At 63.5% G+C, this 42,479-nt stretch carries 32 protein-coding genes and 1 pseudogene; 11 read left to right on the top strand and 22 right to left on the bottom strand.

All coding sequences use genetic code 11. From position 1 onward, the window contains the following. From SO156_RS38075 to SO156_RS38015, 13 genes and pseudogenes are all read right to left on the bottom strand, one after another. Positions 1–275 (bottom strand): annotated as a pseudogene (locus SO156_RS38075) (hypothetical protein); the annotation flags it as partial. A gap of 2 nt (positions 276–277) precedes the next feature. Continuing rightward, a complete protein-coding gene (locus SO156_RS38070) occupies positions 278–2,425 on the bottom strand; it encodes an ABC transporter permease (RefSeq protein ID WP_498538375.1) in 2,148 nt (715 codons plus the stop codon). 57 nt (positions 2,426–2,482) lie between these two features. Then, a complete protein-coding gene (locus SO156_RS38065) occupies positions 2,483–3,505 on the bottom strand; it encodes a sugar ABC transporter substrate-binding protein (RefSeq protein ID WP_498538374.1) in 1,023 nt (340 codons plus the stop codon). Positions 3,506–3,567: 62 nt separating this feature from the next. Then, a complete protein-coding gene (locus SO156_RS38060; protein ID WP_498538373.1) occupies positions 3,568–4,593 on the bottom strand; it encodes an ABC transporter permease in 1,026 nt (341 codons plus the stop codon). Between the two features lie 278 nt (positions 4,594–4,871). Continuing rightward, the gene (locus SO156_RS38055) at positions 4,872–5,321 is read right to left on the bottom strand and encodes a hypothetical protein (RefSeq protein ID WP_458148203.1); all 450 of its coding nucleotides are present in this window, start codon (positions 5,319–5,321) and stop codon (positions 4,872–4,874) included. A gap of 170 nt (positions 5,322–5,491) precedes the next feature. After that, positions 5,492–7,591, bottom strand: a complete 2,100-nt coding sequence (locus SO156_RS38050) for an adenylate/guanylate cyclase domain-containing protein (protein ID WP_498538372.1) — start codon at positions 7,589–7,591, stop codon at positions 5,492–5,494. Positions 7,592–7,606: 15 nt separating this feature from the next. After that, entirely contained in the window at positions 7,607–8,647 is a 1,041-nt protein-coding gene (locus SO156_RS38045; RefSeq protein ID WP_458148200.1) for a SphA family protein, read from the bottom strand. Positions 8,648–8,699: 52 nt separating this feature from the next. Then, positions 8,700–10,175: a DUF1254 domain-containing protein gene (locus tag SO156_RS38040; protein WP_498538371.1), complete on the bottom strand. Its 1,476-nt coding sequence runs from the start codon at positions 10,173–10,175 to the stop codon at positions 8,700–8,702. A gap of 56 nt (positions 10,176–10,231) precedes the next feature. Beyond that, on the bottom strand, positions 10,232–11,659 hold the full coding sequence (locus tag SO156_RS38035) for a DUF1254 domain-containing protein (RefSeq protein ID WP_498538370.1): 1,428 nt from the start codon (positions 11,657–11,659) through the stop codon (positions 10,232–10,234). Positions 11,660–11,668: 9 nt separating this feature from the next. Further along, positions 11,669–12,610 carry an HlyD family secretion protein gene (locus SO156_RS38030; RefSeq protein ID WP_458148197.1) on the bottom strand — a complete coding sequence of 314 codons (942 nt, stop codon included), beginning with the start codon at positions 12,608–12,610 and terminating at the stop codon, positions 11,669–11,671. Then, positions 12,607–12,852 (bottom strand): DUF3302 domain-containing protein, encoded by a 246-nt coding sequence (locus SO156_RS38025; protein WP_458148196.1) that lies wholly within the window; start codon positions 12,850–12,852, stop codon positions 12,607–12,609. The genes SO156_RS38030 and SO156_RS38025 overlap by 4 nt, the downstream gene beginning before the upstream one ends. An 8-nt stretch (positions 12,853–12,860) precedes the next feature. Then, positions 12,861–14,567, bottom strand: coding sequence for an arylsulfatase (locus tag SO156_RS38020; RefSeq protein WP_498538369.1), 1,707 nt, complete (start codon positions 14,565–14,567; stop codon positions 12,861–12,863). A gap of 3 nt (positions 14,568–14,570) precedes the next feature. Continuing rightward, positions 14,571–15,593, bottom strand: a complete 1,023-nt coding sequence (locus SO156_RS38015; protein ID WP_498538368.1) for a formylglycine-generating enzyme family protein — start codon at positions 15,591–15,593, stop codon at positions 14,571–14,573. A 480-nt stretch (positions 15,594–16,073) separates the two neighbouring features. Between SO156_RS38015 and SO156_RS38010 the strand changes: the two genes are divergently transcribed. The 3 genes from SO156_RS38010 (at position 16,074) to SO156_RS38000 (ending at position 20,056) form a co-directional block, all read left to right on the top strand. Next, positions 16,074–17,051: a helix-turn-helix domain-containing protein gene (locus tag SO156_RS38010; protein WP_498538367.1), complete on the top strand. Its 978-nt coding sequence runs from the start codon at positions 16,074–16,076 to the stop codon at positions 17,049–17,051. Between the two features lie 173 nt (positions 17,052–17,224). Then, the gene (locus tag SO156_RS38005; RefSeq protein ID WP_498538366.1) at positions 17,225–17,893 is read left to right on the top strand and encodes a hypothetical protein; all 669 of its coding nucleotides are present in this window, start codon (positions 17,225–17,227) and stop codon (positions 17,891–17,893) included. Between the two features lie 18 nt (positions 17,894–17,911). Next, positions 17,912–20,056: a CHASE2 domain-containing protein gene (locus SO156_RS38000; protein ID WP_498538365.1), complete on the top strand. Its 2,145-nt coding sequence runs from the start codon at positions 17,912–17,914 to the stop codon at positions 20,054–20,056. 88 nt (positions 20,057–20,144) lie between these two features. Here SO156_RS38000 and pobA read toward each other — a convergent pair whose 3' ends face one another. Then, on the bottom strand, positions 20,145–21,317 hold the full coding sequence (gene pobA / locus SO156_RS37995) for a 4-hydroxybenzoate 3-monooxygenase (protein ID WP_498538364.1): 1,173 nt from the start codon (positions 21,315–21,317) through the stop codon (positions 20,145–20,147). Positions 21,318–21,368: 51 nt separating this feature from the next. Here pobA and SO156_RS37990 point away from each other — a divergent pair, with 51 nt between their 5' ends. Continuing rightward, positions 21,369–22,271, top strand: a complete 903-nt coding sequence (locus SO156_RS37990; protein ID WP_458148189.1) for a helix-turn-helix domain-containing protein — start codon at positions 21,369–21,371, stop codon at positions 22,269–22,271. A gap of 807 nt (positions 22,272–23,078) precedes the next feature. Here the strand turns inward: SO156_RS37990 and SO156_RS37985 are convergent. The 3 genes from SO156_RS37985 to pcaH all read right to left on the bottom strand — a co-directional run bounded on the left by SO156_RS37985 (position 23,079) and on the right by pcaH (position 26,135). Next, positions 23,079–24,563, bottom strand: coding sequence for an ATP-binding protein (locus SO156_RS37985; protein WP_498538363.1), 1,485 nt, complete (start codon positions 24,561–24,563; stop codon positions 23,079–23,081). A 140-nt stretch (positions 24,564–24,703) separates the two neighbouring features. Continuing rightward, the gene (pcaG, locus tag SO156_RS37980; RefSeq protein ID WP_458148187.1) at positions 24,704–25,330 is read right to left on the bottom strand and encodes a protocatechuate 3,4-dioxygenase subunit alpha; all 627 of its coding nucleotides are present in this window, start codon (positions 25,328–25,330) and stop codon (positions 24,704–24,706) included. A 4-nt stretch (positions 25,331–25,334) separates the two neighbouring features. After that, positions 25,335–26,135 (bottom strand): protocatechuate 3,4-dioxygenase subunit beta, encoded by an 801-nt coding sequence (pcaH, locus tag SO156_RS37975; protein ID WP_458148186.1) that lies wholly within the window; start codon positions 26,133–26,135, stop codon positions 25,335–25,337. A gap of 92 nt (positions 26,136–26,227) precedes the next feature. Between pcaH and SO156_RS37970 the strand changes: the two genes are divergently transcribed. From SO156_RS37970 to SO156_RS37960, 3 genes are all read left to right on the top strand, one after another. Then, positions 26,228–27,157 carry a LysR family transcriptional regulator gene (locus tag SO156_RS37970; RefSeq protein WP_458148185.1) on the top strand — a complete coding sequence of 310 codons (930 nt, stop codon included), beginning with the start codon at positions 26,228–26,230 and terminating at the stop codon, positions 27,155–27,157. 68 nt (positions 27,158–27,225) lie between these two features. After that, complete coding sequence (pncB, locus tag SO156_RS37965; protein WP_458148184.1) at positions 27,226–28,530, top strand: nicotinate phosphoribosyltransferase; 1,305 nt, start codon at positions 27,226–27,228, stop codon at positions 28,528–28,530. Positions 28,531–28,562: 32 nt separating this feature from the next. After that, positions 28,563–30,722, top strand: a complete 2,160-nt coding sequence (locus tag SO156_RS37960; protein WP_498538362.1) for a putative bifunctional diguanylate cyclase/phosphodiesterase — start codon at positions 28,563–28,565, stop codon at positions 30,720–30,722. Between the two features lie 8 nt (positions 30,723–30,730). Here SO156_RS37960 and SO156_RS37955 read toward each other — a convergent pair whose 3' ends face one another. Further along, a complete protein-coding gene (locus SO156_RS37955) occupies positions 30,731–31,255 on the bottom strand; it encodes a TetR/AcrR family transcriptional regulator (RefSeq protein WP_458148183.1) in 525 nt (174 codons plus the stop codon). 93 nt (positions 31,256–31,348) lie between these two features. On the opposite strand from SO156_RS37955, the gene SO156_RS37950 reads away from it, so the two are divergent. After that, the gene (locus SO156_RS37950; protein ID WP_458148182.1) at positions 31,349–31,681 is read left to right on the top strand and encodes a hypothetical protein; all 333 of its coding nucleotides are present in this window, start codon (positions 31,349–31,351) and stop codon (positions 31,679–31,681) included. A gap of 186 nt (positions 31,682–31,867) precedes the next feature. Beyond that, positions 31,868–35,272, top strand: coding sequence for an acyl-[ACP]--phospholipid O-acyltransferase (locus SO156_RS37945; protein WP_498538361.1), 3,405 nt, complete (start codon positions 31,868–31,870; stop codon positions 35,270–35,272). Between the two features lie 151 nt (positions 35,273–35,423). On the opposite strand, the gene tcuB is transcribed toward SO156_RS37945, so the two are convergent. Then, a complete protein-coding gene (tcuB, locus tag SO156_RS37940) occupies positions 35,424–36,524 on the bottom strand; it encodes a tricarballylate utilization 4Fe-4S protein TcuB (protein WP_498538360.1) in 1,101 nt (366 codons plus the stop codon). Further along, a complete protein-coding gene (gene tcuA / locus SO156_RS37935; protein ID WP_498538359.1) occupies positions 36,511–37,902 on the bottom strand; it encodes an FAD-dependent tricarballylate dehydrogenase TcuA in 1,392 nt (463 codons plus the stop codon). Before tcuA ends, tcuB begins: the two co-directional genes overlap by 14 nt. Before the next feature lie 156 nt (positions 37,903–38,058). On the opposite strand from tcuA, the gene SO156_RS37930 reads away from it, so the two are divergent. Next, positions 38,059–38,739 (top strand): GntR family transcriptional regulator, encoded by a 681-nt coding sequence (locus SO156_RS37930; RefSeq protein WP_458148178.1) that lies wholly within the window; start codon positions 38,059–38,061, stop codon positions 38,737–38,739. Positions 38,740–38,859: 120 nt separating this feature from the next. Next, positions 38,860–39,096 (top strand): hypothetical protein, encoded by a 237-nt coding sequence (locus SO156_RS37925; RefSeq protein WP_498538358.1) that lies wholly within the window; start codon positions 38,860–38,862, stop codon positions 39,094–39,096. Positions 39,097–39,127: 31 nt separating this feature from the next. On the opposite strand, the gene ybaK is transcribed toward SO156_RS37925, so the two are convergent. Both ybaK and fdhF read right to left on the bottom strand, forming a co-directional pair. Further along, positions 39,128–39,601, bottom strand: a complete 474-nt coding sequence (ybaK, locus tag SO156_RS37920; RefSeq protein WP_458148176.1) for a Cys-tRNA(Pro) deacylase — start codon at positions 39,599–39,601, stop codon at positions 39,128–39,130. A gap of 226 nt (positions 39,602–39,827) precedes the next feature. Beyond that, positions 39,828–42,479: formate dehydrogenase subunit alpha (gene fdhF, locus SO156_RS37915; RefSeq protein WP_498538357.1), on the bottom strand; the 2,652-nt coding region annotated here is incomplete at its 5' end.

Below are 42,479 nucleotides of genomic sequence, written 5' to 3'. Positions count from 1 at the left end.
CCACCCGCCTCACCCTCGAACTCGGCAACCAGCGTCCGTGTCGACAGATCATCGCCCGAGAGCTTCAGAACCCGCTTCCCAGCAGACACGTAGATCGCGCCGTCCTCGGCCGCGACGACATCGTCGACGCCAGGCAACGGCTCGCCGATCACTGTGCAGCCATCGAGCCGGTCGTTCGGGCTGAGCGCGCCGTCGAGCGGCGGGATCGCGTTCCGGCCGCCATCGCGATCGATGACGCTGCGGATGTCGCGCAAGAGATGATCGAAAAGCCCCATTGCTAATTTGTCACCCTGCTCTTGCCGCCCCAATAGGCGTCATAGCCGGTCCAGCTCTCGTCGACACCGTCGAGCTTGATGCGGCCGATACGGTTGTTCTCGAGCCCGCCGAGATAGAGATAGCCCTTGTGCTCGCGCATCGAGGTAAGCGTCGAATGCGAGATGCCCGTCGGATCCCACCAGGACTCCAGCGCCTCACCCCGCTCGTTGAACTTCAGCACGCAGCCATGGTTCAGCGCCGGCCCCAGCCACTCGTCGGCAGGCACCTGCTTGACCATGCGCAGCCGGAAGCCTGGCTTGCGCACGGACAGATCGAAGGTCGGCGTTCGGATACCGACCAGCGCCAGCCAGTAGGTGCCGTCGGAGGCGCGATTGATATTGTCGGGGTTGCCGGGCAGTTCGTCGATCAGGACTTCGGTCTTTCCCTTCTTCGGTCCTTCGATCCAGTAGCGGAACACCTTGCAGAGCGAGGTGCTCGCGATCAGCACAGACTTGCCATCATGGGAGACGCAAACGCCATTCGGGAAATAGAAATGGTTGATGATCGTGCGCGTCGTCTTCGTCGAGGGATCGTAGCAGACCACGCGGCCGTTGGGCCGTGCTTCGAGGATGTCGAGCGTGCTGGTCGTCATCTCGTAGCGCGTCGTGCAGTCGCTGAAATAGATCTTGCCGTCCGGCGCGATGTCGAGGTCGTCGGCCATGCGCAGGCGGGAGTCGTCGTTGAGCTTGTACCAGGTGCGATTGGTCTCGTCGGTGACCTTGAACACGCGCTGGTCTGGCGCGATCCCGTAGACGCCCATACCTGCCACCGCGACGATGAGATTCTCGTCACGGTCGAACTGCATGCCGAGCGGCCGGCCGCCGATATGGGCGAATACCTCGCGCGTCTCGAAGTTCGGCCCCGAGAAGCGGATCACGTTGCCGTCGCGGGTCGAGCCGTAGACGCGGCCCTGACGGTCGACGATGACGTCCTCCGGACCCTCGACCTGGTCGAGCCCGATCGCCTGCGCGCGGATCAGCCGGTCGTTCTGGGCATAGGGCGAGGCCGTACCCGGCCGCACTGATGGCGCCGGCGCCAACGCCACGTAAGCGGGGTTCACGTAAATCTTCTGAATCGCCTTACCGCGGTTCTTCGACCATTTGACGTCGATGCCGACGGCGGCAAGCAGGATCATGCCCGTCACTGCCGAGGTGACATACCCGGGGATGCCCATCCGCACGAGGCCGTTGATGAGAAGGAAGATGATCAACGCCCCGATCATCGCCCGCCACACCGTGCCTTTTCCGCCGGCGAGCGAGATGCCGCCGAGCACGACCGCGGTCAGCGCCTGGAATTCCCAGCCAACGCCGGTCGTGGAATCCGTACTGGCCTGCCGTGCGGCATAAAAGATGCCGCTCGCCGCGCACAGCGTGCCCGACAGCACGTAGGTCAGGAACAGCATCAGCCGAACGCGGATGCCGGCGTGCCGCGCGGCCTTCCGGCTCGCGCCGATCGCCGTCAGATGCCAGCCGTAGCGCGAGCGCGACAGGAAGATGTGGCAAACGAGCAGCACGACGAATAGCGTCGCCGCATTGACGGGAATGCCGAGCACGCTGCCGCTGCCGATAAAATCCCAGGCATCGCTGTCAACGGAATTGGTTGCAAACACCTGGGCGTAGCCGGTGTTGAGAAGGTTGACCGAGGCGCGCAGGATGATCAGCGTCACCAGCGTGGTCAGGAACGGCCGGGTCTTCAGAAAGCCGATCAGGACGCCGTTGATGCTGCCGAGGACAGCGCCGGCCAGAAGGGTCGCCACCACGACGAGACCGACCGGCCACTCCATCACCAGAAGGAAGAACAGTGCAGCGAAATTGCACAGAGCGAAGATCGCGCCGACCGACAGATCGATACCGCCGCTGATCAGGCAAAATCCCATTGCGAGCGCCACGAAGCCAAACTCGGCGAACAGCCGGAGCAGCGACAACGTGTTCTGCACCGAGGCGTAGTCCGGAATCGTGAGCGCGAAATAGAGCCACAAGCCAATCATCACCGTGAACGGCACGACCGGCTCGAACCATTGCTTCAGCAAAAGCTCGGACAGCAGCAGGCGGGGCGAAAACCGCCGCGCCGACATTGTAAGGGACTCGGCAAAGGCTTCGATCGTCGACATGATCATGGCACTCCCAAGCAGCCGGCGTGCGACGGTGCACGCCGGCCAACGTTCAGATCAGCTCTTCTTGGGAAGTGCGAAGCAGTTGGCGCCTGAAGCATTGGTCTTATCGAGCCAGATCGGGCGCGTGTAGTATTCGAGGTTTCGCGTGCCGGCCTTGTCGCCGGACATCAGCAACGTCTCGGCAGCGAACATGAGGTCGTGGCCCTGCTCTGTCGCCTTGTAGCTCAGGAATTTGTAGAAATTCCCGGAGTTGACCTGATCACAGTCGAGCGAGGAGCCTTCGCCTGATGCGAACACCTTGACGTCGTCGATCTTGCCGGCATTGCGGATCGCTTGCGCCGCACCGGATTCCATGATGCCCCAGAAGCCGATCGAGGCGCAGAGATCCGGATGCTGCTGGATCACCGTAGCGGTGATGTTCAGCGCGGTGTTGGCGTCCCAGTTTGCGGCCTGGTTCGAGACTACCTTGATGTTGGTGTCCTTGTTCAGGACCTCCATGATGCCGCCGACCTGATCGACGCTGGCCGCCGCGGTCAGTTCACCCTGCACGATCTGCACCTTGCCGGACTTGCCGGAGCCGGTGCCGCAGGCCTTGACCACTTCGGTCGCAAGCATCTTGCCAATCTCGCGCCAGTCGGCGCCGACGAAGGCACCGGACTTGTAGTTGGAGGACATGTTGATCTGGATGACATGCGTGCCCTGGCTCTCGGCACGCTTCAGATCCTTCATCAGCAGCGTGACGCTCGGATTCTGCACGATCAGCACGTCGGGCTTCTGGTCAACCAACGCCGTCAGGGCCTGCTGCATCGCCGACGGGTTGTTGTTGGGATCGCGGACGATGAACTTCATGCCACGCCACTCGGCCTCTTCCTGCACCACCCGGCCCCATTCATCGGAGAGGGGAACGCCGAGCGCGATCGGCAGGTATGCGATCGTCTTTCCTTGCAGCGCCTTGTCGTAGGATGCGCGAAGTTCGCGCGCGGTCTTGGTGCCACCTTCCTCCTGCGCGGCTACCAACATCGGCAGCGCAGCGAGCGCCGCACCTGCCGCCGCGATCGTCCAGAACTTTCTATTCATGGGATCCTCCTCGTCCTGTTTGTTGATTGTCGAGACGGGATGCCGTTGACCGGCATTCCTCGTCAGTCACCTTGCCGTGCCGTCTCCTCGTCCCGCGGATGCAGGAAGTTGTCGAGTACGATGGCGGCAAGCAGCACCACACCCTTGATGATGTTCTGCACCTCGCTGTTGACGTCCATGATGGTGAAGGCGTTGAGCAGGGTGCCGATCAGGATGCATCCGACCACGACGGAGAAAACGCTGCCGCGTCCGCCGATCAGGCTGATGCCGCCGATCACGACGACCAGCACGACGTCGAAGATCATGGTGCCCTGCGTGATCGCCATCTGCATGCTGCCCGTCGTGCCGACCCATACGAGGCCGGCAAGCCAGGCGAGGAAGGCGACCAGCGCGTATTCGAGGACGATCAGCGGCCGCAACGGAATGCCGCTCAGCCGCGCCGCTTCCGGATTGTCGCCCTGGGCGTAGATGAAACGGCCGATCGAGGTGCGCGACAGGAACAGGTGCATCGCGATCGCCGAGACGGCAAACACCAGGATGGGCACGGGAATGCCGAACAGCCGCCCGGCGCCCGCGAACATCAGTCCCGGTGCGTCCTTCGGCGCATAGACCACCCAGGCCGGCGCGAGCCAGAACGCAAGGCCATAGATGACGAAGCCCGCAGCAAGCGTCACGAACAACGGCGGCGCCTCCACGAACGCGACCATGACGCCGTTGATCACACCGATCAGCAGTGCGATCGCAAGCGCCAGCAGGACGGCGACTCCGACCGGCATGCCGCGCTGCATTTCGATCAGGGCGATCGCCCAGCAGCCCGCCAGGGTAGCAACTTCGCTGAGATCGATGCCGCGGCTGATCACGATCAGCCCCATGCCGAGCCCAAGCACGCCGAGGATGGAAATGCTTCGCAATAGATTGAGCAGGTTGGAAATGGTCGCAAAGCCGTTCAGCGTGAAGCCGAACACGATCAGCAGCACGATCGTAATCAGGAGGACGATCTGTTCCTGGTTGGGCTTGGCGATAGTGAAGGGGATGCGGGGAGTGGTGGCCGCAACAGCGACGCTGCGCGATGCCAAAGGCCACCGCATTTGTTTCCTCCCGCTCTTATTTTGGTTGCGAGTGTAGGAGCGGCAACCAGTATTCGTCAAACATATTTATCAAATGCAAGCTGATCACGCTCTCGCGATCTTCGCATCGTCGAGGATCAGCGTTTGATACTTAGTTTAATTTGACGCGATGAGGGAGGCTCCCGGAATCGTTACGGGAAAAATCCGAAGTGATGACTTCCGCAACCAAAAAGGTGAGGTTTTCCCATGAAGCGGCATATTCGCGGGATGCGACAATCTCGCTGCCGCGAAAAGCGGCATCAAGCCTGCGGACTCTTCGGCGGCCCGGGCGTGCGAAACGGGCGCGGGCGCGAACGGCTATCCATCGCCTTTGGCAGTCTGTCCGGCTTGAGCTTGACGACAGCGCACTTGTCCATCGCGGGCACCTCATCCTGGCTGTAAATCAGCGTCGCCTCGAACAGCACGTCAGGCGCTTCTTTGGCGCGTCCGGAACATCTCGCCATTGCGCCGGTGCAGACGCCGGACAAATTGACCTCGACCTCGTCGTGACCGAACACCGTCGGCATGCCATCAGCATGGCGGCGAGTGGTCAGCACGGCGGTGAAGCGATCCTGATCGACCTGGTAGGAGCCGCCATATGTGAAGAAGCTGTCGCTGCCCGATATCCGGCCCTGCAAGAGGTGCACGATCCCGGTCCCCTGACCATGCGAGGTCCTGAACCAGGCAGCGTATTTGCCATCTTTCAGCATGGAAGGCACTCGCAATAGGAGTAGCGCGTATTTGCTACCAAGTCTGCGGCGCGACAATGGCCGATCGCACGGCCGTTCCACCACGGTTAACGCTTCCGAAACTCAGCTCGACAAATTGCAGCCATTCCGATTGGAGCGCGAAATGATTGAAGCGATCGGCCTTCGAAGCTTCAGCCCGACGCCGTCCTGCCCATGGACGATCCGCTTATCGCGGCGAGCCGGCGGACGTGGAATTGGGCGACGCCGTCGCCCGGGTATTGCCGGAGAAACGCGGCGATGTCGGCCACGGCCGCCGGCCGGTCCTCTTCCAGAAGCCGATCGATGTCGTCCCAGCGCCGGCAGAAGGCCAATTCCGCGGCGACGTCGCCTGTGCGCTCGCATCTGAGCTCGAAGATGGTCACGGCCTGCGCAAACCCCTTCGGCCTGATCCGATCCACCTTGCGAAACACGAAATCGGCTTCCAAGCGTTCCCTCACAGCCTCGCTGACCAGCACTTGCGTGCCGTAGCTCTTGTTGAGCTGCTCGAGACGTGCGGCAAGATTGATGGTGGCGCCGAGCGCGGTGTAGTTCATGCGATCCGACGAGCCGATATTGCCGACCACCGCGTCTCCCGTATGCAGACCGAAGCGTGTCTCGTAAGCCGGCCATCCTTCCGCGGCGAAAGTCTCGTTCAACTCCGCGCTGCGGCCGACGCAGGCAAGGGCCGCCCGGCAGGCATGCCTGACGTGGTCCGGATCGTCGGCAGGTGCATTCCAAAACGCCATTACGGCGTCGCCGATGAACTTGTCGATGGTGCCGTGGTGATCCATGACGATGGACGACAGCGCCGCGAAATAGCGCGACGTATAGATCATCACGCGCGAGGGGTCGGCGCGTTCGGTCTTGGCGGTGAAATCGGCAACATCCGTGAACATCACAGTGATCTCGCGCCGCGTCCCGCCGAGGCTGAGCGACGATCCGGCCTGGATCAATTGGCGCACGATCTGCCGCGGGATGAAGCTCGCGAAGCTGCGCACGACGCTGCGCATCGTGAATACGGAACGGCCGAGCTCGTCGATCTCGGCGATGATCGAGTGAACGCGCGGGCGCTCGGCGATCTCGAAGCGCTGAATCTCGTCGGTCTCGCGCGCGAGCTTGCGCAAGGGCCACGCCATCAGAGACCCCAGCCAGAACGCAAACGGCAGCGTTGCACCGACGAAGGCGATCGCCAGCGCGAACAGCGCCCGCCGCTCGGCGATGATCCGGGAGAAGAACTCATCGGGCGGCGCCATCACGGCGAGCCTGATGTCGGCTGCACCCGTGCTCCTGATCGGATGAAACGCCACGGCGTAGCTCCGTCCCGCTGGCCCTGCAAAGAACTGCTGCGCCGGCGCACCGGCGCGCCATGCGCGAACCGTGGCAACGAGGCCGGGAAGCCCGATTGCGTCCAGCGCCGGCAGATCATTGCCGGCCCCGGTCCTATCCTTCACCAGCCGACGCATGTCGGGATGGCCGACGATCCGATCCGCGTCATTGAAGAGGAAGGTCAATCCGGATTCACCGAGCCGCTGCTCCGCCAGCATCTCCTCGAAGCGGGTGAGTAGCACGTCTGCGGCAATGACGCCGATCCGCCCCTGTCTGAGCGGCGCGCGCAGCGTGTAGCCGGGTTCGCCGGTCGCGTAGAAGATGTAAGGCCCGGTGAGGAGCGTCTGGTTATTTCCCAATGCCTCGACGTACCAGGGCCGCAGCCGTGGATCGTAGTCAGCCGGCCCCGCACGTTCGGCCACCGCGACCAGCGCTTCGGAGAGGAAAGTCGTTCGCGACGGCGCACCGGGCACGATCAGGACGAGCCGGAAAGCCGCGCCGTCGTGGACGGCGAGGCTCTCCCTGAAGGCAGGCCTCGCGCGGTCGATGACGTCCATCTCGAGGAACGATCTGTCATCATAGCCGACATAGAGATTGAAGAGCTGTGGATTGTTGCGCAGCATCGACGCCAGAACAGCGTAGAGCCGCGGATTGTCCGCGATGCTCGCACTCTGGACCGACGGCAGTCCTGCCAGCATCTCGAGATTATCCCGCACCGTCTTGAATTTCTCGTCGATATGATCGGCGCTCAGCTGCGCCGCCTTCTCGATGAAGCTGCTCGCCGCCGCCCGGGTGATGGAGGTGACGCGCGCAAAGCTCAAATAAACCAGCGTGAGCCCAACGATCAGAACCACGGCGACGAACACGGCGATGATCGACGCCTGGAAGCCGATCCGGAACGGGCGAGCGGACTGGTCCGCGAACAACTTCGTGCCCCCTCCTTAATATTTACGCACGATCGGCTTCGTTGCTGCCGGCTCCGGCGCCGCCGGCGATACCGAGAAGGTGACCCACGCCGTCCAGGTCTTGGGGCGGTTCTCGACGTCGAGGTCCTTGTAGCCCCTGACGTTGAGATAGCCCTGGTAGCCTTCCGAAAGCGGAATGATGAATCCGATCTGCGGACCGATGCCGATCGCGCGGCCCCTGAAACCGCCGAGCTTCGCCCCCGGGCCGCTATCGTCGGTGAGCTGCTGGAAGAAGTAGCCCGCCACACCGAGATGGACGTTCTTGCTGACGAACTGCGAGGCCGCCCAGTCGACATGGAAAGCAATGCCGTTCTGGTACTGAAGGAACGGGTTCATCCAATTGTATGTCAGCCCCCCGACCACCGAGAACTCATGCCCGGTCTTCAGATCGAGATAGGTGTAGCCGGCGCCCGCATCGACCGCAGGAAAACCGAAGCTGAGGTTTGCCAGGCGGCTCGCATCGTAGGTGCCGCTCGGAATGTTGCCGGTGACGTAGACCATCTCATTGTGGACACCTTGATTCCATTTCAAGGTGCCCTGGTAGAATACGTCGGTCAGTGTCGTACGATCGTCCGTTTTGCTTCCTGAGATGGTGTTCCCTCTCGGCCCGGTGAGAGAGGCATCGATGCCCGCACCGACGTTCCCGGGCGCCGTGAGCACGGTGAAGGCCGCCTGCCCACCGAGCACGGGCATCGGCGACGTGTAGGTGATGCCTTGAACGAGCACGTCGGCGTGCGCATTGATGCCGGCGGCCACCGAGCCCGGCACACCGCCGCTGGTGACGAAGTTCTGCCCGCCTCCGGCATTGGCCTGCAGATGGATGTAGATCGTCGAATAAGCCCAGCCCGGCACCGTGGGCGCAGCGGCGAGGCTGCCAAAGATACCGGGAAGCCAGAAGCTGACGCCGCCGGAATCGGCGAGAGCACGTTGAGGCGCGGCCAAGCTCGTCGCTGCGAACGCGGCTGCCAGGACGGCCCGTTTGTATTTTCCGGTCAAATCGTGTCTCCTCGTTCCCATCGTTTCATCCACCAAACCGCGTGGCAGCGGGCAACCTGCCCTCCCCATACGCTTACTTCGTCGCGCTCCCCATCGTGCCGGCCTTCACCTCGGTGAAGTCGCCGGGCTTCCAGCTCTTGTCGAAAGCGGCTTCCTCGGGGCCGTAGATGCGGATGTAGGCGAACCAGCCTCGTCCCGGCGGCGTCTTGATCCAGTGCGACTCGTTGCCCTGGGGCGCGTCCGGGCCGAAGAAGAGATCAGCGGGCACCGTGCCCTTGATATCGCTGAGCTCAAACATCGAGCGCAGCGCGCCGCGATCCTGATCAGTCTGCACCTGCGAGCGGGTCTGGGTGTCGTAGACGGTAATCGACCAGAACAACTTTCCCGGTACCGGTTGCGGCATAGCGAGCTTGTAGTTCTTGGCCCCGTCGAGAAATGCGCCGGTGTCGTCGCGCACGCTCATCCAGTACAGCGAACCTGCTCCGGCCGAGCGGCGGAACATCGCCGGCGAGGTGACGATCGCCTGGGCGAACCAGCGATCGCGTGCCTCGAGGTCCATCCCTGATGACGTCTCGAACTGCGCGCTGCCGGGCGTCAGGCCGACCCATTCCCATTTGCGGTCGGGCCAGTTGACGCGATCGGCGCGCGCGCTGTCGAAGGCCGACACCAGCATCTGATCGCGTCCAGCCCTTGCGGCACGATCGAGAATGTCCCTCATGCGCGCGTCCGGCACAAACGGCGTGCCTTTCTCGATGCCGAGTTCGGCGAGCAGGCCGTACATCGGCAGGAAGGACGGAACGACCGGCTCTTCGTCGACAATCTGTTTCAGCACCTGCCAGAACTGAAAATTGTCCTCCCAGCGCAGCGAAGAGGAGTCCATCTTCTCCTTCGTGGTATCGACGACCGCGAGATTGGTGCTGCTTCCGAGCGGATGGATTTTGATGGCGCGCAGCGCATCCATTGCCTTCGTAACATCGCCACCAACCGGAAGCGCGCGAACCGCGAGCAGGTTCTTGTAGGAGTTCGACCGGGCGACGTGATAGCCCTCCGGCACCTCGCCCTTGTAGTCAGGGCCAAGCACGACGTGCTTGCCACCCTTGCCGGCATCCGGTCCCGGAAGGCCGAGATCCATCACCCAACCCTGATTGTGGTCATTGACGAGGCCGATATACGGCCCCGGTGGCAATTCGACCACGACGGGGCCTTTGGTCACGTCGATCACGGCCGAGCCGTAGGGCGTGTCGGAATTGAGCGTGAAGCCTATCTGGCGGGGGCCGGCCGCGGCGATTCCCATCTTCTCGCCGTCCTTGAGACCGGCTTCGCGATTGCCGTTGAAGATGCCTTCGACTGAGACCGAAGGATACCAGAATCGATAGGCGATGATCGCCCGCTGGAAGTCCGCATCGTCGCGCGCGCGCTTGCTCGTATCGGCGGCTGGATAGCCGCGCTCGAAGGCGTAAGGCGCCGGCCCTTCGGCTTGAGCCGGTTGATGGCACAGAATCGCCAGCGCAGCGCCCATCAGGAAACACATCGCCTTCATCTTCCTCATCGTCTTGACCTCTTTTTGCTCTTGACGCTGTCCTTCGAAACCATGGTTCTGACCGGCTACTTCGCGACACCTCCAATCGTCGCCGCGAGCCGCTCGACATCGGGCAGCTTCCAGCTGTGATCGAACAGAGGCTGCTGCGGTCCATAGAGGCGGAACAGCAGCTCGAATTTGCGCGCGGGATCGGTGGGCACCCAATTGGCTTCCTTGCCGTCCGGCGCCCTTGGGCCGAAATAGACGTCGACCGAGCCGTCGGCATTCTTCTGGATGCCGGGGCTGATCGAGGCACGGCTGGCGCTCGCCATGTTGCGCACCAGCGCGTGCGTCTCGCGGTCGTAGACGGTTGCAGACCAGTATTGCTTGACCGGCGCGTTCGCCGGCACGGTCAGGCGATAGGTGGTAGCGCCGTCGAACGGCTGACCATCCCTGTCCTTGTTGGCCATCAAGTAGAACTGCGCCGTGCCGAGCCGTTTGATGCCGGTGAAGCCCAGCGTGTAGGTGACGCCCCGTGCATCGACCGGATAGGCATTCGGATCGGCATATCCTCCGCTCGCTGCCTTCACCATTTCGGGCATCGCCGCTGGGAACCAGCGGATGCCCGGATTGAGGACAGGAAAACCGGCATCGTAACGCTGCGACAGCAGCGCATGGGCTTCATGTGCGGCGTCATCCAGGATCGCGATGGTTTTCTGATCGGGATTGAAAGCGTTGCCCTTTTCGATACCGATCGACCGGAGCTGGTCGATCATCGCCCGGTCTCGGTCGAGCCAAGGCTCGTTCTGCACGACGCGATCGAGGCTGCGATAGAAGTTCGCGTCGTAGGGAATGGTGGAATCGAACAGGATATCGTACGCGTCAGTGAAATTGGTCTGCGGCGGGTTCTGCGCCTGCGCGAGCGGATAGATCTTGATCTGCTTGCCATAGGCGACCGATTTCGCGATGTCCGCATCGGCATGGCTCGCAAGATTGCAGCGCAGCAGCGCAAAGCCGCTGAACGTGTCGGACTGAAGCGGGATGTAGCCTGCGGGCGCTTCGCCCTTGTAGCCAGGCGGCAGGATCAGATACTTGCCGCCCTGCCCCTTGTCAGCACCTTCGGGACCGGCATCCTCAAGCGGCATCTGCCATACGGTGACGATGTTGCCGGCGATCGAGCCGCCCTGTGCCGGCGGGATCTCCAACACGATCGGGCCGTCTTTCACATTCCAGAACGACATGAAGTAGATCGAATCCGGATTGGGCGTCAGCGTCTGGTTCTTCCAGTTCGACGGCCGGGACCAGTAGACGATCTCGTTGACCTTGGCCTTGGTGCTGCTCAGCATCGCCTGCAGCATCAAGTCGGTGTTGACCGCGGGCATCGCCCAGATCATCGCTTCGACTGCACGACGTTGGATGTTGCGGTTTGCGAGCTCCTCGGGGGAAGACGATTGCGCATGCACGCTTGCGGTCGCCAGCATCATCGCCATGGCTCCGAAAACTGCTCTCTTCATGTGCATCCCTCAGAATGGATTGATGTAGTTGAGGATCGCCACCTGCCGCAGCAGCACGCGGCGAATGACATGACTGACCTTGACGTAGTCGGTGAAGATGGCGGCCGTTCCCGTGCTGCCTGCCGGCAGCGCCTTGGCGAAGGCATCGTCGTCGAGTTTGACGCGGACGATGAAAGGAGCAGCCGCGAACTCCCGGGGCACCACGGCCTGGCCGGAGACCTGGGTCTGGCCGCTTGCGATCGCCTGCAAAATGCTCTCGACCTTGCCGGTGTAGATATGACCCGGCACGAACTTGAACGTGATCTCGACCTCCTGGCCGGGCGCGACGTAGCGCGCGTCGATCTGGTCGATCTCGACGCCAATCAATGTATCGGACGTGTCGATGAAGGCCATCGCCGGCGACAACGGCAGGTTTGCGACGCGGGCGCCCTTGCGCAGCGCGACGTTGGTCACGTAGCCGTCGGCCGGCGCGCGCACGGTCGTTTTGTCGAGGTTCCATTGTGCACTCTGAAGCTGCGCCTTGAGCTGGTCTACCTCGGACTGCCGCTGCTCGACGTCGAAGGCGCGCCCCGCGTCGCGCTCATAGAGGGTCGTCATCTGCGACAGGCGCGTGGCCGAGAGCTTGAGTTGCGCCTCGATCGCCTTGACCTGCGCGTCGAAAGGGGTGGGATCGACCTTGAACAGGATGTCGCCCGCCTTCAGCGGCGTATTGGCGGCGGCGGGGACATCCGTCACCTCGCCCGCGACATCAGGCACGATGGCGACCGCGTTGCGGACGACGATGGCGGGCCCCTGGGGCGCGCCCCAGCCCATCGGGATGAAGAGACCGAGGTTGAGCAAGAGAAGCACGATCAGCGGCGACGTCTTCCAGAACGTGTTGAAGCGGATGATGCCGAGCCAGACCAGGGTGAACAGCAGCGCGAGATACAGCGCCATCAGCGCAATCATCATGGCCGCGGCTCCTCCGTTTGCCGGGTAGGCACGTCGACATAGGCCCAGATCAACGCGACAGGCCACAGCGCAAAACCGAAGATGAGCGTGATCCAGCCGGCGACGCTGACGGCCTCGGCGTAAGGGTGCCTGCGCCGTCTCGCGACGTGCCCGGGCAGCGAGCCCATCAGCCAAATCACCAGCACGATCACTGCGAGCAGGATGATCAGCACGATCCATGCGAAGATGTCGTAGCCGCTCATGGCGCCCGTTAGTTGCTCTGCACAGCTTCGAAGCTCTGCTGCATCTTCTCGACGACCTGATCGATGCTGAAGCTCGACGGGCGCTGGCTTGGCGGATAGTCCTTGAACGTCGCCAGGAACTGGCTAACGATCGCCGGTCCGGCAACGATGACGCCGGCAGCATCCGACATCAGCCAGTCATAGTAGGTGTTCGACGTGATGTCGGCGCGCTCGTACGGATCGGAGCGCAGGTTGAAGAATTTCGGAACGCGAAGCTTGGTGAAGGGCTCGGCCCAAATCCGCATCGTGCCCGGCGCGCGCTGCTCTTCGAAGACGATCTTCCAGTTCTCGATCCGCGCCGCGACCAGATCGCCGTCGTCGTTGAAGTAGATGAACTCCTTTCGCGCGCTGGCCGGCTCCTGGCCGGTGAGATAAGGAAGCTGGTTGTAGCCGTCGAGATGCACCTTGAAGGTCTTGCCGCCGGCATTGTAGCCAGTGAGGAGCTTCTGCTTGATGTCGGGCTCGCCGGCTGCGGCCAGCAGCGTCGGCATCCAGTCGAGACCGCTGACGACCTCGTTGGAGACGGAGCCGCCGGCAATGCGGCCGGGCCATCGGATCAGGCACGGCACTCGGAATGCGCCTTCCCAGTTGGTATTCTTCTCACTGCGGAACGGGGTTGTACCGGCGTCCGGCCAGGAGTTCTGGTGCGGGCCATTGTCCGTCGTGTACAGCACGATCGTGTCATTGGCGATGCCGAGATCATCCAGCGCCTTCAGGATCGTCCCGACCGTTGCATCGTGTTCGATCATGCCGTCGGCATATTCCGTCCTCGAGTTCAGGCCGGGCTTGTCACGATGATCGGCGCGAACGTGGGTTCGAAAGTGCATGCGGGTGGAGTTGAACCAGCAGAAGAACGGCATGTTCGCCTGCGCTTGCCGCTTGATGAAGTCGATAGCGGCGGCCGAGGTTTCGTCGTCGATCGTCTCCATCCGCTTCCGCGTCAGCGGACCGGTGTCCTCGATGATCTGCTTGCCCACCCTGCCGAAACGCGGATGCTCGGTCGGATCATCGCGATCGGTCGCCTTGCAGCGGAGCACGCCGCGCGGGCCGAATTTCTCGCGGAAGCCGGGATCGCGCGGATAGAACCAGTTCTCGGGATCCTCCTCGGCGTTGAGGTGATAGAGATTGCCGTAGAACTCGTCGAAACCATGCAGGGTCGGCAGGTATTCGTTGCGATCGCCAAGATGGTTCTTGCCGTACTGTCCGGTTGCGTAACCGAGCGGCTTTAGAACTTCGGCGATCGTTACATCGCGCGCCTGCAGGCCAACGGTCGCACCGGGAATGCCCACCTTCGAGAGCCCCGTGCGCAGCGTGCACTGGCCCGTGATGAAGGACGACCGTCCCGCGGTGCAGCTCTGCTCGGCGTAGTAGTCGGTGAACATCATGCCTTCCTTGGCGAGCCGGTCGATGTTGGGCGTGCGATAGCCCATCACGCCGAAGGAATAGGCGGAAACATTGGTCTGACCGATGTCGTCGCCGAAGATGACGAGGATGTTGGGCCTGCGCCCCGCCGAGGTTGGTGGTGTTGTTGCGGGAGCAGCCTTTTGACCCTGTGCCAGCGCATCCGATGTCAACGTGGCCGCGGCGACCAGAGATGAAGTTGCGAGGAGAAGATTACGTCGATTGATCGCCTGGTCGTTATCCGTCTGTTTCTTGTCCTTGGCTTCGTCAGTCATTTCTTACTCCCGGCTTTGAAAGAACACTCCATGGGTTGCAGCGGGTTCGTGCTGTGGCAGCCTCACCACGCACCTGAACCCGACATGACAGGTCGACGTATCGACCGGCTCGGCGTGACGCGCGGCGGGGCGATAGCGGCGGCAATAGTTCGGCGCGCAGAGATGCGAGCCGCCCTTCAGCACCTTGCGTGGAATACGGATCTCGGGTTGACATGGATCAAAGCTCGCCTCCTCCCGGCCCCCGCGCGGATTGCGCGGGATGCAGCAGGGCTTCGCTGCGTCGGCTTGATGCCGCGGCGCCCACCAGTCCGAGGTCCATTCCCAGACATTGCCGATCATGTCGTAAAGGCCGTAGCCGTTCGGGGGAAAGGCCATGACCGGCGAGGTACGCTCAAAACCATCCTCGCCGAGGTTCTGGACAGGGAAGCTTCCCTGCCAGATATTCGCCATGTGCCTGCCGCCCGGCGTCAGCGTGTTGCCCCAGGCGTATTCCTCACCGTCGAGCCCGCCGCGCGCGGCGAACTCCCACTCCGCCTCGGTCGGCAGATCCTTGCCCACCCAGCGCGCATAGGCGAGCGCATCACTATATGAGACGTGAACGACCGGATGATCGTCGAGCCCCCTGAGGTTGCTCTTAGGTCCGTAAGGATGCCGCCAGTTGGCGCCGCGCATGAAGATCCACCACTGGCTCCAATCCCTGAGATCGGTGATGCGCGGGAGCGGCGAGAACACCAGCGAGCCGGCATAGAGCATGTCGCGCACCGCACCGGGATAGTCCTTCGCGTCGGGAACGATCTGGGCCTCGGTGACATGGCCGGTCGCGTTGACGAATTCCTTGAACTGCCGGTTGGTCACCGGCGTGCGATCGATCCAGAAGCCGTCGACCGAGACGCGGTGGCTCGGCGCTTCCTCGGGATAGTGGTGGTCGGACCCCATCAGGAAGGTGTCGCCGGAGACGAACACCATCTCACCGCTCCGCGTGTCGTCCGGCCGCCACACGCAGTGATCCATGCCCGCCCGCAACATGGTCAGACTCCACATCGTTCCCGCTGCCTCAGCGTAATGGTGTCCGGGGATTTCGACGGTTGCGGCTTGCGCATCTCATACGGCACATTGGTCGGGTTCCCATGTCTGCCGGAGGTTCGAGAAGCCGATGGGCCCTCTCCTCCTTTGCTCTGCGCGCGCGACACTGCGCACGCAGCCACCTTGCAGCGCGTGATCCGCCTTCGGCGGAAGATCGCGACCGAATATCGTTGAGGTTGCAAAGGCTAATCCAACTTTCGCGCGTTGTGATGTGCAAATCGTGCCAGCACGCGTCGCGTGCAGGCGCCGCGCGTTAGCGCGCGACGCGAAATTTTCCAATCGACCCCACGCAACCCCAAGTTCCTTCACGTGGATTTCAAGGAAGATTTTCCTCAACTTCGGAAATCATTCGTCGCGTCGCCGTGATGACGCAGGACTGCAACTTGCCGCAGAATCAACACGCTTCGGCATCAGGCTGGCGAAATGGGGACGCATCTACTAGTTGATTCGCGAAGGCTCGACGGTTTTGAAGGGCTGCACCAGGCTGTGCACGGGACGCATGTCGACGTGATGCAGCTCGGGCGTGGCAGGCTGCGCGGCACGTTGTCTCATGTCGGCATCGGTGACTTTTCGCTCAGCATCGGCTCCTTCAACGTCGGCATGCGAACGCAGCGGATTTCCAGCGACGACAAGCTGATCATCGGCATGCTGCTGACGGCGGAAGACAGGGTCAACCATTGGTCGTTCGACATGCGGCCGACCGACGTGCTGGTAATGCCCCCGCTGGTAGAGCATGACGGCATCTTCCACGGCGCCTCCGCCTATGCGGCGATGCGGTTCGACCTCGACGAGGTCGCCTCGATGTTCGGAGGTGAGCCGCGGCTTGCTGATCCCGAAAGCTGGCGCCACAAGAATCACTTTCGCGCCGATCTTGACGTCGGCCACGTCGCCGCGTCCCGACTGAGCCGGATCGTACTCCAGCTCGGCGCGCATAACGGGGCCCTGTCCGAATCATCAGCCGAGTTCTGGAAGCGATCGATCGCCGAGTGCATGGGAATGACCGTCCTGTCCGCATTGCCGCCGGACGGAAACGCGCGGCTGCCGTCGGCGCGACGCATCATCCGCAAGGTCGAGGATTATCTGGATGAAGCCGGGACCCGTCCGGTCCATATCTCGGAGATCTGCGTTGCGCTCGGCGTGCCGCGTCGTTCGCTGCACCGCGCCTTCAACGAAGTATTCGGTGTGGGACCGGTGACCTTCCTGCGCCACAAGCGCCTGTGCGCCATTCACTCGATCCTGCGCGAAAGCGCTCCCGGCACGACCACGGTGGCGACCGTCGCAATGCAGCAGGGCTTCTACGAGCTTGGACGGTTTTCACATTACTACCGCGCGATGTTCGGCGAGTATCCCTCGCAGACGTTGGGCGTGCCGGTCGGCGAACTCGTCGATCGGCGACTTTGATGGCGGCCGGCAAGGGGCTTCCTGGCCGAGTGCGGCATCACGCCGTGCGTGCTTCGCATTGAACCTATCCCGAATAAAGTGCACCAATAACAAGAGTGATTCTGGTCACATTTCCTGCGGCCTTCCCCTGCTAGCGGCGGTGCCAGGGACCTTTTGAATTGGATAAGAAGCTCATGAGACGCCTGATCGGTGCCATGGCCGGCGTGTTTTGCCTCGTGGCGCCCGCATGGGCCGAAACTCCCGCCGCAATCGTCGAGGACGTGCAGGGCAAGGTCGACGGGGTCGAATTCATGGACTACGTGGCACCCGGCAAGGTCATCAAGCTCGGCCCAAAGGGCACGCTCGTGCTCGGCTATCTCAAACCATGCTGGCGCGAGACCATCACCGGCGGGGTCGTCCTCGTCGGCGCCGAGCAGAGCTCGGTGCAGCTCGGTGACGTCCAGCGCGTCAAGGTGCCCTGCGACGCCAACGCCGCGCAGCTCTCCGAGCGCGAGGCCAACCAGAGCGCGGCAACCACCTTCCGCAACGTGCGCGTGGACACGAAGGGTCCGCCGGCAACAATGACCACGATCTACGGCGTCTCGCCGCTGATCCAGGCCAAGAGCGGCGGCACGCTGGTCGTCGAGCGCACAGACGGCAAGGAGCCAACGATCACCGTACCGCTGAAGAGCGATAGTCTGGTCGCCGGCAAGTTCTACGACTTCGCAAAGGCCGGCAAGACGCTGACCCCCGGCGGCACCTATCTCGCGACCCTCGGCGCGCGGCGCTATACCTTCCAGGTCGACGCTCACGCGACTTCGTCTGCGACGCCGATCGTCGGCCGGCTGCTGCGTTTCGAATAAGCGGCGCACGACGGGGCGATGCGAGGGATCGGCAGGCGGGACATCGTTGCGGCGATCGTGATCGCGCTCCTCACAGGCGCCGTCTTCACCTCACCGCCTCTCAATACGCTGCAAGGGCTGTCGCTCGACATCTTGACGGCGCTGCGCGAGAGGCTGTTCGGCGATGGTCGCGATGTCTCTGCCTCGCCCGTGGTGGTCATCGGAATCGACGACGAAACCTACAACACCCTGCCCTTCAAGGGCTCGCCGACGCTGATCTGGACGCGCGAGATCGGGCGGGTGATTGGCGCCGTGGTCGACGGCGGCGCCAAGGTAATCGGCTTCGACGTGATCTTTCAGAGTTCGATCGAGCAGTCGGAGATTCCCTTTGGCGATGCGCCGCTCGGCGACCGCATGAAGGGCTTCGACCGGGACTACCTGATCGCCCTGCGCAAAGCGTCCGATGCCGGCAAGCTTGTGCTCGGCGAGACCCTGAGCAACGTCCGTCCGGACGTTCCCTATCGCGCACAGCAATTGGCGGTGAAGGGCAATATCCGTGCGCTCAACGTCAACACCGATCCCGACGACGTCATCCGGCGAATGCCGCTTGCGTTCACCATCGACGACAAACAGGTCACCGCGATGGCGGTCGAGCTGGCCGCACGCGCGCTCGGCGCGAAACCCGAGCTCGCGCGAGACGGCGCCATGACGCTTGCGGACTACGCGATCCCGAGCGCTGAACCGAACACGCTGACGCTCAATTTCCGCGGCGCCGGCCGCGATATTCCGAAGTTTTCCTTCGCGGATCTGCGCGCCTGCCTCGAAAAGGGCGATGGCGAGTTCTTCCGCCGCGCCTTCGATGGCAAGGTCGTCATTCTCGGCAGCGTGCTCAACGCCGATGACCGCAAGCTTACCTCGCTGCGTCTTGCCGGTGGCTATGACGGCACGCCCGCACCGCGATGCGCCCTGCCCGCTCCTTCACGGACGGCACCGGCAGCACGCAGCGACATCGCCGGCGTCTTTATCCACGCGACCGTCGTGCGCAACCTGATGGAGCGCGATGCGGTGAGCGAGCTCGGCTTTCCCATGCGCACAATTCTCACGATCGCCATTGCGGGGATCATCGCATTCGCTTCCTGCCTGCTTGCGCCGGGCGGCGCCGCGTTCGCCTATATTGCACTCATAGCCGTCTACACCGCTTGCGCGGTGAGCCTGTTCGCTCGCGGGCAGGCCTTGCCGCTGACCGAGCCGGCACTCGCAGGGCTTGCCGCCGGCGCCATGATGATCGGCTACCGTTTCGTGATCGCCGACCGCGATGAACGCTTCCTGCGCAGGAGTTTTGCGTTCTACCTCGCCCCACAGGTGATCGAGAGCATGATGGCTTCCGGCAAGATGCCGGCGCTCGGCGGCGAGATGCGCAACGTCACCGTGTTCTTCTCGGACCTCGCCGGTTTCTCCGCGATCGCCGAGAAGATGGCACCCAGCGAGTTGGTCGCGCTGATGAACGAGTACCTCTCCGCCATGACCGACGTTATCGAAAGCCATGGCGGCTACGTCGACAAATATATCGGCGATTCCATCGTGGCCGTGTTCGGCGCCCCGGTCGCCGATCCCGATCATGCCAGCAATGCCGTCCGCGCCGCGCTTGCCTGCAGCGCGCGGCTCGACGAGCTCAACCGCAGCCACGTCGCCTTCGAAAGCCTCGCGCACCGCATCGGCCTCAACACCGGAGAGGCCGTGGTCGGCAATATCGGCTCGCGCCGGCGCTTCAACTATACTGTCATGAGCGATACCGTGAACGTCGCCTCGCGCCTCGAAGGCGCCAACAAATACTTCGCGAGCTCGATCATGGCCTCCGAAATGACGGTCGGGCAAACCTCCGACAAGTTTGTCTGGCGCGAGCTGGACGCGGTCCGTGTCAAGGGCCGTGACGAGGCGATCAGGGTCTATGAGCCGCTGGCCGCGCGAGGCGCGGAGACGGCAGAGCAGGCAAAGACGGCAAAAGGCTATGCCGAGGGGCTAGCGTACTGGCGCGCGCGCGAATTCGCGAAGGCCGCAGCTTGCTTCAGCAATGTAGCTGCAGCCGATGCATCGGCAGCACTGTTCGCAAAGCGCGCAAGCGAATTTGCGATTAACCCACCACCGGCAGATTGGACGCCGGTGAACACGCTGGAAGGCAAGTAGCGCCAAGCGCGTCGAGCCGCCTTCTCTCACAAGGGCAGAGCTGAAAGCACTGGTGCCGCGGCCTAATCCGTCCACAAATCGTCGCCTCCTAGAACGGCAGGCCGACATAATTTTCCGCGAGCACGCGCTGCGCCGGCTCGGACGAGAACAAATATTCCAGCTCGGTCTGCTGCAGCCTGTCCTCGTATTCCAGACGATCCGGGAAACGATGCAGCATCATGGTCATCCACCAGGAGAAGCGTTGCGCCTTCCAGATCCGCGCCAACGCCTTGGCTGAATAGCCCTCAAGGCCGGAATCGTCACCCTTCTGATAATGCGCGAGCATCGCGTGATAGAGATAGTAGATGTCGGAGGCTGCGCTATTGAGCCCGCGCGCGCCGGTCGGCGGCACGATGTGGGCAGCATCGCCAGCGAGGAAAAGCCGGCAATAGCTCATCGGCTCGGCGACGAAGCTGCGTAGGGGTGCGATACTCTTCTCAATCGACGGTCCTGTGATCAGACGCGCCGCGACCTCGTCCGGCAAACGTCGCTTCAACTCGGCCCAGAACGCATCGTCCGACCAATCCTCGACCTTGTCGGTAAGCGGCACCTGGATGTAGTAGCGGCTGAGGACCTGCGAGCGCAGCGAGCAGAGCGCAAAGCCGCGCTCGTGTTTCACATAGATCAACTCCGGCGAAACCGGCTTGGTGCGCGACAGGACGCCGAGCCAGCCGAACGGATAAACCTTCTCATATTCGCGCAGCACATCCTTCGGGATCGACCTGCGGCTGACGCCGTGGAAGCCGTCGGCGCCAACGACGTAGTCGCAGTCGACGCGGATGGTCTCCCCGTTCGCACGATAGGTCACGAACGGCCTGTCCGACTTGAGATCATGCGGCGTGACGTCCTCGGCATCGTGGACGACCTTGCCGCCGAGACGGTCGCGCGCCTCGTAGAGATCGCGCGTCAGTTCAGTCTGGCCGTAGACCAGCACCGAATTGCCTCCGGAATGTTTGTGGAGGTCGATATGGGAGAGCACGCCGTCATGGGCGATCTCGAACCCGTTGTGGATCTCGCCCTCACGGTCCATCCGCTCGCCGCACTGCGCCTCGCGCATCAGTTCGGCAAAGCCGTGCTCCAGCACGCCGGCACGGATGCGGGCGAGCACATGGTCACGGCTGTATTTCTCCAGCACGACCGTGTCGATGCCCTTCAGGTGCAGGAGCTGGGACAACAGCAATCCCGACGGGCCGCCGCCGATGATACAGACCTGAACTTTCATTTTCCCGTCCTCCCGTTTACGAGTTTTTCGCAAATTTCGCGCGGCAAACGGATGGAGGGATCGGCCTTTGTCTTGTACAATTCGAACATGCCTCCTGCCCCCTCGACATCAACCATCAAGGTCTACAATCTGTTCGGCGAATCCGGCGATCTGCCCGACGTCGTGCATTGCGAGACCATCGCCTCCCGCTCGGTGCAGCATGATTGGACGCTGGCCGTGCACCGCCACGCGCGGCTGCACCAGGTACTGCTGATCGAGCGCGGCGGCGGCGAGGCGACGCTCGACGGGCGCGTGGTGCCGCTGAAGCCGTCGCAGATCGTCAACGTGCCGATCGGCCACGTCCACGGCTTCCGCTTCGTGCCTGATACTCAAGGCTGGGTGCTGACGATCGCCGCCGAAATTCTCGACGAGGCGCTGCTGGCCTCGGAAGGCCTGCGCGCCGCGCTTTCTCAATCCGCCGTGGTGCGCGGCACGCCGCAGATCCGCACCACCATGAAACAGATCTTTGCCGAGCACGCCGGCCGCAACTTCGGCCGCGCGCATGTGCTGCGCGCGCTGTCGGCGGCGGTGATCGGCCTCGTGGCACGCGAGCTCGCCGGCAAGAGCGGCGGCAGCGGCTCAGCGGACTCCGACCTGTTCCGTCGATTCGAGGCGTTGCTCGAAGCGCACCATCTCGAACGCTGGAGCGTTGCAGACTATGCCAAGGCGCTGTCAGTGACGCCGACCCATCTGAACCGGATCACGCGCACCGCCACCGGAGACACAGCTTCACATCTGATCCTCAACCGGCTGATCCGCGAGGCGCGGCGCAACCTCGTCTACACGAACCTGCCGGTGTCGACGATCGCCTACGCGCTCGGCTTTGAGGATCCCGCCTACTTCAGCCGGGTCTACACCGTTGCAACCGGACTTTCGCCGCGCGCGTTTCGCGCGCAGCTCCATGGCGATGAATGATGATTTCCTTGCTGGGGAGCGACCTGACGACAATTTTCGTCACGTCGCGTGCGGGTTGACGACCGTGTAGCCTCGCAGTGACCGCGCGTGAATTCGCGTTGACCGGCCGCCTGAATTGGCATCGTACGCCATCCACATGTCGTCTTGGAGGTGTTGCTCCAAGACAAAGACGTGTCCGCGCCTTGCCGCAACCATTCCCGGTGCGGGCGATGTCCGCGGGAAGCGCAGCCAATTGGCCGCAATGTTCAATTCCGGGACGATGCGGCCGAAGACGTGCAGCGCTGCGCCGCAACCGCAGAAATTCCGCGGACACCCGGACGGGCGACCGCCGACAATCTGGGGGCCGGACACATTCACCTGTGTCACTGCGGCTTGAGCGTTAGCGACGGCTCCTCGCATCGCGAGGCGCGTTCGTCGCGTGTCCGGCGAAACTTCCCCCCGACGCACTTGAGAAAACGAGAAGTCACACGGCATCGTCACATTGCATTCCGGTGCCGTGCTGGTGCGGGAAGGACGTGCTTCCGCAGCGACCGAACTGGTCACGACAAGGAAAGACGCAACAAGAACAAAGTTAAACATGCAGGACCCCATATTGAACAGTCCTGCCCCGGTGCTTAAGGGCCAATGCCATTTTGGCGAAATTTGGCCTAAACAAAGGCCGACGTAGTCTTCGCAGTGTTTGAAGACGTTGCGGGCCGCGCGTTTCGCCTTCATACGGCGGCGAACAGCGTGTGAGCCCGACGCGATTGCGGGAGCCGTGACCACGATCATGAGGTGACGGATGAGGTCCGGATCAACCGGCCCCATTCATTTTGCCACGAATTCCGGTGGAGCTTCGCGCGGCACGATGATGCGGAATGTCGTTCCGGCGCCGGGCTCGGTCTCGAGCTTGATTCGGCCGCCCAGACGGCTGGTCACGATGTTGTGGACGATATGCAGTCCGAGACCGGTGCTGCCCTGGTCGCGTCTTGTCGTGAAGAACGGATCGAACGCCTGACGCCTGACTTCGGCGGTCATGCCGCAGCCGTCGTCCGAAAACAGCACCTCGACCTTGTCCTTGCCGAGCGCCTGCGCCGCGATATGAACCGATCCGCACACGCCGTCCGGAAAGGCGTGCACCGCGGAGTTGATCACGAGATTGGTGAGCACCTGACCGTAAGGCCCGGCGTAGCTGTTCATCGCGAGATTGGGTTCGCATTCGACCCTGACCAAAAGATTTTCGCTGCGTAGACCCGAGCGCAGCCCCTTGACGACCTGCTCGGTGACCTCGCCGAGATCGAAGCGCCTGCGATCCGACACGTTGCGATCGGCCGCGACCTGTTTGAACGACTGGATCAGATCGACTGCGTGATTGAGGTTGATGATGATCTGCGATGCCGCCTCGCGACTGGCTGCGATAAATTCGTTGAGGGTCGAGCGACGCAGATCGCCGCGTGCGACGTCGGCTTCAAAGCGGTTGGCCTTGTTGGCGAAGGCGGAGGCGACCGTCAGGCTGGTGCCGACGGGCGTATTGATCTCGTGCGCGACGCCCGCCACGAGTCGCCCCAAAGCGGCGAGCTTCTCCGTTTGCAGGAGACCGTCCTGGGCGGCGCGCAGTTCGTCCAGCGATTGCGACAATTGCCGTGTGCGCTCCTGCACCTCGGTGAAGAGCCGCGCGTTCTCGATCGCAATGACCGCTTGTCCCGCAAAGGTCTTCAACAACTCGACCTGCGCCTTTGGGAATAGCTGCGGCACGAGCCGCATGACGGCGATGGCGCCAATTGCGACCTCGTCGCGAAGCATCGGCACCACGAGGATGCTGCGGTAGCCCGACGTCCGCTGCAATTCACTGTATCCGCCGGAGAGGAGCACGTCCGGCTCGTGCACGACGCGCCGCTCGCGAACGGCGACCGAGATGAGGTTTCCGCTGGTGATCGGCGCCGGATAGGCTTTCTGCACCGCTGCGATCGATTCCGGCGAGAACTGGTCGTAGGCGACAAGATGAACGCGCTCGCCGTCGCTGCGATAGACCGCGCTGAGAACACTGTGGCAGAGCCGCGCCGCATTCCTGACGATCCGGTCGAACACGCGCGGAAGATCGGTCGGCGCTTCCGAGATGAGCCGCAGGACCTCCGCCGTCGCAGCCTGCCGCTCTCGCGCTTCCTTGAGCTCGAGGGCAAGCTGCGTTGCTTCGGGTTTTGCCCGCGCGGAAACGGCAACGCGCGACGCGTTCGGCGCGCCGCGTCGCTTTTTCGTCTTCGCCGTACGGCTGCCCGATTTGCTCGGCCCGCCTGCCCTTGCGCGCTTTCTCATGGCCCTGCTCCGGCCCCAGAATGAGCCATCGTATCGGCTCGGGCGGATGACGGGAATGGGCGATCAGCGGCGGGGGGCCTCAGCAAAAAAGCCGGCCTCACCATCCGATGAGGCCGGCCTTCGTGGGTTATGGAGGACTATCAGACGTCGAAGAACACGGTCTCCTCGGGCCCCTGTAGATTGATCGTGAAGGAGTACACGACCTTACCGGCGCGCTCGCTACGCTCAGCGATCAGGGTCGACCGCCGCACCGGCTGCTCGATCAGATTGAGTACGGGATCGGCGGCGTTGGCAGCCTCTTCATCCGAAAAATAGAGCCGCGTGTTCAGGCCGATATTGATGCCGCGGGCGACGATCCAGACAGTGACGTGCGGGGCACATTTGCGTCCCGCTTTATCCGTGATCGCGCCCGGCTTGATCGTCTCGAAGGTGATCAGCCCGCTCTCGAAATCCGAACCCGCGCGCCCCCAGCCGCGAAAGTCCTCGTCCAGTGCTCCGGCCGAGCGGTCGGCCGGATGGTTGTAGCGGCCGGCCGCATTGGCCTGCCAGATCTCCAGCAGCACGTCGCGCAGCGGCGTGCCGGTGCCGTCGAGCACGCGGCCCTCCAGCGTGATGCGCTCGCCCTTGGTGTTCGGCGTCACGAGCACGTTGGAGAAGTTCTTCTCAAAGATGTCGAAGCCGGCCATGCCAGGGATCAATCCGATATGGACGTAGGGCCCGGCGGTCTGGGAAGCGGTTTCCTTCAGGTAGTTGAGCGGCTGCGCCATGGCTTTAGTTTCCTTCCGGGCGATTTTCGAAATAGGTGGAGCGCGCCCCGCGCAGCACGACGTCGAAGCGGTAGGTGAGCGAGTCGAATGGCGTACTGGCATTGAGATCGAGCGGCGCGACGAGACGATCGAGCGCGTCCTTGTCCGGGATCGTCGTGAGGATCGGGCAGACCGGGATCAGGGGGTCGCCTTCGAAGTACATCTGGGTGATCAACCGCTGCGCAAAGCCCGAGCCGAATACCGAGAAGTGGATGTGCGCCGGGCGCCAGCTGTTGACGTAGTTGCGCCATGGATAGGGGCCGGGCTTGATGGTACGGAAGTAATAATAGCCGCTGTCGTCAGTCAGCGCGCGACCGCAGCCGCCGAAATTCGGATCGACCGGCGCCAGGTACGTGTCCTTCTTGTGCCGGTAGCGGCCGCCGGCATTGGCCTGCCAGAACTCGACCAGCGTGTTCGGTACGCCGCGGCCGGTCTCGTCGATCACCCGACCATGCACGATGATGCGCTCGCCGATGGGATCGCCGTCCTTGGCATAGTTGCGGATCAGGTCATTATCGAGCGGCCCGAGGTCGTTGTGACCGAATACGGGTCCAGTGATCTCAGAGAGCGAGTTCTCCAGCGAAAGCAGCGACTGGCGCGGTGAGCGCAGCACCGAGGATTTGTAGCCGGGCGCATGCGCCGGCGGGTGGATGGAACGGTCGCGCTGGAAGAAGCCGCCATCGCCAAGCGGCGGCGTGAACGGCTCTGGGCGATTGAGGCGGGCGGCGTCCTGTGCGGCTGCGATACGAGCGGCCTGGGCAGTCATCTGGCGTTGTCTCCCTCTGGCGCCCGATCTGGCGCGCGGCTTATCGGGAGAGGATGCGCCGACCTATTCTCAAGATAAATAGATGAATTATAATGTATCTCATGAAAGAAATCGATCATTTGGCCCTCGACGGCCATTCGCTGTCGCTGTTCCTCGCCGTGCTGGAAGAAGGTTCGGTGACGGGGGCCGCGACCCGGCTTGGCCTCACACAATCCGCCGTCAGCCATGGGTTGAAGAAGCTGCGGCGCATCGCCGGCGATCCCCTGTTCGCCAAATCCGGCCGCGGCATCGTCGCCACCGCGCACGCCCAGGCGCTGGCTGCCAAGGCGCGCGCGCTGATCGACGAGATGCGGAGCTTTGCCGGCGGTGTCACCTTCGAGCCGAAAGCGGCGCACCTGTCGCTGACGATCGCCGCCAATGACTTCCAGCGCGATCTGTTGCTGCCGCGCTTTTTCGGCCATGTCGCGGCCCAGGTGAAGAGCCTGAACCTGCGCGTGATCCCCTCGCAATCCCCCTCGCCTGCCATGTTGCGCGAAAACCGCTGCGACCTCCTGATCAGCCCGCTGCCGCCGTCCGGCATCGACATCGTGCAGAAGCGCCTGCTGCGAGATCACTACGTCTGCTACTACGACCGAACTGTCCGTTCGGCGCCGGCAACGCGCAATGCCTATCTCGACGCGCGCCACGTCACCGTGGTCTATACCGACAACGAACGGCTCGACTTCGACCGCAGGCTAGCGGCAAACGGTTTCCACCGCGACATCGCGATATCTGTGCCGAGCTTCTCCGGCGTGCCGTCCTTCCTGCGCCGCTCGGACATGCTGGCAAGCATGCCGAGCCTGCTTGCGGACGGTCTGATGCGCGACTTCGCGCATGTGCACATTCCGCTCACCTCACGCGCAAGGACACTCGCCGAGCTGCCGATGTTCATGGTCTGGCACCAGCGCTACCAGAAGGACCCGGCTCATCGCTGGATCCGCGGCCAGCTCGAGGCGGTGGCGACGACCGCCGCGGGGGCATGAACACGGAGTGGCCTGGCCCCCCGCCAAACCCACTGGTTGCGCCGCACCGGCCACGCTAGAATTCGGCCATGACCGTGACCGATATTGCGAGCCGAACCTATAACCACAGCTGGCGGCTGGACCCGATCGTCCGCAGCCTGCTCGATACCGATTTCTACAAGCTGTTGATGTTACAGATGATTCGGGAATTCTACCCGGATCAGAAGGTGACGTTTTCGGTCATCAACCGCTCGCGCCATGTGCGCCTTGCCGAGACCATCGACGAGGGCGAGCTGCGCGCACAGCTCGATCATGCCCGCACCATCCGCTTCACAAAGAAGGAGCTGATCTGGCTTGCCGGTAACACCTTCTACGGCAAGACCCACATGTTCTCGGCCGACTTCATCCGCTGGCTCGCCGAATTCCGCTTGCCCGAATACGAGCTGCGCAAGGTCGACGGCCAGTACGAGCTGCACTTCCACGGCCCATGGACCCACACAACGATGTGGGAGATCCCGGCGCTCGCGATCCTCAACGAGCTGCGCTCGCGCGCGGCGATCAAGGGCCGTGGCCGCTTCGAGCTCGACGTGCTCTACGCCCGCGCCAAGGCGAAGCTCTGGACCAAGGTCGAGCGGCTCCGCCAGCTCGAGAATCTTCGCCTGTCAGACTTCGGCACGCGCCGTCGCCACGGCTTCCTCTGGCAGCGCTGGTGCGTCGAGGCGGTGAAGGAAGGGCTCGGGCAATCCTTCATCGGCACCTCCAATGTCCTGCTCGCCATGGACAATGATCTCGAGGCGATCGGCACCAATGCGCACGAACTGCCGATGGTGGCGGCCGCGCTCGCCAAGGACGACGAGGAGCTGCGCTTTGCGCCCTATCGCATTCTCGACCAGTGGCGCCAGACCTATGGCGGCAACCTCCTGATCGCGCTGCCCGACGCTTTCGGCACCAAAGCCTTCCTGCGCGATGCGCCGGAATGGGTTGCCGACTGGACCGGCTTCCGCCCCGACAGCGCGCCGCCGATCCAGGCCGGCGAAGAGATCATCAAATGGTGGGAGAAGAAGGGCCGCAATCCCCGGGACAAGCTGCTCGTCTTTTCCGACGCGATGGATGTCGGATCGATCGAGGAAACATACCATCACTTCTCTGGCCGGGTGCGCCTCTCCTTCGGCTGGGGCACCAACCTCACCAATGATTTCGTCGGCTGCCCGCCCGACGGTTCGGTCAACCTCGATCCGATCTCGCTCGTCTGCAAGGTGACGTCGGTCGACGGACGTCCGGCCGTCAAACTGTCTGACAATCCGGAGAAGGCAACCGGAATGCCGTCCGAGATCGAACGTTACTTGCGCGTGTTCGGCGATGCCGGCCGCGTGCGCAAGGCCGTGCTGGTCTGACGCCTCGCGGAACTGCGGGAGCGTTCCATCGGATGAATTGCGCCTGGAGAATCCGCGGCGCGCGCCAGCATGTTACCGACAAGTTCCGGCCTCGCGGTATTTTCGTCGATCTCCTGCCGCAGGTTTCACAGCGCATTTACCGTCATCTCTGTTCCGTGATCAGGCTGGTCTCGCCGTTCGTCGCGGTGGTGCTGCTGCAAGCGGCCGTTGCCGGCGTCAGCCTCATGTCGTCGGTTCGCGCCTATGTTGCGGGCGAAGCGATGTGGTCGCGCTCGCAGAAGAACGCGGTCTATTTCCTCAATCTCTATCTGCATTCGGGCGAGCCGGAACTGTTCCAGCAGTATCAGGCCTCGCTCGCCGTTCCCATCGGCGATGAATTTGGACGATGGGCGCTCGAACGCGACCCGGTCGACGTCGAGACCGCCCGCATTGGATTCCTCCAGGGCGGCAACCATCCGGACGACATCCCCGGAATGATCTGGCTGTTCCGCCACTTCAGCGGCGTCAGCTTCTTCAACGCGGCGATCCGGGAATGGACCGCTACCGATCCCATGCTGCTGGAGCTCAGCGTGTTCGGCGAGGCGATTCAGGCGGAGCTGAAAAATGGCGCACCGCCGGACGACGCCCGGCTGCAAGTGCTGTCGTCGCGCCTGTCGGAACTGAACCGGCAGTTCACCGCGCACGCCATCCGCTTCTCCACCGTGCTCGGCGAAGGCTCACGCACGATCAAACTGATCCTGACCTTCGTGAACATCACGACGGCCGCGATCCTGATCCTGCTCCTGGCCTGGCACACCCGCCGCCTGGTGTTGCAACGACAATCGTTCGAGGACGCGCGGCGTGCCGAGAAGGAGCGCCTGGCGTGGCAGGCCTCGCACGACTGGCTGACCGGACTTGCCAACCGGCGCGCCTTCGAAGCATGCCTGAAGCGCGAGCTGCGCAGGCTCGGCGCCGGCGACGCACCGCTGGCGCTGTTCCTGCTCGATCTCGACCAGTTCAAGGTCGTCAACGATACGTGCGGCCATCCCGCCGGCGACCGCCTGCTGCGCGATGTCGCAAACCTGCTGCAACGCCATGGCAAATCCTCCGACGTCGTCGCGCGTCTCGGTGGTGACGAGTTCGGACTGATCGTCCGCGGCTGCACCGCGTTCGCGGCGGCCGACCGCGCCGAGCAGCTCCGGGGTGCGATCGAGAAGTTCTCCTTCAACCGGGGGGAACGGACCTTTGCCGTGACCGCGAGCATCGGCCTTGCCTGCATCTCGGGCGCGCAGATTGCCGTCGAGGAAGCGCTGCGGCAGGCCGACGTCGCCTGCTACGGCGCGAAGGAGAAGGGACGAAACCGTATCCAGCTCTATCATTCACGCGACGTCGAGCTTTTGCAGCGCGTCGACGAGATGACCTGGGTGCACCGGATTCAGGAGGCGCTCGACAACGACCGCTTCTGCCTCTACGCGCAAGAGATCGCGCCGCTGCAGGAGAAGAATCCCGCTGGCCGCCATGTCGAATTGCTGCTGCGCCTGAAAGATCCTTCGGGACGGATCATCCCACCGAGCGAGTTCATTCCCGCCGCGGAGCGCTACGGGCTGATGACGCTGATCGACCGCTGGGTGGTGCGCGATGCCTTCCGGCGTCTCGCGGAGAGCCTGCGCGAGCCGCAGGCCACGGTGATCGCGACCTGCTCCATCAATCTCTGCGGCCAGACCTTTGCCGACGAAGGTTTCGTCGAGTTCGTCCAGGAGCAGCTCCGCGCCAACCGCATTCCCGCCGACATCATCTGCTTCGAGATCACCGAGACCAAGGCGATCTCGAATCTGGACTGGGCAAGCCATTTCATCTCCGCGCTCAGGCGCACCGGCTGCCGCTTCGCGCTCGACGATTTCGGCAGCGGCATGTCGTCCTTCGGCTATCTGAAGAGGCTGCCGATCGACTATCTCAAGATCGACGGCGGCTTCGTCCGGGACGTTCTGACCGATCGGGTCGACCGCGCAATGGTCGAGATGATCGACCGCGTCGGCAAGATCATGGGCATCCGCACCATCGCCGAGTTCGTCGAGACTGCCGCCATCCTGGAGGCCGTGCGCAGCATCGGCATCGATTATGCGCAAGGTTACGCCATCGGGCCCCCGCGGCCGTTCGATGCGGCATTCTTCGAGATCGCCGCCGCCGAGCCGCGGCGGCGCGAGGTGGCGTGAGGCACCGCTCAATCGTTCGGCGAGCGAACCGGCACGATGCCGAGGCCGGCAAGCTGGGTGTCGACGAATTGCGCGACCTGCTGGCGCAAGTTCTGCGGCGGCACGGCGACCATGCGCTCTTCGAGACCGAGCGAGATGATCCCGTGCACCGCGGAGAACAGGATGCGCGATAACAGCGCGATCCGCTCCTGGTCCCAATCGGGCAAGAGGCGCACCAGCGGGGGATGCATCAGTGCGAAAGCCTGCATGACCATGATGAGGATGTCCTCGGGAAATGGGCGATCATCCTCCATTCGATGCTCGAACAGCGACCGCAGCAGGTTCGCGTGCTCGGTGGCGAATTCGAGATAGGCCGCCGCCAGTCCGTGGAGCTGGCTGATCGAGTCGTCCGCCGGGACCGCCCCAAGGCGCTCAGTCAGCGCCTGCACGGTCTCCCGGTTAACGGTCAGGATCAGCCCATCGAAGTCGCCGAACTCGTTATAGACGCTGCCGATCGAGCAGTCGGCAGCCTCCGCGACGTCACGAACTTTCAATGATATCAAACCCTTAGAAGAAATTATCGCGCGGGCAATGGTCAGCATCAACCGCCGCCTGACGCCCTTCTTGCGGTCACGTAAAGATTTTTCTTGAGCATTGCTCACGTTTCTGGTATCCATTTTGAACATTGTTCAATTACCTTGGAGATCTGCAAAATGCAAACCCTCGCTGTTGATATCGCGACCACCTTCGTTGAAGACGCCGCGGCTCTCGTCCTCGGCCTCGGCCGGACCGTCCTCCGTGTGTTGATGGCCCCGATCGATCGCATCGCGAATGCCTGTGACATTGCGGGCGTGCTCGCCGAGCGCCGCGCGGCGTTCCGGATGTGGCGTGAAAGCCGGGAGCGCGCCCGGCGCGAAGGCCGCAGGCTGAGCCTGTTCCGCCATATCTCGCCGTTCCGCCACTTCTCCAATCTGACCTGAGGCCATGGGGCCGGACCGGGTGTCCGCTCGCTCGAATGCAGGAGCCCGTGTCAACAAAACGATCACCATGTCCAGATATTCGAGCCTCTCACGCGAGCATCGGCGGTGCGGTTCAACCTTTCCTATGGGTCTTCGCGGTATCCCCGGGCTGCAACCTCAGGCTGACATTTTGAAACAGGACTAGTCATGATCAGGCAATTGATGACTTCACGCCGTTTCGCGCCGCTGTTCGGGGCGCAATTCTTCTCGGCGCTCAATGACAATGTGCTCAAGAATGCACTCGTCCTCATCCTGCTGTACGGGGCTGCGAGCGGACACGGCGACGCGCTCGTGACGGTCGCCGGCGCAGTGTTCATCTTCCCTTATTTCATCCTGTCGGGCCTCGGCGGCGAACTCGCCGACCGGTACGTCAAGTCGGTGGTCGCGCGACGGCTCAAATTCGCCGAGATCTTTGCTGCATGCTTTGCCGCCGCGGGCTTCTTCCTGCATTCGGTCCCGCTGCTGTTCGCGGCGCTTGCGCTGTTCGGCGTCATCGCCGCACTGTTCGGGCCGGTGAAATACGCCATGCTTCCCGATCAGCTCGAGATCGGCGAGCTCGCAACCGGCAACGCGCTGGTGGAAGGCGCGACCTTCATGGCGATCCTGCTCGGCACGGTCGCTGGCGGCCAGTTCGTGGCAGGCTCCTCGCACATGGGCCTCGTTGCTTCCGCCGTTGTCGTGCTCGCGCTGTTGTCCTGGGCGTTCGCCTCCCGCATTCCGGCCACCACGCCGTCCGCGCCCGAGCTTCCTATCACCGCCAATCCCTGGACCTCGACCTTCGGCCTGCTGAAAAACCTCTACGCGGAACGCAGGCTCTGGGACGGCACGGTGATCGTGTCCTGGTTCTGGCTGGTCGGTGCCGTTGTGCTGTCGCTGTTGCCCGCACTGGTGAAGGATGTGGTCGGCGGCACCGAAGGTGTGGTGACGCTGTGCCTCGCCGTCTTCGCGATTGGCATTGCTGCGGGCTCTCTCTTTGCGGCAAGTCTGAGCCATGAGCGTCCGAACCTCGCGCTGGTGCCGATCGGCGCCATCATCATGGGAATCGTCGGTCTCGATCTCGCCTGGGCCATCGGCATCGCCGCGCAGGGCCACGACATCTCGCCCCTCGCGTTCGCGAGCTCCGTTTCAGGTGCGCGCATGCTGTTCGACTTCGCACTGTTCGCCTTTGCCGGCGGACTGTTCGTCGTTCCCTCCTTCGCCGCCGTGCAGGCCTGGTCTGCTCCGTCCGAGCGCGCCCGCGTGATTGCCGCCGGCAACGTGCTCCAGGCCGCCTTCATGGTGGTCGGCTCGCTGTTCGTCGCGCTGCTCCAGTCGGCTGGCCTTCACATCGGCTGGATCTTCTTCGGCCTCGGCATCGCGAGCTTTGGCTCGGTGTGGTTCGTGCTGAAAAAATGGGGCAAGGAAGGCGTGCGCGATTTCGGCGCGCTGCTGTTCCGGGCGCTTTTCCGCACCGAGGTTCGGGGGCTCGAGAATCTGCCGCCGGCCGGCACGCGCATGCTGATCGCGCCGAACCATGTCAGCCTGATCGACGGCCCGCTATTGCATGCGATCCTGCCGATCGACGCCTGCTTCGCCGTCGACACCGGAATCTCGAAGGCGTGGTGGGCAAAGCCCTTCCTCAAGATGATCCGGCACTACACCATGGATCCGACCAAGCCGCTGGCAGCGCGCGATCTCGTCAAGCTGGTCGCCGCCGGAGAACCGGTCGTGATCTTTCCGGAAGGCCGTATCACGGTCTCCGGCTCGCTCATGAAGGTCTATGACGGCACCGCGATGATCGCCGACAAGGCCGACGCGGTCGTCGTGCCCGTTCGCATCGAGGGGGCGCAGCGCTCGAGCCTCAGCTATCTCAAGAATGGCGAGATCAAGCGCTCGTGGTTTCCCAAGGTGACCGTCTCGATCCTGCCGCCGGTGAAGTTGCAGGTCGATCCGGCGCTGAAGGGCAAGATCCGCCGCAACGCCGCGGGCGCCGCACTCCAGGACGTCATGATCGATGCCATCGTCAAGACGGCGATGCTCGACCAAACCCTGTTCGAGGGCCTGGCGCACGCGCATCGCGACCGCGACACCGGTAAGCCGGTGATCGAGGACGCGCTGGGCACCAAGCTGACCTATCGCAAGCTGATCCTCGGTGCGCAGGTGTTGAGCCGCAAGCTCGAAGCCGGCACCGCTGTCGGCGAGAATGTTGGCGTGCTGCTGCCGAATTCAGCAGGCGTAGCGGTCGTCTTCATGGCGCTGCAGACTATCGGACGCGTGCCGGCGATGCTGAATTTCTCGGCCGGTCCCGTCAACGTGCTCGCGGCAATGAAGGCAGCGCGAGTCCGCACCGTGCTGACCTCAAGGGCCTTCATCGAGAAGGGCAAGCTCGACAAGCTGATGGCTGCGATCTCGGCTGAGGCCCGCGTCGTCTATCTCGAGGATGTCCGCGCCTCGATCGGTGCGATCGACAAGGTCAAGGGTCTTCTTGCTGGTACTGCGCCGCGCGTCGCCCGCGAGGCGAACGATCCGGCCGTCGTACTGTTCACGTCGGGCTCGGAGGGCACGCCCAAGGGCGTGGTGCTGTCCCATCGCAACATCCTCGCGAATGCGGCGCAGGCGCTGGCGCGGGTCGATGCCAATGCCAACGACAAGGTGTTCAACGTGCTGCCGGTGTTCCATTCCTTCGGATTGACCGGCGGAATGATGATGCCGCTGCTCGCGGGAATTCCGATCTACATGTATCCCTCGCCGCTGCACTACAGGATCGTGCCGGAGTTGATCTACCAGACCGGCGCCACCATCCTGTTCGGCACCGATACGTTCCTCACCGGCTATGCGCGCTCGGCGCATGCCTACGACTTCCGCACGCTGCGCCTGGTGCTGGCTGGCGCAGAAGCGGTGAAGGACCGCACGCGCCAGGTCTTCATGGAGCGCTACGGCATCCGCATCCTCGAGGGATATGGCGTGACAGAAACGGCACCGGTGCTGGCCATGAACACGCCGATGGCGAACCGCCCGGGAACGGTCGGACGCCTGTCGCCGCTGATGGAATACCGCCTCGACCCGGTCCCCGGCATCGAGGAAGGTGGCCGCCTCTCGGTGCGCGGACCGAACGTCATGCTCGGCTATCTCCGGGCGGAGAAGCCAGGTGTGCTCGAGCCGCTGGCCGACGGCTGGCATGATACTGGCGATATCGTAGCAATCGACGCCGCCGGCTTCATCGCCATCAAGGGACGCGCCAAACGTTTTGCCAAGATCGCAGGCGAAATGGTCTCGCTTTCGGCCGTCGAGGCGATGGCAACTGCAGTGTGGCCGCAGGCCATCTCGGTTGCCGTGTCGATCCCCGACCAGCGCAAGGGCGAGCGCATCGTTCTGCTCACGACGGAGAAACACGCCGAACGCAGCGCGCTACAGCTCCAGGCCAAGGCGACCGGCGCGTCAGAACTCGCGGTTCCCGGCACAATCCATGTCGTCGACAAGGTGCCGCTGCTCGGCACCGGCAAGACTGACTATGTTGCGGCGACCGCGATGGCCCGCGAGCTCACCTCGACGCCGGAGCGTGAGGTTGCGTGAAAAACGGGGAGCCTGAAACAGGCACCGCGCGACCGTCGGGAGTCATTCTGCTCCACGGCATCGCGCGGACCTCTCGTTCAATCGTGGGAAACAGCTTGCGATCGAGAAAACCATCGCCTTCCTGCGCAACGATCGCTTCGGACCGACGTGATCACGCCGCGGTCCGCCGCTCCTGCGCGTAGCGCACCAAGGCCGCGAAGCGGTAGATACCGTGCACGAACTTGCCATAGGGCATGGTGATGAACAGCGCGAACACCGCGCCGAGATGCAGCGCCAGCAGCGGCCCCATCGCGGCGGTCTCACGCAGGACCAGCAGCGCGAGGCCAGTGATGCCGGTCAGGCACAGCATGGCAATGAAGCCGACATCCATGCCGAAGCGGCTCTCATCCAGCAGTGCAGCATCGCGGTCTCTCTTGGCAACAAGGAGCCCGATCGGTCCGGCGACGAGGCCGATGCCGCCGAGCGTACCCAGCACGACCGGCAAATCCCACCACGGATAAGGCGCCTCGCGTCCCAGCAGATAATGATAGAGCGTGCCGACGCATGTCGCGGCGAAGCACAAGAGGAAGCCGTAGAATGTGAGGTGATGGTAGCGCTTGCGTCGGTCGGTCGGCCGGTCGTCCTCATTGTAGCAGCCGACCCCGCCGCCATGCAGATAGCGGAGCTCGCCGGCATCGCGGATCGCCTGAAAGATCGAGCCACCATCCGCGCGGCCGCCGATCGGCGCGCCGATGTCGCGCCAGAACGCGCGAACGCTCATCACCAGCGCCAGGATCGCGTAAAGGAACGCGGCACCGAACAGTGCCGCCATCGCGTTGTGCGGCATCAGCCTGTAGAAGGCACCGGGGCCAGTGTGGATGCCGAACAGCACGTCACGGTCGTGCGCGGCAGCAAAGCCGAGGATGAACACAGCCATGCTGATCGCAGCCATGACGCTGATGACGAGACCGTTGCGCGCGAACACGCCGGACAACGCCCGCGGCCAGGCATAGGCCGTATAGGACTCCGCGCGGGCGACGGCGAGCGTCTTCGGGACGTTGACATTGAACTCGTGCGGCGGCGAAAACTGACAATCGACGTAGCAGGCACCGCAGGCATGGCAGAGATTGGCGAGGTAGTTGAGGTCGCCGTCGGAGAACGCGCGGCGCATCTCCATCGCGGGAAACACCGCGCACAGGCCCTCGCAGTAGCGGCAGGAATTGCAGACCGTCATCAGACGGTCGGCTTCGTCAAGAATCCTAGTTCCGTGCATGTTTCGCCGCTTCCCGTCCTGCGATCCGCCCGAATACGCTGCCGATGGTCATGCCGATGCCCGCCGCATAGCCCTTGCCCAGCACATTGCCGGCCATGATCTCGCCGGCCGCGAACATGTTGGCCGATGGCTTGCCGTCCTTCATCAACATGCGTGCCTCCTTGGTGACACGCGTGCCGAGATAGGTGAAGGTGATGCCGGGGCGCACCGGATAGGCGAGATAGGGCGGCGTCTCGATCCGCCGCGCCCAATGCGTCTTCGGCGGCGCGATGCCCTCTGTGCGGCAGTCGTCGAGGATGGTGTGGTCGAAAGTGCCGGGCCGCACCGCAGCGTTGAAGTCGGTGACGGTCTTTTCCAGTGCGAGCGGATCGAGATCGAGCTTGCCGGCGAGCTCGGCAACCGTCTGCCCCGCAATCGGCGGAAACAGCGTCGGCATGAAACTCGTGACGACGGTCGAGTCGAAGATGATGTAGGCGATCTGGTCCGGCTGTGCCGCGACCAGCCGGCCCCAGATCGCGTAACGCTTCGGCCAGATGTCCTCACCCTCATCGTAGAAGCGCTGCGCGTGCTTGTTGACGACGATGCCGAACACGACGGAGTCGTGCCGTGTGATGATGCCGCCGTCGAATTTCGGCGCCCGCGCATCGATCGCGACCGCGTGGCACTGGGTGGGATCGCCGACCTCCTGCACGCCCTTGGCAAGCAGCATCTTCAGGATGGAGCCGCGGTTATAGGGCGTGCCGCGGATCAGAAAATTGTCGGCGGCATCGCCCCAGTATTCCTTCAGCCATTCGATATTGGCCTCGAAGCCGCCTGCAGCGGCGACCAGCGACGTCGCGCGGATCTCGGCTAGCCCATCGATCGGCCGCTTCAGACTCGCGGCCAGAAACATGCCGTCCTCGATCACGAGATCGATGACCTCGGCATCATAGTGGATCTCGACGCCGAGCTGCTCGGCGGTCAGATACAGGGCATTCAGCATCGCCCGGCCGCCGCCGAGGAAGAAGGAATTGGTGCGGCCGAGGCTGAGGGTGCCGCCGAGCGAGGGTTGCCAGCGCACGCCCTGCTCCACGATCCAGTTCAGGATGTTCTTGGACTCCCGGATCATGTGACGCGCCAGCTCCTCGTCGGTCTGCCCGCCCGTCACCAGCAGCAGGTCCTTCCAGAACTCTTCTTCAGTGTAGGGGCCTGTCAGGATCTCGGTCGCCGCGTCATGGGCGCAGCGCATGTTGCGGGTGTGGCGGGTGTTGCCGCCGCGATAGAATTTCGGCGCGCCTTCGAGCACGATGACCGAGGCGCCGCCGCGCCGCGCGGCGATCGCCGCGCAGAGCGCCGCATTGCCGCCGCCGATCACCAGCACATCGTATTTTTTGCTCATGCCGCCTGCCAGGTGGGACGCCAAGTTAGAGACATTCTGCCCGCCGGCTGCCGTGGTCAACTGGCAGTCATTGCGTACTTTTGTATACAAAGATATACATTGGTTGCGCAAGCCGCATCTCTTCATGGACGGGAGCGCGTTGTATTTCGAGGGGACATGGCCAGACGCGCGGCAAAGGCAGGCGGATCGATCAATCGCGGCTCCGGCGTGGCGCTTGGCGAGGCCGTGTTCCGCTCGCTGTGCGAGGCACTCCAGGCCGGCAGCTACCGCGCTGGCGATCGCTTGCGGGAGGAGGAGGTCGCGCAGCGGCTCAACGTCAGCCGCACGCCGGTGCGCGAAGCACTGGGGCGGCTCGCCGCGCGCGGCTTCGTGCAGCCGGCCGCGGGCCGCGGGCTGATCGTCCGCGATCTCGACATTTCCGAGGTGCTCGAGCTTTACGCCATGCGCGAGATCCTGGAGGGTGCGGCCGCCCGGCTTGCCGCCGCGCACGCCTCGCGCCCCGAGATCGACGCAATGACGGATATCGAGCAGGCCTTTACCGAACACTCCGGCGACGCTGCCGAAATGGCCAGGCTCAACCGCGCCTTCCACGAGGCGGTGTGCCGCGCCGCGCGCAACCGCTATCTCGACAACGCGTCGAAGGAGTTACAGGACTGGATCGCGCTTCTCGGCCCGACCACGTTCTCGGTCACCGGCCGGCCCTCGACCAGCCACAGGGAGCATCAGGCGATCGTCAATGCCATCGCCGCCCGCGATGGCGACAAGGCCGAAAAACTGGCGCGCGCGCATATTCGCGAAGCGCTGCGGTGCCGACTGAAGCTCTTGCAGAAACAATAGCGGAACGTCATCGAACGATAGATCACGAAACCTTGTGGGAATGAGATCGCGGCCACCGCGATCTCAGGGATGTACGGCAGGCTATCGGAGCCTGCTGGAACTGTTGCAAGGAGAACTCCCATGACTGCCCGCAAGATGCACGCCGCTGTCCTGGCACTGGCAGCGCTCGTGGTCGGCACAGTTGCATTTGCCGCTCCAGTTGCGGTAACGGCTCGAACAATCGATGGCGCGCGCGTTGAGCCGACGCGGCCAGCCGAACATGCCTATCGGACCCGCGAGATGCCTGCATCGCACATCCGCGCGCCGCAACCTTCCGACCATCCCGACGGGACATTCCCGTTCATATGGCTCGGATGATCGGGCAGGTACCGGTTTGGTCTCGCGCTGATCAGGCGAGCACATCCGCGGCCGTCGCCTTCAATACGTCACGCACGTCGCGCGGGCTGAGCCGCACCTGCAAGCCGCGCTGTCCGCCATTGACGTAGACGAGGTCGTGCGCGAGCGCGCCCTCGTCGATGATGGTCTTCACCGCGCGCCGTTGCCCGAACGGGCTGATGCCGCCGACCTTGAAACCGGTGACGCGCTCGGCCTCGAGCGGCTTCATCATCTGCGCCGACTTTCCGCCGGCGGCGGCCGCGAGCTTCTTCATCGAGACTTCCCGGTCGGAAGCAACGACGACGCAAACCGGCCTGCCATCGACGAGCGCCATCAGCGTCTTCAACACCCGCGCCGGATCTTCGCCTAGCGCGGCAGCGGCCTGAAGCCCGATGCTCTCGGCGTCGGGATCATAGTCATAGGCGTGGACGGTGAAGGATACGGAGGCGGCACTAAGCGCGCGTGTGGCGGGGGTGACTTTGGACATGCGCGCATGATCTAGCACCGTCATTGCGAGGAGCGAAGCGACGTGAACCGTAAGGGCACACGCCCTCCACACTCGCGCTGTCATCGCGCGACTTGACCGGGCGATCCAGTACGCCGCGGCAGTCGTTGTGAATCTCGAAGCCTCTGGAATACTGGATGCCCCGCTTTCACGGGGCATGACAGCGGTCGGTACGGCGAGCATCGCCCGCGATGAGAGGAGTATACCCCTACTCCGCCGCGTCGCGCATCGCGACGCGCTCCGCCCTTGCGGCACAGAACTTGAACTCGGGGATCTTGCCGAAGGGATCGAGCGCCGGGTTGGTGAGAAGGTTGGCGGCAGCTTCCGCGTAGCAGAACGGCATGAACACCATATTCTCCGGCACGTCGCGGTCTGAGCGGACCTTGACCTCGACCGCGCCACGGCGGGTTTCCAGGCGAATGAAGTCGCCGGGCGCGAGCTTCTTCTTGCGCATGTCCTTCGGCGACATGAAGGCCACCGCCTCCGGCTCGATCTGGTCGAGCACCTGCGCGCGGCGCGTCATCGAGCCGGTGTGCCAGTGCTCGAGCACGCGGCCGGTCGATAGCACCATCGGATATTCGTCGTCCGGCAACTCGTCCGGCGGAATCACCTTGGCCGGCACGATCTTGCCGCGACCGCTCGCGGTCGGAAAGCCCGTGGTGAAAATGATCTCGTTGCCGGGCTTGTCGGGAGCGTCTGCCGGATAGGTCACGGCACCTTCGCGCACCAGCCGCTCCCAGCTGATGTTCTTCAGCGACGGCATCAGCTCCGCCATCTCGGTATAGACTTCACCGGGACCGGAATAATTCCACGGCAAGCCCATCCGCTTGCCGATCTCCTGGATGATCCAGAGATCTTGCCGCGCATCGCCCGGCGGCTTGATCACCTGGCGCGCGAGTTGAACGCGCCGATCCGTGTTCGTGAAAGAGCCGTCCTTTTCGGCAAACGCCGAGGCCGGCAGGATGACGTCGGCGTGGAACGCGGTCTCCGTGACGAAGAGATCCTGCACCACGAGATGATCCAACATCGCCAGCGCCTGGCGCGCATGCTGGAGATCGGGATCGGACATCGCGGGGTTCTCGCCCTCGACATACATGCCCGTGATCTCGCCGGCGTGGATCGCGTTCATGATCTCGACGACGGTCAGGCCGCGCACGGGATCGAGCTCCTGCCCCCACAGCTTCTCGAAATTGCCGCGCATGTCGTCACGGCCGACCGGCTGGTAGTCGGGCAGGAACATCGGGATCAGACCGGCATCGGATGCACCCTGAACGTTGTTCTGGCCGCGCAGCGGATGCAGGCCGGTGCCGGGACGGCCAACCTGGCCAGTGATCAGCGCGAGCGCGATCAGGCAGCGAGCATTGTCGGTGCCGTGAACGTGCTGGCTGATGCCCATGCCCCAGAAGATGATCGCGGATTTTGCACGCGCATAGGTTCGGGCGACCTCGCGCAGCGTCTGCGCCGGGATGCCGCAGATCGGCGCCATCTTCTCCGGCGTGAATTCCTTGATCTTCTCCTTCAGATCCTCAAAGCCCTCGGTGTAACCCGCGATATACTGGTCGTCGGTCAAGCCTTCGGTGATGATCGTATTGATCATCGCATTGAGCATGGCAACGTCTGCGCCCGGCTTGAACTGCAAATGCTTGGTCGCGTGACGCGACAACGTTTGCCGACGGGGATCCATGACGAAGAGCTTTGCGCCCTTCTTGGCCGCGTTCTTGATGTAGGTCGCCGCGACCGGGTGATTCACCGTCGGGTTGGCGCCGATTACCCAGATGACTTCCGCATCCATTGCGGCCGCGAACGGCGCCGACACCGCGCCCGAGCTCAAACCTTCGAACAGCGCCGCGACCGAGGAGGCGTGGCACAGCCGCGTACAATGGTCGACATTGTTCGAGCCGAAGCCGGTGCGCACCAACTTCTGGAATAGATAGGCCTCTTCGTTCGAGCCTTTCGCCGAGCCGAATCCCGCGAGCGCCTTGACGCCCTTCTCGTCGCGAATCTTGACCAGGCCCTTGGCCGCGATGTCGAGCGCTTCCTCCCACGAGGCTTCGCGGAAATGGGTGAAGGGGTTGGCGGGATCGACCTGGTCGTTGGCGTCCTTCTTCGCATTCGGCAGCCGCACCAGCGGCTTCGTCAGGCGATGCGGATGATGAATGTAGTCGAAGCCGAACCGGCCCTTGACGCAAAGGCGGTTGTGATTGGCCGGGCCGTCGCGACCCTCGGCATAGATCACCTTCTCGTCCTTGACCTCGTAGGTCACCTGGCAGCCGACACCGCAGAATGGGCAGAGCGAATCGACCTTCCTGTCGGCATAGGTGACGCGGGTCTGGTTCTCGTCGAGCATCACGGCGGGCATCAGAGCGCCGGTTGGGCAGGCCTGCACGCATTCGCCGCAGGCCACGCAGGTGGACTCGCCCATTGGATCGTCGAAGTCGAACACGATCTTGGCGCTGGCATTGCGGTAGGCCATGCCGATGACGTCGTTGACCTGGACCTCGCGGCAGGCGCGCACGCACAGGCCGCACTGGATACAGGCGTCGAGATTGACGCGCATCGCCGGATGGCTGGCGTCGGTCTCCCAGCGCTCGGCAGCCGGAAAGCGGCTCTCGGTGACGCCTGTCGTTTCGGCCCAGTGCCAGAATTTCGAGTCGGGATCGTGCGAGGTCTCGCGCGCCGGCTGGTCGGCAACGAGCAGCTCCATCACCATCTTCTGCGCTGCGACCGCGCGGGCGCTCTCGGTCTTCACCTTCATGCCGACCGACGGCGTGCGTTTGCAGGACGCAGCAAGCACGCGCTCGCCCTCGATTTCGACCATGCAGGCGCGGCAATTACCGTCGGGCCGGTAGTCGGGCGCCGG

The organism is Bradyrhizobium sp. UFLA05-125, from assembly GCF_059803515.1.
The sequence above is the reverse complement of the archived record's forward strand: the minus strand, read 5'-3'. Positions and strand labels throughout refer to the sequence as shown.

What these genes read in the sequence shown, in the direction of transcription:
- SO156_RS38070 (WP_498538375.1), bottom strand. Translation starts at nt 2,425, where the DNA reads ATGTCGACGATCGAAGCCTTTGCCGAGTCCCTTACAATGTCGGCGCGG.
- SO156_RS38065 (WP_498538374.1), bottom strand. Translation starts at nt 3,505, where the DNA reads ATGAATAGAAAGTTCTGGACGATCGCGGCGGCAGGTGCGGCGCTCGCT.
- SO156_RS38060 (WP_498538373.1), bottom strand. Translation starts at nt 4,593, where the DNA reads ATGCGGTGGCCTTTGGCATCGCGCAGCGTCGCTGTTGCGGCCACCACT.
- SO156_RS38055 (WP_458148203.1), bottom strand. Translation starts at nt 5,321, where the DNA reads ATGCTGAAAGATGGCAAATACGCTGCCTGGTTCAGGACCTCGCATGGT.
- SO156_RS38045 (WP_458148200.1), bottom strand. Translation starts at nt 8,647, where the DNA reads ATGGGAACGAGGAGACACGATTTGACCGGAAAATACAAACGGGCCGTC.
- SO156_RS38040 (WP_498538371.1), bottom strand. Translation starts at nt 10,175, where the DNA reads ATGAGGAAGATGAAGGCGATGTGTTTCCTGATGGGCGCTGCGCTGGCG.
- SO156_RS38035 (WP_498538370.1), bottom strand. Translation starts at nt 11,659, where the DNA reads ATGAAGAGAGCAGTTTTCGGAGCCATGGCGATGATGCTGGCGACCGCA.
- SO156_RS38030 (WP_458148197.1), bottom strand. Translation starts at nt 12,610, where the DNA reads ATGATGATTGCGCTGATGGCGCTGTATCTCGCGCTGCTGTTCACCCTG.
- SO156_RS38025 (WP_458148196.1), bottom strand. Translation starts at nt 12,852, where the DNA reads ATGAGCGGCTACGACATCTTCGCATGGATCGTGCTGATCATCCTGCTC.
- SO156_RS38020 (WP_498538369.1), bottom strand. Translation starts at nt 14,567, where the DNA reads ATGACTGACGAAGCCAAGGACAAGAAACAGACGGATAACGACCAGGCG.
- SO156_RS38015 (WP_498538368.1), bottom strand. Translation starts at nt 15,593, where the DNA reads ATGTTGCGGGCGGGCATGGATCACTGCGTGTGGCGGCCGGACGACACG.
- SO156_RS38010 (WP_498538367.1), top strand. Translation starts at nt 16,074, where the DNA reads ATGGGGACGCATCTACTAGTTGATTCGCGAAGGCTCGACGGTTTTGAA.
- SO156_RS38005 (WP_498538366.1), top strand. Translation starts at nt 17,225, where the DNA reads ATGAGACGCCTGATCGGTGCCATGGCCGGCGTGTTTTGCCTCGTGGCG.
- SO156_RS38000 (WP_498538365.1), top strand. Translation starts at nt 17,912, where the DNA reads ATGCGAGGGATCGGCAGGCGGGACATCGTTGCGGCGATCGTGATCGCG.
- pobA (WP_498538364.1), bottom strand. Translation starts at nt 21,317, where the DNA reads ATGAAAGTTCAGGTCTGTATCATCGGCGGCGGCCCGTCGGGATTGCTG.
- SO156_RS37990 (WP_458148189.1), top strand. Translation starts at nt 21,369, where the DNA reads ATGGAGGGATCGGCCTTTGTCTTGTACAATTCGAACATGCCTCCTGCC.
- SO156_RS37985 (WP_498538363.1), bottom strand. Translation starts at nt 24,563, where the DNA reads ATGAGAAAGCGCGCAAGGGCAGGCGGGCCGAGCAAATCGGGCAGCCGT.
- pcaG (WP_458148187.1), bottom strand. Translation starts at nt 25,330, where the DNA reads ATGGCGCAGCCGCTCAACTACCTGAAGGAAACCGCTTCCCAGACCGCC.
- pcaH (WP_458148186.1), bottom strand. Translation starts at nt 26,135, where the DNA reads ATGACTGCCCAGGCCGCTCGTATCGCAGCCGCACAGGACGCCGCCCGC.
- SO156_RS37970 (WP_458148185.1), top strand. Translation starts at nt 26,228, where the DNA reads ATGTATCTCATGAAAGAAATCGATCATTTGGCCCTCGACGGCCATTCG.
- pncB (WP_458148184.1), top strand. Translation starts at nt 27,226, where the DNA reads ATGACCGTGACCGATATTGCGAGCCGAACCTATAACCACAGCTGGCGG.
- SO156_RS37960 (WP_498538362.1), top strand. Translation starts at nt 28,563, where the DNA reads ATGAATTGCGCCTGGAGAATCCGCGGCGCGCGCCAGCATGTTACCGAC.
- SO156_RS37945 (WP_498538361.1), top strand. Translation starts at nt 31,868, where the DNA reads ATGATCAGGCAATTGATGACTTCACGCCGTTTCGCGCCGCTGTTCGGG.
- tcuB (WP_498538360.1), bottom strand. Translation starts at nt 36,524, where the DNA reads ATGCACGGAACTAGGATTCTTGACGAAGCCGACCGTCTGATGACGGTC.
- tcuA (WP_498538359.1), bottom strand. Translation starts at nt 37,902, where the DNA reads ATGAGCAAAAAATACGATGTGCTGGTGATCGGCGGCGGCAATGCGGCG.
- SO156_RS37930 (WP_458148178.1), top strand. Translation starts at nt 38,059, where the DNA reads ATGGCCAGACGCGCGGCAAAGGCAGGCGGATCGATCAATCGCGGCTCC.
- SO156_RS37925 (WP_498538358.1), top strand. Translation starts at nt 38,860, where the DNA reads ATGACTGCCCGCAAGATGCACGCCGCTGTCCTGGCACTGGCAGCGCTC.
- ybaK (WP_458148176.1), bottom strand. Translation starts at nt 39,601, where the DNA reads ATGTCCAAAGTCACCCCCGCCACACGCGCGCTTAGTGCCGCCTCCGTA.